At 64.0% G+C, this 57,671-nt stretch carries 47 protein-coding genes and 1 pseudogene (1 of these 48 running past the window's edge); 19 read left to right on the forward strand and 29 right to left on the reverse strand.

Annotated features, from left to right (window positions below):
• The 6 genes and pseudogenes from RBB42_RS18190 to RBB42_RS18215 form a co-directional block, all read right to left on the reverse strand.
• Positions 1-251 (reverse strand): calcium-binding protein (locus RBB42_RS18190; RefSeq protein WP_371932222.1); only part of this gene is annotated, 251 nt, incomplete at its 3' end.
• A 134-nt stretch (positions 252-385) separates the two neighbouring features.
• Positions 386-1,118: pseudogene (locus RBB42_RS18195) on the reverse strand (transposase); the annotation flags it as partial.
• 902 nt (positions 1,119-2,020) lie between these two features.
• Positions 2,021-5,788 carry a G8 domain-containing protein gene (locus RBB42_RS18200; RefSeq protein ID WP_305971028.1) on the reverse strand — a complete coding sequence of 1,256 codons (3,768 nt, stop codon included), beginning with the start codon at positions 5,786-5,788 and terminating at the stop codon, positions 2,021-2,023.
• A 678-nt stretch (positions 5,789-6,466) separates the two neighbouring features.
• Complete coding sequence (locus tag RBB42_RS18205) at positions 6,467-7,549, reverse strand: peroxidase, FMP-type (protein WP_305971027.1); 1,083 nt, start codon at positions 7,547-7,549, stop codon at positions 6,467-6,469.
• Positions 7,550-7,565: 16 nt separating this feature from the next.
• Entirely contained in the window at positions 7,566-9,389 is a 1,824-nt protein-coding gene (locus tag RBB42_RS18210; RefSeq protein ID WP_305971026.1) for a flavin monoamine oxidase family protein, read from the reverse strand.
• 16 nt (positions 9,390-9,405) lie between these two features.
• A complete protein-coding gene (locus RBB42_RS18215) occupies positions 9,406-10,602 on the reverse strand; it encodes an FAD-dependent oxidoreductase (RefSeq protein ID WP_305971025.1) in 1,197 nt (398 codons plus the stop codon).
• Between the two features lie 1,010 nt (positions 10,603-11,612).
• Between RBB42_RS18215 and RBB42_RS18220 the strand changes: the two genes are divergently transcribed.
• The 4 genes from RBB42_RS18220 to RBB42_RS18235 are packed head-to-tail and all read left to right on the forward strand — an operon-like array spanning position 11,613 to position 17,469.
• Entirely contained in the window at positions 11,613-13,079 is a 1,467-nt protein-coding gene (locus RBB42_RS18220) for a hypothetical protein (protein ID WP_305971024.1), read from the forward strand.
• Entirely contained in the window at positions 13,060-14,409 is a 1,350-nt protein-coding gene (locus RBB42_RS18225) for a radical SAM/SPASM domain-containing protein (protein ID WP_305971023.1), read from the forward strand. Before RBB42_RS18220 ends, RBB42_RS18225 begins: the two co-directional genes overlap by 20 nt.
• Positions 14,410-14,422: 13 nt before the next feature.
• The gene (locus RBB42_RS18230; protein ID WP_305971022.1) at positions 14,423-16,444 is read left to right on the forward strand and encodes a ferritin-like domain-containing protein; all 2,022 of its coding nucleotides are present in this window, start codon (positions 14,423-14,425) and stop codon (positions 16,442-16,444) included.
• The gene (locus RBB42_RS18235) at positions 16,441-17,469 is read left to right on the forward strand and encodes a hypothetical protein (RefSeq protein WP_305971021.1); all 1,029 of its coding nucleotides are present in this window, start codon (positions 16,441-16,443) and stop codon (positions 17,467-17,469) included. Before RBB42_RS18230 ends, RBB42_RS18235 begins: the two co-directional genes overlap by 4 nt.
• A 434-nt stretch (positions 17,470-17,903) precedes the next feature.
• Here the strand turns inward: RBB42_RS18235 and RBB42_RS18240 are convergent, their stop codons facing one another.
• The 13 genes from RBB42_RS18240 to RBB42_RS18300 form a co-directional block, all read right to left on the reverse strand.
• Positions 17,904-18,908: a YeiH family protein gene (locus tag RBB42_RS18240; RefSeq protein WP_305971020.1), complete on the reverse strand. Its 1,005-nt coding sequence runs from the start codon at positions 18,906-18,908 to the stop codon at positions 17,904-17,906.
• Entirely contained in the window at positions 18,905-19,630 is a 726-nt protein-coding gene (locus RBB42_RS18245; RefSeq protein ID WP_305971019.1) for a Crp/Fnr family transcriptional regulator, read from the reverse strand. Before RBB42_RS18245 ends, RBB42_RS18240 begins: the two co-directional genes overlap by 4 nt.
• Positions 19,627-20,175 (reverse strand): c-type cytochrome, encoded by a 549-nt coding sequence (locus tag RBB42_RS18250; protein WP_305971018.1) that lies wholly within the window; start codon positions 20,173-20,175, stop codon positions 19,627-19,629. The genes RBB42_RS18245 and RBB42_RS18250 overlap by 4 nt, the downstream gene beginning before the upstream one ends.
• Before the next feature lie 16 nt (positions 20,176-20,191).
• Complete coding sequence (locus RBB42_RS18255) at positions 20,192-20,623, reverse strand: copper chaperone PCu(A)C (protein WP_305971017.1); 432 nt, start codon at positions 20,621-20,623, stop codon at positions 20,192-20,194.
• Positions 20,620-21,210 carry an SCO family protein gene (locus RBB42_RS18260; RefSeq protein WP_305971016.1) on the reverse strand — a complete coding sequence of 197 codons (591 nt, stop codon included), beginning with the start codon at positions 21,208-21,210 and terminating at the stop codon, positions 20,620-20,622. Before RBB42_RS18260 ends, RBB42_RS18255 begins: the two co-directional genes overlap by 4 nt.
• A complete protein-coding gene (locus tag RBB42_RS18265) occupies positions 21,207-22,043 on the reverse strand; it encodes an ABC transporter ATP-binding protein (RefSeq protein WP_305971015.1) in 837 nt (278 codons plus the stop codon). The genes RBB42_RS18260 and RBB42_RS18265 overlap by 4 nt, the downstream gene beginning before the upstream one ends.
• On the reverse strand, positions 22,036-22,701 hold the full coding sequence (locus RBB42_RS18270) for a hypothetical protein (protein WP_305971014.1): 666 nt from the start codon (positions 22,699-22,701) through the stop codon (positions 22,036-22,038). The genes RBB42_RS18265 and RBB42_RS18270 overlap by 8 nt, the downstream gene beginning before the upstream one ends.
• Positions 22,701-23,591, reverse strand: a complete 891-nt coding sequence (locus RBB42_RS18275) for an ABC transporter permease (RefSeq protein WP_305971013.1) — start codon at positions 23,589-23,591, stop codon at positions 22,701-22,703. The genes RBB42_RS18270 and RBB42_RS18275 overlap by 1 nt, the downstream gene beginning before the upstream one ends.
• 75 nt (positions 23,592-23,666) lie before the next feature.
• Positions 23,667-25,037 carry an ABC transporter substrate-binding protein gene (locus RBB42_RS18280; protein WP_305971012.1) on the reverse strand — a complete coding sequence of 457 codons (1,371 nt, stop codon included), beginning with the start codon at positions 25,035-25,037 and terminating at the stop codon, positions 23,667-23,669.
• Between the two features lie 309 nt (positions 25,038-25,346).
• Positions 25,347-26,300, reverse strand: a complete 954-nt coding sequence (locus RBB42_RS18285; protein ID WP_305971011.1) for a HEAT repeat domain-containing protein — start codon at positions 26,298-26,300, stop codon at positions 25,347-25,349.
• A gap of 8 nt (positions 26,301-26,308) precedes the next feature.
• On the reverse strand, positions 26,309-26,551 hold the full coding sequence (locus tag RBB42_RS18290; protein WP_043144807.1) for a 4Fe-4S dicluster domain-containing protein: 243 nt from the start codon (positions 26,549-26,551) through the stop codon (positions 26,309-26,311).
• 21 nt (positions 26,552-26,572) lie between these two features.
• Positions 26,573-28,315: a fumarate reductase/succinate dehydrogenase flavoprotein subunit gene (locus RBB42_RS18295; protein WP_305971010.1), complete on the reverse strand. Its 1,743-nt coding sequence runs from the start codon at positions 28,313-28,315 to the stop codon at positions 26,573-26,575.
• 66 nt (positions 28,316-28,381) lie between these two features.
• On the reverse strand, positions 28,382-28,672 hold the full coding sequence (locus tag RBB42_RS18300) for a DUF971 domain-containing protein (protein WP_305971009.1): 291 nt from the start codon (positions 28,670-28,672) through the stop codon (positions 28,382-28,384).
• 123 nt (positions 28,673-28,795) lie between these two features.
• On the opposite strand from RBB42_RS18300, the gene fdxA reads away from it, so the two are divergent.
• The 8 genes from fdxA to RBB42_RS18340 all read left to right on the forward strand — a co-directional run bounded on the left by fdxA (position 28,796) and on the right by RBB42_RS18340 (position 38,380).
• Positions 28,796-29,137, forward strand: coding sequence for a ferredoxin FdxA (gene fdxA, locus RBB42_RS18305; protein WP_305971008.1), 342 nt, complete (start codon positions 28,796-28,798; stop codon positions 29,135-29,137).
• 11 nt (positions 29,138-29,148) lie between these two features.
• Positions 29,149-29,958: a ferredoxin--NADP reductase gene (locus RBB42_RS18310; RefSeq protein ID WP_305971007.1), complete on the forward strand. Its 810-nt coding sequence runs from the start codon at positions 29,149-29,151 to the stop codon at positions 29,956-29,958.
• Between the two features lie 215 nt (positions 29,959-30,173).
• Positions 30,174-31,217 (forward strand): efflux RND transporter periplasmic adaptor subunit, encoded by a 1,044-nt coding sequence (locus RBB42_RS18315; RefSeq protein WP_305971006.1) that lies wholly within the window; start codon positions 30,174-30,176, stop codon positions 31,215-31,217.
• Between the two features lie 4 nt (positions 31,218-31,221).
• Positions 31,222-34,296 (forward strand): efflux RND transporter permease subunit, encoded by a 3,075-nt coding sequence (locus RBB42_RS18320; protein WP_305971005.1) that lies wholly within the window; start codon positions 31,222-31,224, stop codon positions 34,294-34,296.
• A 118-nt stretch (positions 34,297-34,414) separates the two neighbouring features.
• On the forward strand, positions 34,415-34,702 hold the full coding sequence (locus RBB42_RS18325; RefSeq protein ID WP_305971004.1) for an SH3 domain-containing protein: 288 nt from the start codon (positions 34,415-34,417) through the stop codon (positions 34,700-34,702).
• A gap of 104 nt (positions 34,703-34,806) precedes the next feature.
• On the forward strand, positions 34,807-37,167 hold the full coding sequence (locus tag RBB42_RS18330; protein WP_305971003.1) for a Tex family protein: 2,361 nt from the start codon (positions 34,807-34,809) through the stop codon (positions 37,165-37,167).
• A gap of 484 nt (positions 37,168-37,651) precedes the next feature.
• Positions 37,652-37,987: a hypothetical protein gene (locus RBB42_RS18335; protein WP_305971002.1), complete on the forward strand. Its 336-nt coding sequence runs from the start codon at positions 37,652-37,654 to the stop codon at positions 37,985-37,987.
• Positions 37,988-37,999: 12 nt separating this feature from the next.
• The gene (locus RBB42_RS18340; RefSeq protein WP_305971001.1) at positions 38,000-38,380 is read left to right on the forward strand and encodes a GntR family transcriptional regulator; all 381 of its coding nucleotides are present in this window, start codon (positions 38,000-38,002) and stop codon (positions 38,378-38,380) included.
• Here RBB42_RS18340 and ilvD read toward each other — a convergent pair.
• Positions 38,326-40,167 carry a dihydroxy-acid dehydratase gene (gene ilvD / locus RBB42_RS18345; RefSeq protein ID WP_305971000.1) on the reverse strand — a complete coding sequence of 614 codons (1,842 nt, stop codon included), beginning with the start codon at positions 40,165-40,167 and terminating at the stop codon, positions 38,326-38,328. The genes RBB42_RS18340 and ilvD overlap by 55 nt on opposite strands.
• Before the next feature lie 671 nt (positions 40,168-40,838).
• On the opposite strand from ilvD, the gene RBB42_RS18350 reads away from it, so the two are divergent.
• A complete protein-coding gene (locus tag RBB42_RS18350; RefSeq protein WP_305970999.1) occupies positions 40,839-42,983 on the forward strand; it encodes a DEAD/DEAH box helicase in 2,145 nt (714 codons plus the stop codon).
• 4 nt (positions 42,984-42,987) lie between these two features.
• Here RBB42_RS18350 and RBB42_RS18355 read toward each other — a convergent pair whose 3' ends face one another.
• Positions 42,988-43,821, reverse strand: coding sequence for a GNAT family N-acetyltransferase (locus RBB42_RS18355; RefSeq protein ID WP_305970998.1), 834 nt, complete (start codon positions 43,819-43,821; stop codon positions 42,988-42,990).
• Positions 43,818-44,504, reverse strand: coding sequence for a GntR family transcriptional regulator (locus tag RBB42_RS18360; protein ID WP_305970997.1), 687 nt, complete (start codon positions 44,502-44,504; stop codon positions 43,818-43,820). The genes RBB42_RS18355 and RBB42_RS18360 overlap by 4 nt, the downstream gene beginning before the upstream one ends.
• Positions 44,505-44,756: 252 nt before the next feature.
• Here RBB42_RS18360 and RBB42_RS18365 point away from each other — a divergent pair, with 252 nt between their 5' ends.
• The 6 genes from RBB42_RS18365 (at position 44,757) to RBB42_RS18390 (ending at position 51,486) form a co-directional block, all read left to right on the forward strand.
• A complete protein-coding gene (locus RBB42_RS18365) occupies positions 44,757-45,731 on the forward strand; it encodes an ABC transporter ATP-binding protein (RefSeq protein WP_305970996.1) in 975 nt (324 codons plus the stop codon).
• An 82-nt stretch (positions 45,732-45,813) separates the two neighbouring features.
• On the forward strand, positions 45,814-47,085 hold the full coding sequence (locus RBB42_RS18370; RefSeq protein WP_305970995.1) for an ABC transporter substrate-binding protein: 1,272 nt from the start codon (positions 45,814-45,816) through the stop codon (positions 47,083-47,085).
• A 116-nt stretch (positions 47,086-47,201) separates the two neighbouring features.
• Positions 47,202-48,068 (forward strand): ABC transporter permease, encoded by an 867-nt coding sequence (locus RBB42_RS18375; RefSeq protein WP_305970994.1) that lies wholly within the window; start codon positions 47,202-47,204, stop codon positions 48,066-48,068.
• A 4-nt stretch (positions 48,069-48,072) separates the two neighbouring features.
• The gene (locus tag RBB42_RS18380; protein ID WP_305970993.1) at positions 48,073-48,909 is read left to right on the forward strand and encodes an ABC transporter permease; all 837 of its coding nucleotides are present in this window, start codon (positions 48,073-48,075) and stop codon (positions 48,907-48,909) included.
• Positions 48,906-49,568, forward strand: coding sequence for an aspartate/glutamate racemase family protein (locus RBB42_RS18385; protein WP_305970992.1), 663 nt, complete (start codon positions 48,906-48,908; stop codon positions 49,566-49,568). The genes RBB42_RS18380 and RBB42_RS18385 overlap by 4 nt, the downstream gene beginning before the upstream one ends.
• Before the next feature lie 142 nt (positions 49,569-49,710).
• Positions 49,711-51,486, forward strand: coding sequence for an SLC13 family permease (locus RBB42_RS18390; protein WP_305970991.1), 1,776 nt, complete (start codon positions 49,711-49,713; stop codon positions 51,484-51,486).
• Between the two features lie 29 nt (positions 51,487-51,515).
• Here the strand turns inward: RBB42_RS18390 and RBB42_RS18395 are convergent, their stop codons facing one another.
• From RBB42_RS18395 to RBB42_RS18425, 7 genes are all read right to left on the reverse strand, one after another.
• The gene (locus RBB42_RS18395; protein ID WP_305970990.1) at positions 51,516-52,421 is read right to left on the reverse strand and encodes an EamA family transporter; all 906 of its coding nucleotides are present in this window, start codon (positions 52,419-52,421) and stop codon (positions 51,516-51,518) included.
• Between the two features lie 167 nt (positions 52,422-52,588).
• Positions 52,589-53,230: a DsbA family oxidoreductase gene (locus RBB42_RS18400; protein ID WP_305970989.1), complete on the reverse strand. Its 642-nt coding sequence runs from the start codon at positions 53,228-53,230 to the stop codon at positions 52,589-52,591.
• Complete coding sequence (gene wrbA / locus RBB42_RS18405) at positions 53,227-53,865, reverse strand: NAD(P)H:quinone oxidoreductase (RefSeq protein ID WP_305970988.1); 639 nt, start codon at positions 53,863-53,865, stop codon at positions 53,227-53,229. Before wrbA ends, RBB42_RS18400 begins: the two co-directional genes overlap by 4 nt.
• Before the next feature lie 108 nt (positions 53,866-53,973).
• Positions 53,974-54,861, reverse strand: coding sequence for a LysR family transcriptional regulator (locus RBB42_RS18410; protein ID WP_305970987.1), 888 nt, complete (start codon positions 54,859-54,861; stop codon positions 53,974-53,976).
• Between the two features lie 45 nt (positions 54,862-54,906).
• Positions 54,907-55,248 (reverse strand): bactofilin family protein, encoded by a 342-nt coding sequence (locus tag RBB42_RS18415; RefSeq protein WP_305970986.1) that lies wholly within the window; start codon positions 55,246-55,248, stop codon positions 54,907-54,909.
• Between the two features lie 311 nt (positions 55,249-55,559).
• Positions 55,560-56,489 (reverse strand): LysR family transcriptional regulator, encoded by a 930-nt coding sequence (locus RBB42_RS18420; RefSeq protein ID WP_305970985.1) that lies wholly within the window; start codon positions 56,487-56,489, stop codon positions 55,560-55,562.
• Between the two features lie 410 nt (positions 56,490-56,899).
• Positions 56,900-57,671, reverse strand: the 3' portion of a protein-coding gene (locus RBB42_RS18425; protein WP_305970984.1) for an IclR family transcriptional regulator. Its footprint extends 26 nt past the window's final position; 772 of the gene's 798 nt are visible here — the last part of the coding sequence; its start codon lies beyond the right edge, outside the window — the gene reads right to left on this strand; its stop codon occupies positions 56,900-56,902.

Genomic DNA, 57,671 nt, shown 5'->3' on the forward strand with positions numbered 1-57,671 from the left:
TGGCTCTCCACGCGGAACACGTCGCTTGCGCTCGTGCCCTGGACGACATCGTACCCCGCGCCGCCGTCGATCTGGTCGGTGCCGGCGTAGGATCCGTAAACTTTGAAAAAATCGTCCCCTTCTCCACCGTCAAGCGTGTCATTGCCCTGACCTCCATCAATTGTGTCGCTGCCAGAGTACCCTTGGATGGAGTCCGCCTCCAACGTCCCATCGATTTGGTCATCGCCAGAGGAACCTTTTATGTTCGACATAGTTTTCTCTGATGCTGATCTGGATAGCACTTGATAGTGCTGAAACGCTAATAAATCGTTGTGCTCGTCGTCAGATGATTTGGAGCACGAAGGCCTGACTGGGAACGGAGGGTCTGGCTCGGTCGGGTTTTGGTTTAAGCCGCGGTCTGGCGATGCGGCAAGCGGCGCTTCTCGACGGTCTTGGCTTTGACCTCCTTTCGCCGATTCAGGATTGCGTGCTTCACGGCCGAGATAGACATCGGCAGGCGTGAGGTTGCCGAGGCTCTCGTGGTCGCGGTCATGATTGTAGTGGTCGATGAAGGCCGCGACAGCCTCTTCGAGAGCCCCGGGCTAGTAGTCGTTCTCAAGGAGAATTCGGTTCTTCAGGGTCTGATGCCAGCGCGCGATTTTGCCTTGGGTCTGTGGGTGCCGGGGCGCGCCGCGGACGTGATCCATGCCCTAGTCGGCAAGCCAATTGGCCAATTCGCCGGAAATGTAGCTGCTGCCGTTGTCGCAGAGCGGCCTGGGCTGTTGGACGACGGTGGCTCGGTCGCAGCCCGAGGCGACTAGGGCATCTTCCAGCGTAGCTGTCACGTCTGATGCCTTCATCGTCGGGCAGAGCCGCCACGCGACGACGTAACGGCTGTAGTCGTCGAGGATCGTCGAGAGGCAGAACCAGCGCCAGCCGATAACCTTCAAATGGGTGAAGTCGGTCTGCCAGAGCTGGTTCGGGCGGGTCGTCTTCTCATGGAATTCGTTTGCCGCCTTGATCACGACGAAGGCGGGGCTGGTGATCAGGTCTTGTGTCTTCAGAACCCTGTAAACGCGGGCCTCCGACACGAAGTAGCGCCGGGTATCGGTGAACCTGACCGCAAGTTCGCGGGGCGATTCAGTTCGTCCCGATCCCTTCGCGCCGACAGCGCTCGGCGATGCTGTCTTCGCCACGCAACCCTTCAAGCACGATGCGATCTTCTCCTCGGACGAATGGTGCTTCCGTGTGCGCCGGCGAATGTCCTTTAGCATCGCCTCAGCTGTAGGCTTCGATTTCTGGGTTTCTGTCTCATCTCCACTCCTTGGTGGCTTCGATGAAGCCTGAAAGCCTCCGTTACGAAGTCAACTCAGATGTCCCAAGAGCGCTGATGGCGGACATGCTGGAGATACATCAGGCCCGCTAACTTCACCACTTCATGCCGCATGTCGATCATCTGGACCTGGCGCGGTCGGAGAAGGTCATCCTGTTCTGGGGCGAGACCGCAGCGCTTCATGGTTGGAACCCAAAGTGCAAAGTTTCGAATGCTAGTCGACGAAACCTTGCAGTCCACAGCGAGAAAAATGCCCGTTTCTCAAGCCGCATCAAATGCATGCGGGTTGGTAAGGTCGAACTGGATAGCGGCTTGAACAGGTCGTCCAATCGATCTGGACTCAGCGAATTGGACTGCACCAAATCTGCGTAAAGGCCTAACGCTGACCCGGTGCGGGTATCCTGCGATGCATGCCCAAATGTGCTCGTATAGGTGCCGCTATCAATCAATGCAGCCGTTGTACCCTGGCGGCGTGGCAAGGGCCTCGGTCGCCCGGGCGCTGGCACGCGGTCTTGTCTGGCGTGCCCGGGCTGCGGTCAGAGAACGCCGCTTTGGCGAGGCAGGTGGCATTCTGCGTCTGGGGGCAGGCCTGATCTCGACCGGCCTCCCGGCCAGAGCCGAAGGCCCGGCAATACGCGAACGCCGCGACATTGCTGCCGCGGCGTTCCTGGAGTCATGGCACGTTCCCGCGCGGGCGGGAACTGCGGGTCAGTAGAACTCGATCGCGTCGGTCGCGATGAGTTGGTCGAGTTCGAGGCCGCGTCCGTCCCGGATGAGCGCGAGATCCTCGAAATTGGCGCCGGTCCCGGTCGGATCGACCTGCAGGTAGCTGACCGTGCCGGAATCCACGAAGCGCACCCAAAGCGACGGGTCGGTGGCATCCTCCGGTACGATGCCGCTCAGCGCGATGACATCGCCTTCTGACAGGACGAAGTCCTTGATGTCATCGACACCGGCCCCGAGCGACGACGGACCGAACAGGAACGTGTCCGCCCCGGCACCGCCATAGAGCTTGTCGGACCCGGCACCGCCCACGAGGATGTCATCGCCACCTTTGCCGTAGAGCCGATCGAGGCCACCTCCGCCCGCAAGACGATCGTCCCCGTCACCGCCCTTGAGGTTGTCACTGCCTTCGCTTCCGGCATGGGTCGGATCAAACGAAGCGAGCGGATCGGGATCATCAGGATCCGTCGGATCTTCTGTGGGTGGCGCGACCAGGGTCAAGCTCTCTCCGATGTGAACTTCGGAGTTGCCCGCGTCATCCGAGATCAACGCTTTGATGCTGAGCGAACCCGGCTCGAAAGCGGTGAGGTCGAATTCGATCGTGCCGTCAGAGTTGATTTCCTGGCTCAGGGTGAACGTGCCGCTGCTGATTGTGACCACGGCCGCGGCATCCGCATCGAGACCTGAGACCTGCACCTGTACGGCATCGGCCTCGTCGTTCGTGATTTCCAGGTCCGGCATCGTCAGGGCGAAGTCCCCGTCCTCGTCCGCACTTGTATCGAGAATGGGCTCCGGGTCGGTGACAATCCCGCCACCCCCATCTGTTTCGCCTGTATCTGAGTAGATATCCAGGCTGCCTGCGCTGATCAGGTCATCGATTGTCAGTCCGCGCCCGCCGCGGAAAATGGCAAGCGGTTTGAAGCCGGTCCCATCGAGGTTCACCTGCAGTTCACCCAACGTCCCCGAATCGACGAAACGTATCCAGGTATTCGGGTCGGTCCCGACCAGAGCCTCGGGCACGTCGATGATTGCCAGCGAGTCCCCTTGCGAGAGGTCGAAATCCTTGATGTCGCTGTCCGCGCCTGCGGTGGCGTCGGTTGCGGTCAGAACGAAGACATCTGCGCCGCCGTAACCGAACATCTTGTCGCCGCCGCCAGCGCCGACGAGGATGTCCGCGCCCTCGGAGCCCTTGAGCGTGTCGGTCCCTTCGGTTCCCAGGACCACGTTCTCGGCCCCCTCCCAGAAGTTGCCGTTGACCGGATCGATCGGATCAGTCGGCTCGGGGTCAGGCTCGACGGGATCCGGTTCGACAGGATCAGTCGGATCGACCGGATCGGTGGGTTCGACCGGTTCGGGATCCGGGTCGACCGGCTCGGGATCCGGATCAACCGGCTCGACCGGTTCGGGATCCGGCTCGACGGGATCTGTGGGCTCGACGTGGTCGGTGGGTTCGCCGGTCCCGATGTCGAAGCCGTAGTCGAAATCCGGGTTTCCGGGCTTCGGCGTGGGATAGGCGTCAAGTTCGAACTGCGCCAGGTAGCTGTCGTCGAAGCCCTCCAGCTTGAGCTCGACGATGACCGGGTGCTGTTCCCCGCTGAGGCGCTCGGTGACCCAGAACACGACGGGGACGACCCATGCGCCGTTGGCGTGTTGCCATGTGCCGTGTTCGGTCAGGAACTCGTCCCGCGTGAAGTTCCTGTGCCAGCCGCTGGCATTCTTCACGAGGTTCAGGCTCGCCCCCCAGAAGGTGGAGAACTGCGCCTTGGTGCTGCCCGCGACCTTCTCGTAGAAGACGCGATCCCCCAGGCCGTCGGTGACGGTTCCCGTGACATGCGCCTCCCAGTCGCCGGGCGTGAGCGTCACGTCGGCGTCGCCGGCCATCTTGAAGGTCAGGCCGGCCGTCGGGTCGGCGTCCTCGGCGGAGAGGACTTTCGGGGTCGGGTTCAGATAGTCGATCCCGAACTGCGCAAAGTAGTCGACCCAGTAGGCCGTGTCGCCGTTGTCGCTGTTGTAGTTGATTTCGAACATCCGGTCGACGTTCGTGGTCTCGACATCGTAGAGAACCGACTCGTGGCCGACGCCGAGCTGTTTCCAGAACAGTCCGAAATCATGGGCACGGATGTCGTTCAGGACGAACGACGAGTTCTTGCCCGCCAGCCGGAAGGCCACGCCGCTGCCGCTCCAGTCGGAATCGATGAACTCGTAGTTGTAGGAGTAGTTCATCAGGTTGATGCCGTCGCTGCCCCCCCAGATGTCGAATTCCCGGATGACGCTGAGCGTGTCGCTGTGCGCGGCGAACTGACGGTGGTACACCCGGAAGGCCTCGGAGGAGGTCATGACGGTGTTGCCGACGAAGTCGACGATTGCCGGCTCTTCGTGGTCGATGGCCACATCGAAGGGATCGGGGTCGAACTTCAGCTGTTCCCGCTCGAACATCTTGCGGTGGTAGCCGTCGTTCGGCGCCTTGTCCGGATCGTCCTCGGGGAAGGCTTCCTGGCCGGAGAAGTTCCAGCCGATCTTCGAGTTCGCGGCGATGTTGTACTGCTGCACGATGACCCGCGACTGGTTCTCGTAGGCCGCGCCCTGGTCGCCGTCGCCGTTCTTGTTCTCGGCATCGTAGCTGGTCACGCTGCTGACGAGGTTGCGCATCCAGGCGCCGGTCTCGTCACCCCATTCCGAGACGATCCCGCCGCCGGTGATGTCGTAGACGATGTTGTCGTTGATCATCGCGCGGCTCTGGTGCTGGACGATGCCCCAGCCCGGGCTGCCGGTCACCGCGTTGCCGACCAGCATGTTCGTCGGCGCGTCGACGCCGCTGCCGATCATGTGCAGGTGGAGCGGATAGCGGCCTTCGGGGTTGGTGGTGCTGATGTCGATGGTCTTGTCGGTGCGCCCGAGGTCCTCGAAGGCGGCGTAGCGCACGTCGTTGACCGACCCGTCCTCGGGGTTGGGCGTGCCGTTGTGCAGCATCACGTGGCCGCGCGTGCCCTCGGGGTTTTCCGAGCGGAAGGTCACGTTCCGCGACAGGTTGCCGACATAGATGTCGGCCTCCATGCTGGTCGGCCTTTCATGCGCGTAGTCCAGCGGCTCGTCGAAATGGATCGTGTCGCCCTCGACCCGGACGATGGTCCGGGTCTCGTCCTGGGTCATCAGGACGCCGTACTCGTCCTCGCCGAGGTACTTGGTGCCGACGACGAGGATCGTGTCTCCGGGCTGCCAGTTGGTCAGATCGCCCTCGACGGCCATGGAGGTCGCGCCGGCGGGGACGTCGTCCTTGATGACGAGATGGCTTTCCTTCGCGGCGCCCTGGATGTCGACTTCGCCGAAGGCGACCAGCCCGTGGCCAAGCATGTCGGGATCGACGTTGCGATCGATCGGCGTGTCGCGGAAGATGATGTCGATTTCGACATCGGCGGGGATCGGGTCGGTCATGGACCCCGCGTCGAAATGCGATCCCATCGTTGTGACGATGGTCTCGACCCGCAACTCGGTGCTGTGCGCGCGGCTGAAGGTCAGCGTGCCATCGACGCGGATGGTCCCGAGATTTGGGGAGGTCCGGACGTCATAAAGTATTGAAATTCCGTCAGGGATGTGTACATTGGCGTCCTGATCGGGAATGTTTCCGTCGGCCCAGGTCGCAGGATCGCTCCAGGCTCCGTTCTTGACTGCGACGTGAGTGGCGTCGCTGGGATCGAGCAGGGCGTTCGCCTGCTGCATGTGTTCCATCATGTGGGTCGTCTGAGTGGTTTCCATCGGTGTTTGCCTCTTTCCGCGGGGGGGCGAAAACTTGTGATACGCAACGTCACTGATCCGGTGATCTGGTCAGAGATCGCCGGAATTTGTGATGTTTGTTTACTAAGCCGACATTAACACTTGCCTAACGCTGCAGGGCGTGAGCGTGTCCCGCATGGATGGTCAGGCCGAGTTGAAGTCCAAGTTCACGACATCAAGAAGATGCTTCGCCTTGCTTGCGGTTTCCCTTTTCCGTTTCTATTCCGTGTCGGCTGCCTCAAATGGCGCTTGCCGTAGACGTGCCGCAGATGCAATTGAAAGCTGTATGATGTCCAGAACGACTATCGTTATGGGCGAAAATATGCCAATGTCACGGTGCGACCGCGTATGAAACTGGCATTTGCAAAACGTGCCTCGCGGAGACCTGTGCCTCTGCCGCAGATCCTTGGCGCGCCGGCCTCGTTACCCTTCTCCTCTCCGGATGCCAAGCCGATCGAGTGAGACGGTTCGCCGTTCCAGCGGTCGATTTTTTGGGGAGCAGGGCACAGTTCTGACGGAAGCGCAGGGCCAGCCAGCGGAGCAGCGAATGGACAAAAGGCGTGTCCGTTCTTGCTGCGCGATTTGCGCGAGTACGGGTACGGCCAATCGGCCGTTCGTGAGACTGCCCGGATTCAGTCTGGCGACACAGGCCGCGGGGTGTCAGGTCTTCTTGCGCAAGGTGTTGACCTGAATATGCGGCCAGCGGGTCACGCCGCCATCGGTGCCGAAGTGGAACTCGAAATCGACGATCTGCTCGTATTGCAGTTGCAGGATTTCCTTCCCGTCTTCTTCGACCGTTTCGATCCACATGCGCATGTCCATCTTCACCACGGGGACAAAGCGGCGGACGATGGGGATGTTGAGGATGCCGCCCTGTGGGCCGGTGGCTTCCTGGGTGTCCATCTCGATCAGGGTGAAGTGCTTGATCGTCTGGTCCTTGATCGCGTCACGCAGGATCAGGTCCGGGCGCACCGAGTAGGGGTAGAGGTCATGCTTCAGGATGCGCTGGGTGTATGTCTTGTTGCCGCTGGGGTCGGTTGCCGGCAGTGAAGTATCGAAAACCCAGGGCGGCGGCGGCTCGTCCAGGTCGATGGGAGTTGACGGCGTGGTACCTGCGCCGCCCATGCTGGGAGAAATCGCCAGGAAATCGAAATCCCAGGCCGCCGTCCCGTGGGGAAACTCCGGCGCGCCCTGTATGATCGAGGATTTGCCGAACATCTGAACGGTGCTGCCATGTGGGATGGTGCCGCTGCGCGCGACCGAGTAGTCCGGAACGTAGACCGGCCCGTTCGCTCCGTCACCCGAGGCGAGTTCGGGATAGCCGATGTCCATCTCGATCGACTTGTCATTGGCGGCGTGGTTGTAGATCTGGTCGAGCCAAAGATACATGCCGTTCTCTTCGTGCAGCAGGTGCCCCTGAAGGTCGATGATCGAGGTCTCGTATTTCATCGCGCCGCAGAACTGTTCGTTCGCGCCGACACGGTTGCGCACGCCGCCCGGGACCCGCGTGAAGGTCAGTTCCTCGGTGTAGTTCTGGCAGAGGAAGCGGAACTTGCCCGGAATGGTTTCCGAGTTCGTGCCGGGCGAGGGCAGGCAGGTGGTATGCACGCCCAGCATCTTGGAGTCGGGGTCTTTCGTGACGTTGAGCCAGGTGCCTTCGAGCTGTTCGAGCACGCCGTAGTTGGCCTGTTTCTGTTGCTCTTTCAGCACTCCGGGGGTGAACTTGGGAGGTATGGCAACCATGTCTTTAGTCCTTATTTCAGCAGGCGGAACAGATCAGCTTGTAGACGGAGGTGTCGATCAGCGGCGTCATGTGAAGGTAATCGACGAGCACGGACTCGGCTGTGCAGAAGGCACCCTCGACCCAGGCCTGGTCGTTGGAGAAAGCGGAGCCGATCAGGTAGACCGGTGCACCGGTCTCCCCGGCCAGATCGGCGGGCGCGCGCAGGCGCTGCATGACATCGCTAATGTCGTAATGCGCCGCCCAGGCGTGATAGCCGGCGCCGAAGGGGTTGCGCCCCCAGTCCATGAAGACCGTGCTGGTGGATTGCGGGATGAGACCAGCGGCGTCGGGGTCACCGTAGTGCACCTTGGCCAGTTGCAAACGCAACATCCGCTCCATTTCGGGCGGTGCGGCCTTGCCGCCCTCCAGCGGCTGCAGGTTGCGATAGTCGGCCTCCTCGCGCCGTGCTCCCACGGAAAGCTCCAACTGGCGCCAGAATTCGACGAACCGTTCATCGTCATATGAGGCAAGGACGCCGTAGACCGGCGAGCCCTGATAATTCGGCAGGGCGTTGTTCCCGAAATAATAGATCTGGCGCAGGGGCAGGTCGGTGATGGTGGGTCCGTAGACATGGGCGGACGAGCCGTCTTCGGACACCAGCTTGGGTGCGTGAGGCGTCTCGGTCCACCACGGCCGGTCAAAGAACATGGCCACCTTGTAGGACGGTTGCCGCACCACCGCGTCCAGGTAGTTGGCGACGTTCGATGCGTTGAGAAAATCCGTCCCGCCCGAGGGGGCGCCGGTGTACCTTGTGGCCTGCGCGATCAACTCGACCGACTCGGGCGGCATGGCCAGAAAGGCGAAATCGGCGGTGAGGTGCGCGCCATCTGCTGCATAGGGATCCTGTGCAGAAGCAAGCTGGTAGGTCACCGAACCGCCTTGCATCCAGATCGAATGCAATCTTGTCCCCTGTTTCAGTTCCAGAGTGACACCTGTTGCAGCGGCGGCATCCTGCGCCTTTCGGTAGAGTTCGGTGAACAGGCGAGAATACCCACCGGCGATCGTCTTGAACTTGTCCCCGGGGGCGAATTCGCCGTTGTAGAAGGCCGCGTCGGCGGCGTTCCAGTTGATGACGTTCGAACTGTAGCCGCCGGCATCGGCGGCGTAGTTGAAGCCCTCGTTCCCGGCCTGGTCGTAAAAGACGTTCCAGTAGCCGATATTGCTGACCGTGTTGCCAGGGTCATAGACGAAGGAGTTGAAGCTGTCGGGCAGGGTGCCTTTGGCATAATAGTGGCACTGTTCGCTGCGGGTCTCCAGGTCGGCGCCGCCGGTGATCAGGTTCGAGATGTTGGTGAAGAGGTCCGAGGCGGGTGCCTCGTTGTTGCCCGGAGTGTCATAGGGCGCCTTGACCGGCGGTGAACCTGTACCAAGCTCCTTCTGGTAGAAATGCTGGCCGCGCAGGTAGAACAGTGGGTCCGTTGTGGTCAGGAAATCCTGCACATCATCGTGCAAGCCGATGTCCCAGATCGTCTGCGTCACCAGTCGATGACCGGGGGAGGGGATCTCCTTGCCTTCCTTGTCCGTTTTGTACTGCTTGAGATCCCATTCGCTGAAGCGCATGCCACCGATCTCGATATAGGTGGCGCTCAGGTTCTGACCCTCGCCCGAGGCGGCGGCGATGTGATGTGAACAGATGCGCCCGGCGGGTTGGCGGTGCGCGCCGGTGCCTTCGAAATCGTAAGTGCCCCATTCGTGCAGGGTGATCGTGTCCCCGGCCACGGCCTTGCCGCCGGTCAAGAGCCGCCAGGCGGTATAGAGCCCGGCGGGCCCCGCTCCGAAGATTGCATAGGTCTGTGTCATCGGGTCCCTCGTGGCCTCACTGCGCTTGCGTCCAGTCGATCGCGAACTTGTCCAGCGGGATCGTGTAATCGCCGTAGGTCAGTTCCGTTTCCGGAGCGCTCAGCATCCGGACGATCATGTCCCCAAGGATGGGGATGTACTTCCCCGCCCAACCGGCGGTGTAGGTCACGATGTTGCAATGCGGGCTGCCCCAGGCCGGCGTGTAGTCCAGCAGCAACTCGCGCGACGTGTCCTTGGCGAGGGCGATCAGGCAAGTGGAGGTGAAGCGCGGCGTGGGGTCGAGGCCGGTCATGTGATCCTTGACCCATTGCGCATCCAGTCTCAGGCTCTGTGGACTGGGCGCGAAGCTGCGCTGGGACGGGTCGGTCAGGATCTTGTCGGGAAAATCCGTCGCCACGCGCGCATAGCCCGGATGCGCCCAGTCGACCTCTGGAAACCCGTAGAATAGCGCACTGCTGCTGGGGTTCTGGAACACGAACCAGGTGGGCAGATGCGAGGCGGGCGCGGTCAGCGCGAAATAGGCCGAGGACATTTGCCAGATGTCGATGCCCAGCGAGAGACCGAGAGGCCTCAGCATGTCGTTGACATAGGCCCCTGCGCAGATGGCGAGTCGGGCGCCGTGGTAGCGGCCCGCGGGGGTAAAGACCGTGACACCCGTGCCGCGTTCGGCCATGTCCGTCACCGGTTCCCATTCGTGAATATCGACGGAGCCCGAGGAAAGGGCGGCGTCAAGCGCGGCCTCCTCGGTGGCTTTCAGGTCGATGATCCCGCCGCTGGCCTGGAAGAAGCCCTCGTAATCCTTGGGGAGGTTCCGAAAGGGAAAACGCGCCTCGATCTCTGCGGCGGTCAGCTTGGTGTAGGGAATGTGCAGCGCGTCCATGATCTTTTCGGCGGCGGCAATCCCGCCTTCCTGCGAGTCGAGATCGGGATCACCGAACCAGAGGCTGCCATTTTGCCGGATCAGGGTCTTTTGCGTGTACCCCTGCAATTCCGCCCAGAAGGTTTGCGACGCGAGCGAGAGTTCGGCCATGTATCCTTGGGCATATTGCAGGCGAAACTGACGGGATGCGCCGGCAGAGCTGCCGTCGTCGTTCAGCACCCCGTATTTTTCCAGTACCAGCGTGCGCCAACCGCGCCGGGCCGCACTCCATGCCGTCGACAGGCCGATCGCGCCGCCCCCGATCACGATCAGGTCGTAGCTTTGGTCCGTCATGCGTGTCCCCCTGACGCCCCCGCCGGTTCCTGGCGTGTCGGGCTATTTCTGAATTTACTGACCGCTTGTAGGGCAAGTGCGTGTTGTGGCGTCTGGCAATTCCGGGCTCAAGTTCGGTTCTTTTCTTGTCTCGAACGAACAATGCCAGATCGGCAATATATCTCACTTCCTCCGGCGTTTATTTGACGCCATTGGTCAAGTCGGTCTGGAAAAAACGGTTTCACACAACTCGAATAGTCATTTCCCGTACGGCGTTAAAGGCGCCGAGCGGGGATTCAAAGCGGCTTGACGCGTCGATGCGAGGAGCGCGCGTTATCACAGGGTTGTTTTGATTCCTGCTGCACAACCATTCACCACATGGTTGCAAGCTGTCAAGGAAGCAGAATTCACCGCAGGTCGTTCGCTATGGTCGTTGAACCCTCCGCCAACCCTGCCTTGGCACGAGTTTCGTCCGGAAGTTTCGGAGCGCCGATCGGTCAATCGGTACAAAGTTCATTTGACTCCATTTTTGTGTAACCTACCGAAATTGGTTAATTATTTTCCTGGTTCGATCGGATTGAATGTCCTGCAAAGCAAAGGCCGGCGTCCTTGAGCCTCCTCCGTGGCTCGATAATCGGTGTTGTCCATTGCTCAGGTTGGACAGTGTGCACGATTGATCCGGACCGGTGTCGACGGCGCGTCCTTGGGTGTCCGGTGCACGTTAAAATTGAAGGTGGCTGATGCCCTTCATGGGGATTTATTATCTTTGCGTGTTTTGGTTTTTCCGCATACGGCTGCCTTTGATTTTCGTGGATGGGGGGCTCTGCATCGCGTTGGCTGGACGCGCTGAATGCCTCCCATTTTCACTGCCTGAGAAGGATGCCCACAAAGGAAAAGAGCCGTTTTTTACCTCCGGGGTTTCCCGAATCGACCATTGGTGCAATCTTGGATTGCAGAAGATTTCGCCAGAAGTCGTCAGGGCTGTTTCTGGATGTATTGTGTCGCCCTATTGGAATATTGGGGAGGGCCAGATGACGACAAGCTCTGTCATCGAAGAACTCTGGATTTGTCCGCCTCTGGCCTTTGCCCGTTTCGGGCAAGCCGAAGAGCCGATGGTGAATTTCCACTGGGAACAGAATGACTACTCTTCCCGCGGGACGGCCGAGACCGTGATCCGGCCAACGACAACGTTCCGGGTGGGTGAGGACGGCTGCATATCGGCCTACATGCCCGAGGAAATCCGCTTTCGCGACGGTGAGAAATGGCTGCCAGTGGCACCTTTTTTCGAGCTGCACGGGCGGCTGGACAACGGCGCCGAGGGGCCGATTACCAGGGATGTCCTTGAGGCCTGCGGGCTGACGCTGGGCGATCTGACATGGCGCATCCATGCCGCCAATCGCAAGGCGTTTCACTACACGGGGGCCGAGGGCGATCACGTCGATGCCGTCGTCGAGATGTCCGGCGACCAGCACCACATGGCGCCACTCAACGGTGTCAGCCCCGAGGGCGCCGCGAACCCGATAATCCACGGAAATCCCTTGCCGCTGGGCGCGGTACAGATCATCCGGCCCAGCGACGAATTCCCCGAAATCCGGCTGCGCATCACGCCGCCCAAGGGACACATCTACGCACCGACCAACACCGCTGATCGGGACCTGACCGCGCTGGTGCCCGAGGCCTTCCGGCGCGAGACCTTTCTCGACGGTATCCAGCTGACGCTGAACCCGGAATGTGCCTGGGCCCATTGGAACCCGGCGGACGAGGACGATCCGAATGACCCCCGGACCAACCCGGGCGGCCTCTACGCCATGGAACCATCGACGAATAACAGCGGCCTGGGGATCAGCCTTGGCTTTCTCGATGACAGCAACGACGGGCTGATCTCGGTCTTGGTCAAGGGCGAAGGTGTTGCCGGGGGCGAGTTGACGGCTCATGCGCGCTTTACCTGCTGTCCGCCGGATTTCCAGCCGGATCGTAGACCCTTCCGTTCGGTGGCGGATGGCCTTGCCGACTTGATGGAGCGCGAGCAGGTTTCGGAGCCGGCCTTCACGGAAGGCTCCAACTGGATCGAGACCGAGATGGAAATCGCAGACTTCATGCAGCGCGTGCGCGAGACGATGGAGGCGTCGAACCTCGATCACCAGAACCTGCGATCGGGACTGGCCAACGATGCAAACGATCCGCAGGATCCCTTCACGCCAGAGCCGCCCCGGCCCGGTCATCCACTGCCATTGACGGAACTTGGGCGCGCAAACCACAAGCGTTTCCTGGCCTATGACGTGTTCAAGGCGCGGATGGCGCAGCGGCCGGAACTCTTTACCGACTGGATCAGGAACCCGGCCGACGACCCCAAGCCCTATGACACGCAGATGCCGGCGCTGATGCGCGGATCGGATTCCAACCCGATGACCATCACGCAACGGCAATACAATCTCATGAAGGCTTGGCTCGATCGGGTTTCAGGGAAGGACAGAGGCGATGGCCCCTCGACTTCGTGAAAATTTCAAGCTGATCAAGAGCGACATCGGCCACCATGTCTTTGCCACCAACGGGTCGCGCGTCTTTGATATCGATGCGGATACTGCGGACCGTGTCGCGGCGCTCTTTGCCAAAGGTGAGGAGGAAGAGGCGCAACGGTTCGAAGAGGCGATGGGCGACAACCACCGGTTCATCGGACCCGAGGCGCCGGAGGTGCCACCGTTGCGTGCGCTGTCGCTGAATGTCGCGCAGGCCTGCAACCTCAGCTGCCAGTACTGCTATGCCGATGAGGGGCTGTTTGGTGGCAAGGCTCGCTCGATGACGGCAGAGACCGCGCGTGCGTCCATCGACCGGCTGATCGAAGAGGCCGGGCCGGGCGCCGACGTGGTTGTCGGCTTCATGGGGGGCGAACCGCTGTTGAACCGCAAGGTGGTGCATGACGCCACCGCCTATGCTGCGCGGGAAGCCCGGCAAAACGGCGGGCGGGCCAAGTTCTCGATCACGACGAACGCTACCACCGTGCGCGAAGAGGATGCGCGCCTGTTCCGCGATCACCGCTTCATGGTGACGATCAGTCTTGATGGAAACCGCGCGTTGAATGACCGGATGCGTCCGGACCACAGGGGGGGCGGCAGCTATGACCGCGCGCTTGCCGGGCTGGCGCGGATCCTGGAGGACGGCGGCCCGGCGCATGTCGCTGCGCGGGTCACGGTCACTCCGGCCTCGGGCGACCTGCTCGAGATCCTCGACCACATGATTTCCTTGGGCGTAGGCGACGCGGGTTTTGCCCCTGTGCAGGTTTCGCCCAAGGCATCGCTGGAGTTCCAGCGCGCTGATTTTGGCTGGTTCCTCGAACAGATGATCCTCTGCGGCAGGTCCGCGCGGGACAGCCTGATGCGCGGCGAACGCTACCCCTTCAGCAATTTCGAAACTGCCCTGCATGAGATCCATCGCGGCAGCCACCGGCCCTATCCCTGCGGCGCCGGGGCGGCCTACCTCAGCGTCAACGCCGAGGGCAGGCTCTATGGGTGTCACCGGCTGGTGGATGACGCGGACTGGGCCATGGGCGACATCTTTGACGGTCCTGACCTGTCCGCCCGCGCGGCCCATCTGGACCGTCGCCATGTGGATCGTCAGGAGCCCTGCAAATCCTGCTGGGCGCGGTATCTGTGCGGCGGGGGCTGCTACCACGAGGTGGACCGTCGCGGCCGCCTGCATTGTGACTATGTCCGAGGCTGGCTGAGTTTCTGCATCGCCGCCTATGCCGAGCTTTGCACAGAGGTCCCCGGCTACTTCGTCAACCCGACCGCCCATTTCGAGGCCGGCCCGGCCGCCACGCCCATCAACTGAGGGAGACACGACCATGTCGACTTTGCCGACCGCGCCCGAAGACCCAAGGGAATGGAAGATTTTTCCCCGGAACCTGACCGCGCGGGCGGCCTATATCGTTCCCGGAAATTCAGTGGCCACGCGCCCCGAGGATGGAGTCGACAACTGTTATCCCGGGCTGGAGATGGACGCCAAGAACATCCAGAAGATGTTCTTTCCCGGCCTTTACTTCGAGGTCTACCGCCAGGATGGGGCCCGTCTGGTGTCGATGACACCGGCCTCGCTCGCACAGCGTTGGAAGGACCTCGGGCTGACGGACGAGGACCTGGACCACAACCTGTACCTCTGGGCAATGCACGGGCGGAACAACGATCTGGACGGGGCGGTACAGGTCACGACCATGGATTTCACCGGCAAGCAGGGGCTCTATGCCTGGCGGCAGATCAACAGCCTCTTGCCGGGGGATGTCTCCATCGCCGTGGGGCCCAACCCTCCTATGGGGCAATCTGCGTTCAAGGATGCCCTTACCGCGATCAAGGCCGGCGGCAACAAGTTGGAGCGTGACCCGAACGGCAAATTGCTCTTTGCCGCGATGACTGCACCCCGGCTGGAATATCTGAACGAACAGGGCGTGCTTGCGCCCGAGGTCTATGATCCGGGCGATCTGACCCGCACGCTGTGCACACCCTGGACCTATGATTTCCGTGACTGCCAGTGCTTTTACTGGGCCTCGAATAAACCTGACGTGATTTCGTCGGAGGACGGGCAATACGAATACCTCAACTTCCAGCGCAAGAACCGTAACGTGGAGCCGCAGACCGAAGACATCGCCTACGGCTACAATGCCCGCCGCCAGCGCGAGATCGACTATGCCGAGATGATGGATGGCTGGGAGCAGTTGCGCCCGGTTCTGAACGGCCGCGAATTCGGCGAGACCTACGTGCCGCCCGAAGGGCCGACCGGCCCCGTCATGTCGCTGGAGCAGATCAAGGAAGAGGTGACATACCTCGCCTCGGTCGAACATGCGCTGGCGGTGCAGTACCTCTATGCCTTCTACTCCGTCGACGTGCCCTGGACGGAACCGGACAAGGACGAGTCGATCAGGACCTTCCGCCTTTGGCATTCGGCGCGCACGGTTTTCGATGTGGCCATCGATGAAATGCGTCACTTCCGTTGGGCGAACGAGATCCTGTCCCTTCTGGGGGCGGACACGACGGCGAAACGCGCCTCTACGCTGGGACGCACCTTCAAGGTGCCGTTCTACATGCAGAGCCTGTCCAGCCCGCAGTTGCAATGGTTCATCGACGTGGAGCGGCCCAGCCGGTCCACCGTTGCGGGGCTCGACGGGATGTACGTCGGTATCCTGCACTCTCTGCAACAACTTGGCGATGACGAGATCGAACCGGAGGTGCGCCGTCAGGCGATCGAGATCGTCAAGCTGATCGTCGACGAGGGCGAGGGGCATTACGTGCGTTTCTCTACCGCACAGCAGAACTTTGCCTTCTACGACGATGCCGCCCGCGGTGCGTTGCCCTCCTACATCCTTGACGGGACGTGGAAAAAGCCGACGCCGAACACGAACCCGGATATCCCCTACGACACGATCTACGGGCAGCCGGCCGAGGCCGACGATCCCGAGGGAAAGGCGCTGCAGCAGGAGTCGAACAACCATTACCAGGCCTTGCTCATGCTGCTGAAGATCGCCTTTGCCATCCCCGAGGCAAAAATCAGCGGTCCCGCGCTGCGCCGGGCGATCTCGGTCATGTTCCGGATGAACGCGGTCAACCTGGAATTGGCAGGGAAGGGCGTGACCCCGCTCTTTACTCTGCCGGACGGTTGGGAACTCGATCCTCCGGTGCGCAGTCGGGACGATGCGATGAAGCTGCTGGACCGTGCTCACGGGTTGCTGGCGCAACCGAAGACGGCGATGGCGCTCATGTCGGTGCGGGAGCGTCCCCAACCGGGACTGGGCGCCGACCCGGCGCATGACAGCAGCGTGGAGCAGATCATGGAGGCCTTTGCCGAGGCCATCGACAAGTCGCGGTTCCGCGAGTGACGATCCGGATCAACGGTCGCTCGCTGGCGACTGCGGTGCTGGCCCGGTGTCTTCAGCTCAAGGGGACAAGCTTTACCCTGGCAGAGGGGGCGGATCGTCCCCCTTCCGGCCCGCAATTCATCTGCATCAACGATGTCGCGATCTCACTGTTGCGCGATCTCTTTCCGGCGCTCTGGGTCGGTGGCGACGGGCCGGGTCATGCCTTGACCATGCGCGAGGTAATATGGGGTGACGATCCGGTGCCCCAACGGATCGCGCAGGAAGGACGGGTTGTCGATGTGGGTGCCCTGACGTCCCGACTCTTTGACATGCTGGACAGGGGCGAGATGGACACGAAAGGGCCTGTTGAACGGGAGGTCAATCCGGCAACCTGCCGGTCGAACATGCTGCAAACCGGGGACCGCGCGATGCTGACCTCTCGTGTGGAACTGAACCGTCCCATCGCACCGGCACGGAGCCTAATCGAGTCGCTGATCGACGGATGGATGTTCCTTGCCCCGATCGACGCGGCCAGCGGCATCCTTCAGGCCATGATTCCCAAGCGCCCGGCCGATCCCTCCGCCCGGCTACGGGCGATGCTGGACCAGAGCACGCTGATCTCTCCGCATGTTGCGCGGCTTGGGGCAATCACGAACTTTCCGGCGGCCCCGGCAATCTGCCTTCCCCTGGCCGGGCCAGGGAGGATCTTCGTCGGCGGGCCGGGTGTGCGGCTGGATCCGGTCAGCGGCGAAGGGGCGCCGTTTGCCATTCGCACCGCGATCCTTGCCGCGGCGGTCCTAACCTGCCAAGACACCGTGGAAGACGCGGCAGGGCATTACCGGCAAAGGATCACTACGTCTTTCCTGAACCACCTAGACGGATGCCAGTCCTTCTACGCGGAGGCCTTTTGCGTCGATGCGGACTGGCAGCTTGAATTGCGAAAGTCGCACATCGCCCGGAGGATGCTGCAGTGCGCCATTGCCGAGACGGAAAAGGTGCCGTCGCTCAGGCTAGAGGGGCTGAACCTCGTTCCCCAGGCGGGGTAAGCTCGCCGACGTCCCGGCAGGGGGCTACCGATGCGCCGTCGGGGTCGGTGCGAGCGATGAAATGAACTGCGTGCCATCTCTTTCGATCGACGGCTCTCATGCTGCCCGGGAGTGTCCAGAACCAAGCGAAAGGTGCGCTCGCACAGCTCAGGGGAGTACTTGTTCGTCGTCTTTGTCAGGGTGCTCCAATCTGGTCACGAGTTGGTGCCACCGAAAAAAAACCGGCGGGTTCAGCTCGCTGACGGCATGCCGGCAGAGAGGCGTATCGACTATGTCGGGCGACAGGCGTTCGGCAAATAAGACGAATACCGCGCGCTCTACGGCAAGGACCGGAGGATCCGCGAGTCGGACTTCTCAAGGATCAGCCGCAGCTCTTCGCCTGTTCGCAGTTCCGAGTGTCGAGGGCCAAACACGGTCCTGCGCAGAGGGGGCGATCAGGCCCAGAGCCAGACACCCAGCGCGGCAACCGCCAGCAGCCAGAACGACAGGCCGGCCATCAGGGCAAATGCCCCACCGCTGGCGCGCAGCAGTTTCCGGGGGGCGCTGCCAAGGCCCAAAGCGGCAACGGCCGTCACCAACAGCGCGCCGGACAGCGTCTTGCTGCCGTCGATGACCTCGGCGGGCAGGGCGACCAGCTGGTTGAGCACCATCAGGACGACGAAGGCGACGACGAACCAGGGCAGGCGAAAACCGCCGCGCCCCTGTCCTGTCCCGGCCGTCACCAGCAAGAGCAGGACAGGCAGCATCGCGACGCGGGTCATCTTGGCCAGAGTGGCGGTCTCGCCTGTGGTTTCAGACACGGAGAACCCGGCCCCGATCACCTGCGCGACATCGTGGATGGAGGCGCCCAGGATGATACCCTCCTGCTGCAAGCCGAACCCCGCCAGCCCGAGAAGGACCGGGTAGAAGATCATCGCCACCGTCGAAAGGGCCGTCGCCGTCATGATGACCAGCAGTGTGTGATCGTCCTTGCCCTGAAATCCACGCGTGACAGAGGCCAGTGCCAGGGCGGCAGAGGCACCGCAGATCGCGACCGCCCCGGAGGCGATCAGAGCCGCCGACCCGGACCAGCCCATCGCCCGCCCGATGGCCAAGCCCAGCAGGATCGTGCTTGCGCTGCCCAGAAGGATGAGCAGGAAGACAGCGGGGCCGAGGTCGAACAGCTGCTCGAAGGAGATGCGCAGACCCATCAGGGCAACGCCCAGTTTCAGCCCCGTCGAGGCCACCAGCCGGATCCCGATCGCGGTGCGTTCATCCTCGGCCAGAAAGGACATGGCCATGCCAAGCAACAGCGCGAACAGCATGACCGGCGCGTCGTAGCGCGCGGCGATGGCAAAGGCGGCAATGCTGATGACGCCCGCCACCGCGACACCGGGCAGGTGCTCTTGGGTGCGGGCGCGGAGGGTCGACAACGGCGGCGAGACGCGCGTCAGGTTCATTCTTCGAGGCTTTCGAGGTTGTGGATGATGATCTCGCTGCGCGTTATTTCGAGAACTCCGGCGGATTTCAACTTGTCCAGCGATTGCGTGACCCATTGCCGGGTGGCGCCGACGATGGCGGCGATCTGTTCATAGGTCAATGTCCGGTCCACGACGATGGTCTGACCTTCCTCACGCCCATGTGCATCGGCGAGGATGACCAGCAGTTGGCGCAGCCTCTCGGACACGGTGCGCGTGCCCAGCATCTGGATCAGCGCGGAATAGCTCTTGCCCTTGGCCACCAGCCCGTCAATCACCGCAATCGCCACTTCGGGCACTTCGCGGACAAGGTGGTGCAGGCTGGTTCCGGACAGAAACAGCAGCTGGCAATCTTCCAATGCATCCGCCGACCAGACGTGGCGGCCGCGGCCAAAGACCTCTGGTCCGCCGACGAAATGACCCGGGCTCCAGTAGGCGAGGGTGATCTCACGCCCCGATGGGCCGGTGTAGAATGTCCGCACGCGGCCTTCCTCGATGACCCAGACGCCGGTATGGGCCGCGCCCTGGTGAAAGATTCCTTCCCCCTTGGCAAAGCTGCAGCGCGTGCCAAGCTTGCGGACTTTCTTGCGCTGGTCCGGGGACAGGCTGGCGAGGAACCCGGCGCCCTCGTTAAGTTCCAGGAAATACTCCGACAGGTAGATCGCGCCGGGGCTGGTGTTGTCGATATCGGTCTCGTCGCTCATGGGCGCGGCACCGAGGCAAGGTAGGCGGCAATGGCTGCGATTTCGCTGTCGTCGTCAGGCATCATCGGCCCGTGGGGAAGGCAGCCAAGGTGTGTACCGCGCGTGCCATCGCGGAAATCCCGCATCTGCTTGGCCAGGTAATCCGCGTGCTGTGCAGTGAGATGCGGCACGCCGAGATAGGAGGTTTCGGCGTCATGGCAGTCGCCACAGTTCCGCGCCTCATAAAGGGCGCGGCCCTCGGCATTCCCTTCGGGTGCCGGGCCGGGCGGGTCCTGGGTTGCGAACCATTCGACCACCACCGCGATCTCTTCCGGTTTCAGCTCGGTCACGATGCTGGACATCTGGCCCCCGTCGTTGTGACGGTCACCGGACAGGAAGGCCCGGACCTGGTTATCGATGTAGACCGGTTCCTGCCCCGCGAGGTTGGGAAAGCGGGCACTGGCCGAAACCCCGAACAGCCCGTGGCAGAGCGCGCAGCGTTCGTAGGGCGGAAAGGCCTCTGCGTCGAAATCGGCGCAGGCCGGTGCGGCCAATGCCAATACCATGGGGAAGAACGTGGCTTTAGGACCCATGCCGCAACCGTCTGACCGGAGCCTGCACCGCCAGGGTGTCCCCGTTGGCAAACGACAGGGTAAGCAAGACCGTGTTGCCCTCTGCCTGCATCGCGGCAGGATGCATCAGCATGACGTGCAGCCTGCCCGGGGCGAAGACGATACTCTGACCGGGGGCGATGTCGATCGCATCCACCGCCGACATGGTCGCCACGTCTCCCATGTCGTCGGAGCGGTGCAGATGTGCCATCGCGTATCCCTCGGCGCGGACCCCGATCAGGCGGCGCGTTTCGGTCCCGTCGTTGGTCAGCTGGAAATAGGCCGCATGGGCCATGACACCCGGCGGGGCCATTGGTACGAAGGCGCCCGATACCACCAGGTCGCCGGCAGAGGTAGGAAGGGGCATCATCAGCGCAAGGACAAGGACAGCAAGGGGTTTCATTGGTTCAGGCTCCTGCGGTAGGCGATCTGCAGACGGGCCAGGAATTCGGCGGTGGCGCCGGGGTCAAAAGGTGGCTGCAGCTTGGCCCGCAACGTGCCGTCCGGTGCGATCACCGAGACCGCGGAACTGTGCTGCACCTCGTAGTAGCCCGAGGCATCCGGTTTCATCAGGCGATAGAAACTGTCCGTCGCTTCGATCAGGGTGTCGATCTGGTCGCGCGTGCCGGTGAAGCCCCGGAAATCGGGGTGAAAATAGCGCGCATAATCACTGACCGTTCCGGCATCCCGTGCCGGATCGACAGAGACGAAGACCACCTGTGGAACATTGTCCGGCCGCACCCGCATCGAGGTCTCCGCCACCGCGGCCTCGAGGTTGCCCAGGGTGAAGGGACAGACATCGGGACAGGAGAGAAAGCCGAACATCACCAGCGTCCAGCGTCCGGTCAGGGCGACCTTGTCCAGGGTCTCGCCCATGTCATTGTCCAGATGAAAGGCGGGCAGGGCCACGGGTTCGTCCAGTTCGACGCCCTGGACCTGGGCCATCAGCGGCGCGGCGATCAGCGACAGGAGAATGGCAAGGCGTCTCATGCGTTCTGGCTTTCAAAGGACTTGCGGCTTTCGGCCTTGATTGTGGCAAGGCAGTGCTGGCGGGCCTGCATGTAGGCCGGGTCGGTGGCCATGTCGGTCGAGCGCGGGCGGGGCAGGTCGATGCGCACGTCCTCGATGATGCGCCCGGGGGCCGCGCTCATGATCAGGACGCGGTCGGCCAGGAACACCGCCTCGTCGACGTCGTGGGTGACGAAGACGACCGTGGTGCCGAACTTGCGCCAGATGTCCAGCAGGCTTTCCTGCATCATCAGGCGGGTCTGGGCATCGAGCGCGCCAAAGGGTTCGTCCATCAGCAGGACCGAGGGGTAATTTGCCAGTGCCCGTGCGATGCCGACCCGCTGCTGCATCCCGCCGGACAGTTCCGCCGGGTAGCGATCGCCGAATTTCTTCAGCCCCACGAGTTCCAGAAACGTGTTGGCGGTCGAGCCGGATTCGGTGCGGGAATGCCCGGCCATGCGGGGGCCGAAGGCCACGTTTTCATAGACCGTCTTCCATGGCAGCAGCGAATATTGCTGAAAGACCATGCCGCGATCCGGGCCAGGTTTGCGAACCTCCTTGCCGTCGACCAGAACCGCGCCTGTCGATGGCTCGACGTAGCCTGCGATGGCGTTCAGCAGCGTGGACTTGCCGCAGCCGGACGGCCCGAGGATGCAGACGAATTCGCCCGCCTCAATGGTGATGTCGGTGGTTTCGGTCGCACGGTAGGCCGATTTGCCCTTGCCGAAGGTGATCGAGACATCCTTGACCTCGATGCGCCCCTTGCCGATGTCGTCGCGTTGATGAGGGGCCTTGAATTTCAGGATATCAAGCATGGGCCGGGACTCCCTTTGACTGTTGTGCGGGGCGCGATTTGCGCCACGCGAGGTAGAGGATCAGCGCCGTCAGCAGGCCGAAGCCCAAGACCGACAGCAGCGGGCCGGAGCGTTCCAGCGCCAGCGAGGTCGTGGTGCCGAGGCCGAGCATCGCCAGGCCGACCACCCAGGACGGTGTGGCGCAGCAGACAACCCAGCTCATCGTCACGTTGGTCAGCGCCACGAGGAAGGCGCCCAGCCCGGTTGTCGCCCTGAGACCGTTCCGGGCGCCAGAAGCGCAGGCCGTCCGGTGCAAGAGCGAGAAGGCCAGCCCCACCAAGGCTCCGAGCAGGCACAGCACCAGCAGGCGCGAGGGCATGATGTTCAGGCTCCACTCGGAAATGCCGGTGCCGTAGTCGTAGTTCATGCGCCCGATCTCGATCAGCCACTCTTCGCGGATGATCCCGACCATGTCGCGCACCGATGGCGTGGAGCGGACGATGTGCAGCACGTTGCCGGGCCAGTCGTAGAAGGTGACGTAGTTGGGCCAGGCGCGGAACCGCAGCAAGAGCGCGGCGAACATCGCGACCTGGTGCAGCAGGGCAAAGAGGACTCCCCAGAGCAGCAGGTGCCGCCAGCGGCGCCGGGCCTCGTTGGCGATGATGGACAGGGGCGCCATCACCGCGTCCTCTTCTGCCAGGCCAGCATCGGCGCGGTCAGCAGCTTGACCGCCGCGGTCGAGCCGGTGCCAAGGAAACCGATCACCAGCATGCCGACGACGATGTCCTGGTAGTTGATCAGGCTGTAGGCGTTCCAGGTGAAATAACCGATGCCATATTGCCCCGAGATGATCTCTCCGGCCAGGAGCGAGAACCAGCTGACCCCCATGCCGATGGCCAGACCCGCCGCGATCGAGGGCAGGGCGGCCGGTATGACGACGTGCCGGAACACGTCCCAGCGCGAGGCGCCCAGTGATTGCGTGGCCCGCACCAGCACTTCGGGCGTCTGCTCGACCCCGTGCAGCGTGTTCAGAACGATGGGAAAGAGCGCGCCGAGGAAGGTGATGTAGATGATCGAGCTTTCCTCGGTCGGCCACATCAGGATCGCCAGCGGGATCCAGGCGACGGCGGGAATGGGGCGCACGACTTCGATGTAGGGCATGATCAGCGCGCGGGCGAGGTGCGAGCGGCCCATCACCAGGCCGATCCCGATGCCAAGGGCGCAGGCCAGTGAATAGCTGATCAGGATACGGCGCATCGAAACGCCGATATGGGTCCAGAAAATCCCGGTCTGCACATGCGCGACGAAGGCATCAAAGACGCGCCAGGGAGAAGGCACATTCTGGAAATTGATGTAGAAATCCACGTTGTTGGCGGTCAAGAGGTGCCAGGCCAGCACGCCCAGCGTCAATGACAGCGCGATCAGGCCGAGGTTGCCGAACTGCGCGGCACTGATCCGGGGCAGGCGAAGGGCTGGCCGGGACGCCGGTGGCGCGGGGCTGGCCGGGACTGCCGGTTCAGGCGTGGCGGTTTCGGGTGGGGTCTCTGTCGTCTTCAGCGCTTGGGACATGGCTGGCCTCCGGTGGAGCTTGCTGCACGCCCGGGGCGGGACCTCCGCCCCGGGCCTGATCAGGAGGGGAAGGGATCAGCCCTCGGTGGTGAAATCCGCGATGGCGGCGTCAAAGGTGATGACCTCGCCGGAATGGTTCGCGGCATGGGCCTCGGCCTCGCCCTTGCGCAGGAAGGTGGCGTAGTCCTCGCCCGCCTTGACCCAGAAGGCCGTCTTGCCAAAGAGCTTCAGCCCGGTCTCGCTGTCGTAGACATAGGTGGCGTTCAGCTTGGCCCCGGTGCCCTGCATCGCGGCCACGGCGGCAAGGAATTCGGGCATGGTCTCGTAGGTCGAGACTCCGTCACGCGCATGCCAGATCTCGGCCGGAAGCCCGGCATTGGCCTCTTTCGGGTCGACCGTCGCTGCCTTGTCGGCCTCGTAGTCCAGCCCCATGTCGGCATAGGCGGCCTTGATGTAGTCCTCGGTAATCCAGGCATCGAAATCCAGCGGCGGGATCGCTTTTTCGCGCACCAGGACACCGTGGTCGAACTTTAGCGCATCGACCCATTCGGTCTTGATCGTCGGGTCCAGCGTCAGGTGTCCGCCTTTGGAAAAGTAAAGGTACAGGACCTCCTTCTCGACCCCGGTCCAGGTTTCCATCTCGGTCACGGCGCGCATCGGGTCTTCGCGGATCCACTCACCGGCCTCGATCACGGCCTTCAAAAAGGCCTCGACGACCTCCGGATATTCTTCGGCAAAATCCTCGCGGACGACGACGCCATGCAGGTAGGGCACGCCGGCCTCGGATCCGTCGTAGATCTTGCGACCCGTGCCGCGGAATTCCATGATCTCGGACCAGGGGCAGAAATCGCTGTGCGCGTCGATCTTGCCGGCGGCGATATTTGCGGCCCCCACGGCGGGACTCTGGTTCTTGAGGACGTATTCACCGGCGGGCATGTCGTTGTCCTGCATCGCCTTGAGCAGCATGCCCCAGGCCGCCGAACCGACCGGAGTCGAGACCGATTTGCCGCGCAGCTGGTCGATGGAATAGATGTCGCTGTCGACCGGCACGACGATGGCGTTGCCCGAGCCCTTGAGGTTGTAGCCGGTGCCGGCAACATAGATCGACCGCAGGCTGTCGGTCTCCTGGAACTTGGCGCCGTTCACGATCAGGGGATAGTCGCCCATCACGCCGATGTTCAGCTTATTGGCCAGCATCTGGTTGGTGATCGGCCCGCCAGAGCTGTAATCGGACCAGGTGATGTCCCATTCCGCATCGGCATATGCGCCGTCGGTCGGCAGGTGTTTCTCCAGCAGGCCGAGTTCCTTGACGACGATGCCCGCCGTGTAGGTGTCGGTGCACATCGACTGGTGGCCGATCGCAATCGTGATCTCTTCGGCCCATGCCGCGAATGCGAAGCTGGCCAGGGCTGTACTCGTAAGGGTGGTCTTGAGGAAGGTCTTCATCACGTCTCTCCTGTGAGTTTCCGAGAAGTCGTCGATCGTTCCTCCAGCAGTATCCGGCCCTACAACGCCTCCTGTAAAAGGTCGCGGAGGGGCTTGAGGCCCGGATTCCGAAATTGCCCTGTTTTTGTGCTTGATTTGAGGTGCATGACTGCCAAGACGCCGAAATTCGGACCGGGGATTTGCGAATCGCGTATAAAATTATCGTTTTAAAGCAATTGGTTAGTTTGGAGATTTCCAGCGGAAAAGCCCCCCGGGGAGCAATGCCCGGGAGGATTAAAAATGCAGCGATTTCAGTAGGGGAGCGCGGTTTCAGGCGGCCATTCGCTCCAGCGCCCAACGCACGTTCTTGCGTACGTCCGGGTCGTTGTCGTCGGCATATTTCTTAAGGTACGAGGCCGTTGCCGGCACTGCGAGTTCGCCCAGAACGGCGGCGCATTCCTTGCGCAGGTTGGGCACGGGCAGGTCCATCATTGGCGCGATTTCCATCGCGGCCTCGGTTGCGCCCAGCTTGCCCAAAGAGCGCACGGCTTTCAGCCGCACCTGCCAGTAGTCATCCGACAATGCCCCGCGCAGCGCAGGGATGCAGGACACGCCGCCGGATTTCGCCAGCGTTTCCGCCGCCGCCTCGCGCACGATCCATTCCGGGTCGGTCAGGGCCGCGATCAGGGCCGACTGCGCGGCCTCTGACTGCGAGAACCCCATCGCCGCCAGCGCCGTGCGCCGCACGTTGACATCCGTATCATGCGCGGCCTCCTGAAGCGCGGGCAACGAGGTCTCATCCTGCAGCCAGCCGATCACGCCCACCGCCTGCGCCCGCACTCCGGGGGCCGCGTGTTTCAGCGCCGCGATGGCGGGCGACATGGCCTCTGGTCGGCGCAATTCCTTGATTCCGGCAAGGCAGGCGGTCAGCTTGACCTCGTCACCGTCGTCCAGGTGCGGCAGGATTGCATCCCCCGAGGTCGGATCCTTGAGTTCCGTCAGGGACACCGAGGCCGCGGCCACCACCGCGGGGTCAGGATCGTTCAGCGCAGAGACCAGCGCCGCGGCCACCTCTGGCCCGTCGAAATCGGTCAGCCCCTGCGCGGCCTGCTTGCGCACGCCGGCGTCCTCGTCCGCGATGGCGCGGGCCAGGTAGGGGATGGCCGCCGGATCGGCGCTGTCGGTCAGGTCGATCACCGCCATGATCCGCGCGCCGGGCACCGGATCGTCCAGTCCCTCAGCCAGGTCCGCGATGTCGTCGAAGTCTTCGAACAATCCGCTCATCTTGGTCCTCACTTCAGCAGGTAGGGAAGGTTCACGGTGACGGCGCCGGTCGGGCAGTCGGCCTCGCAGGGCATGCAGTACCAGCATTCGTCGTATTTCATGTAGGCCGTCTTGGATCCGTCCTCGGTCTCGGCGATGCGCAGCACGTCGAGCGGGCAGACATCCACGCAGACGGTGCAGCCCTTGTCGGCGATGCAGAGATCGGCATTCACGGTGACGGGGACGGTGGTCGCGGTCTGGGCGAGAGGCATCTGTCTGTCTCCTTCTGTTCGTTATTCCGCCGCGACCGAGGCACCGACGCGCTGGTTGTTGTAGGCGTCCTTCTCGTCTTCGGCGATTTCCACGATGTAGGGTTTCACTTCCTGCTTGCGGTGCGCGGGCTTGCCGTCGTCGCCCTTTGTCAGGATCGTGTGGCAGAACCAGTTCTCGTCATCGCGGTCGTATTCCACGCGGTTGTGATACAGACCCCAGCGGCTTTCGGTGCGGTAGAGCGAGGCGCTGGCCGCCATTTCGGCGCAATCCAAGATCGAAGAGGCCTCGAGCGCGCGCATCAGTTCGTGCGAGTCGCGGACGTACATGCCCTGTTCCATGTCCTCGCGGACTTCTTCGAAACGCTGCTGGGCCAGTTCCATCTTGGCCGTCACCTTGGGCGGTTGCAGATAGTCGTTCACCAGGCGGCGTGTCTTGTATTCGATCTGGTTGGGCGGGATGCCATCGTCGCGCTTGGTCGGGGCCAGGACGCGCGCGCGCTCCGCCTCCACCTCGGCCTCGTCATAGGCGGCAAAGTCGACGTCTGCGATGAAATCGGCCGCGTCCAGACCGGCAAAGGCGCCATTGGTAAAAGCCCCCAGCATGTAGTTGTGCGGCACGTTCGCCATGTCGCCCGCCGCGTAGAGGCCGGGGATCGTCGTCCGCGCATGTTCGTCGACAAAGACGCCGGAGGCGGAATGCCCCGAGCAGAAGCCGATTTCCGAGATATGCATCTCGATCATCTGCTTGCGGTAGTCGGTGCCGCGGCCCTTGTGGAAATGCCCGCGGGTCGGGCGTTCGACGATGTGCAGCACGCGCTCGATCTCGCTGATCGTTTCCTCCGCCAGGTGGTTGAGCTTGAGGTAGACCGGCCCCTTGCCGCCCTGCAGTTCGTCGTAGAATTCCTGCATCATCTGGCCCGACCAGTAGTCGCACTCGATAAAGCGTTCGCCCTGGGCGTTGGCGGTGTAGCCGCCCATCGGACCGGCGACATAGGCGCAGGCGGGACCGTTGTAGTCCTTGATCAGCGGGTTGATCTGGTAACATTCCAGGTTCGCCAGGCCCGCGCCTGCGTGATAGGCCATCGCATAGCCTTCGCCCGAATTCGACGCGTTCTCGTAGGTGCCATAGAGATAGCCCGAGGTCGGCAGGCCCAGCCGCCCGGCGGCGCCCAGCCCCATGATGACGGCCTTGGCCCGCACCACCAGGAATTCCGCCGTGCGCGTGTTGACGCAGACCGCGCCCGCGATGCGGCCCTCGCCGGTCAGCAGGCGGGTGGCCATGTAGCGGTTGACGATGTTGATGCGCGCCTTGCGCAGTTGGCGATAGAGCGCCTTCTTGACCGTGTCGCCGTTGGGCATCGGCAGGACGTAGGTGCCGATGTGGTGCACCTTCTTGACGTCGTATTCGCCGTTCTGGTCCTTCTGGAAACGGATGCCGAAATCATCCAGTTCCTGGATGATGCCATAGCATTCCGAGGCATATCGGTAGATCGCTGCCTGGTCGCAGATGCCGTCATTGGCGACGGTGATTTCCTTGGTGTACTGCTCGGGCGTGGCATAGCCCGGAATGACCGAGTTGTTCAGCCCGTCCATGCCCATCGAGATCGCGCCCGACCGTTTCACGTTGGCCTTGTCCAGCAGCACCACGTTGGCCTTGGGGTTCTTCTTCTTGGCCTTCAGCGCGGCCATCGGTCCGGCCGTGCCGCCGCCGATCACCAGGATGTCGCAGTCGATCTGGGTCAGACCGTCGAGAATCTCGTCCATGCCAGGGGCTCCTTGAATTCTGTGTCGGGATCAGCCTGCGCCGCAGTGCGGCAAGGGTTATGTCAATTAGTTGTCGTGGGCGTCGGAAAGTTCGCGCAGGTAGACGAAAGGAAAGATCGCCTTGTCGTGCCCGTCAGAGAACCAGAGGTTCACGCCGTAGCCGCCCGCCGGATGAATGCCGGTGATGGTCAGTCCGGGCGCCACGGTGACCGTGCCGGTGTCGATCATTTCCCGTTTTGTCCATGCATCACGGGCGTTTGCGCGCAATTCCTCGGCCGAAAGGCGGCTTTCCCTGCCGTCTTCCCAGGTCACCGTCAGGGTTTTTCCGCCGGCATCCGTCATCATCTGTTCGATCATCAGTCCACTCCTGTCGTGCAGGGGACAGGCTGCCGAAACGGGGGTTCGGGAAATAGCAATTAGTTGACGGACGAGGGTGCTGCGTTGCGGCAATCCAGAGAGGCATCAAAAAGGAACGCCCCCATGACCTATGTCGTCACAGACAATTGCATCGCCTGCAAATACACCGACTGCGTCGAGGTCTGCCCCGTGGATTGCTTTTACGAGGGCGAGAACATGCTGGTGATCGACCCCGAGGAATGCATCGACTGCGGTGTCTGCGAACCCGAGTGCCCCGCCGATGCGATCCGCGCCGATACCGAAGGCGGAATGGAGCAATGGGTGGCCTTCAACGCCAAGTACGCGGCGCTCTGGCCGGTGATCCTGGAGGCAAAGGAACCGCTGCCGACTGCCGATGAGATGGACGGCAAGCCGGACAAGCTGGCCAACCAGTTTTCCGAGAATCCCGCCACCGAAGCCGCCTGAGGAGACACGCCATGAACATCGCAACCCCTGCTAAAATCCTGCCCGACGCCCAGACGGTCACGGCAGTCAAGCACTGGAGTGACACGCTGTTTTCGTTCCGTGTCACCCGCCCGCGCAGCCTGCGTTTTCGTTCGGGCGAGTTCGTCATGATCGGACTGATGCAGACCGATGAGAAAACCGGGCGGGAAAAGCCGCTCTTGCGCGCCTATTCCATTGCCTCGCCTGCCTGGGATGACGAATTGGAGTTCTATTCGATCAAGGTGCCCGACGGTCCGCTGACCTCGCGCCTGCAAAGGATCGAGGCGGGCGACCAGATCATCCTGCGGCCCAAGCCGGTGGGGACGCTGGTGCTGGACGCGCTCTTGCCGGGCAAGCGGCTGTGGATGATCTGCACCGGCACAGGCATCGCGCCCTTTGCCTCGCTCCTGCGTGACCCCGAGACCTGGGAAAGTTATGATCAGGTGATCGTCGCCCATACCTGCCGCACAAGGGCCGAACTGGGCTATGGCGCTGAAATCGTTGCCGCCCTGCCGGAGGATCCGCTGATCGGGGAACTGGTTGGCGACAAGCTGCGGTATTATCCAACGACCACTCGCGACCCGTCCGACATCGAAGGCAGGATCAGTGATCACATCCGCGACGGGCGCGTCTTTGCAGCGCTGGACCTGCCGGCCTGGTCGCCGGAAGCGGACAGGGTGATGATCTGCGGCAACCTCGCGCTCAACAAGGACATCATCGGCCTGTGCGAGGCACACGGGCTGGAAGAAGGAGCCAATTCAGCGCCGCGTCATTTCGTGGTCGAGAAGGCGTTTCTGGACTGAGGGGCGGCATCGCGGCCGGGGCGGGGACGGCCCCGTTGCCCCGGTCCCGCGGCCTTGCAGAGCGCCGCGATGCCGGAAAATACGTTTCGGGTACCGAATTTCTGGGGGCTGCCCCCCTTCGTCAACAAAAAAAACTGAACTAAGCGGTTTGCTTTTTCTGGTCGTGTCGCCTACCTGCAGGCAGCCGGCTCCCTCTTTCGACAGAAAAAAGCACCATGCGCCATCTTGTTTCCGCTCTATCACTCATTGCCCTGATCCTTCCCATCGCCGTTGCGGCGCAGGAGCAGGCCGTTCCCGACACTCCGAAACCCGTCAAGCTGATGGAGCTTTCGTCGCGGCCGGTCGTGCAGCGCCGCCAGTTCTTCGGCCAGGTGACTGCGCGCCAGACTGTCGACCTCGCCTTTCAGGTTGGGGGGCAGCTCGAGATTCTCGATGCCGAAGAGGGTACATCCAAGCCCAAGGGCGAGCTGGTCGCGCAACTGGATATTTCCGGCTATGAAAGAGCCGTTGCCCAGGCGCAGGCGAATTACGACAAGGCACAGCGCGACGCGGAACGGCTTGAGAGCCTGAGCGGACAGGCGGTGTCCGCCGTCCAGGTCCGCGATGCCGAAACCCAGCTGCGCCTGGCCGAAATCGCGCTGGAAAGCGCGCAGGACGATCTGGAACACGCCACCCTGAAGGCGCCTTTCGACGCCCTTGTCGCGCGGCGGCTGGTCGCGAATTTCCAGACGGTCTCTCCCGGAACGCCGGTGGTCAGGCTGCACGATGTTTCGGAACTGCGCGTCGACATCCAGGTGCCGGAGGTTCTGTTCCGCCAGGCGGGTGTCAAGGCGGATGTAACCTTTGTTGCCCAGTTTCCTGGGGACAATGCGACCTACCCGCTGGAAATGCGGGAGTTCGAGACGGAAACATCCAGCGTGGGACAGACTTACCGGATCACCCTCGGCTTTGCCGAAAGCCCGGGCAACTTCGTCTTTCCCGGCGCGTCCGTGACCGTCTTTGCCACCCTTGAAGGTGCCGCGCCCGACGGCGTGATCCTGCCCGCCACGGCGCTTGTCTACGATGCGGCCGGCAAGGCCTCTGTCATGGTTTTCGACGATGGCACCGTGCGGCGCACCCCGGTCCGGATCGAACTGCACGACGACGGCAAGCTCTACATGACAGAGGGGCCCGCCGACGGGACGCAGATCGTGATGACCGGCGCATCGCAACTGCGCGACGGCCAGTCCGTGCGCCGCTTCACCCGGATCGGGGAGTAAGCCCATGTCCATCGCGCGCGCCTCCATCGACAAGGCGCTGATCACCTGGCTCCTCATGCTGGGCTGCCTTCTGGGCGGCATCTGGGGATTCTCGACGATCGGCCGCCTCGAAGACCCCGCCTTCACGATCAAGAACGCCATCATCATCACGCAATACCCCGGTGCCTCTGCCGAGCAGGTGGCGCGCGAGGTCTCGGAGCCCATCGAATCCGAGATCCAGAAGATGGGCGAGATCGACTTCATCACCTCGTCCAACAAGCCGGGCGTCAGCCGGATCTCGGTCAACATCGAATCCACCTACGACGGCTCCGAACTGCCCGCCATCTGGACCAAGCTGCGCAACCGGGTCGAGGATGCCCGGCGCAACCTGCCGCCCGAAGCGGGGCAGCCCATCGTCAACGACACCTTCGGCGACGTGTTCGGCGTCTTCTACGCGGTGACGGCGCCGGGGTTCACGGATGCCGAGGTGCACGAGATCTCGGAATACCTGCGGCGCGAGCTGCTGGCGGTGGACGGGGTGGCCGACGTGGCTGTGGCCGGGCTGCCATCCGAGGCGATCTACGTCGATGCGCGCACCTCCATCGTGACCAACCTGGGGATCGCGCCGGACAGCATCGGTGCGGCCTTGTCCAGCACCGACACGCGCACCCCGGCGGGCAGCGTGTCCTACCCGGCGCAGGACGTTCGCCTGCAGGCGCCCGGCGGCAGCGATACGGTTCTGGACATCGCCAACCTCACCATCGGTGTCGGCGGTGACGTGATCGATCTTCTGGACATCGCGACGGTCACGCGGTCGCGCGTCACGGACCCGACAGAGATCATCCGCTTTCAGGGGCAGGAAGCCTTCACGCTGGGGGTCGCGGGCAAGGCCGATCTGAACATCGTCGAAGTCGGCAAGAGCGTGGATGCGCGGCTGGCCGAGATCATGCGCGATGTGCCCGCCGGGGTGGAACTGCACCCGATCTATCAACAGCATGTCGTGGTCGACGAGGCCTCGAACGCCTTTCTGCTGAACCTTGCGATGTCCGTGGCCATCGTGGTGGTCGTGCTGGCGCTCTTCATGGGGTGGCGGGCGGCCGTGGTCGTCGGCGCCACGCTGCTGCTGACCGTCGTGGGGACGGTTTTCCTCATGGCGATCTTCGGGATCGAGATGGAGCGGATTTCGCTGGGGGCGCTGATCATCGCGATGGGGATGCTGGTGGACAACGCCATCGTCGTGGCCGAGGGCATGCAGGGCGACATGGCCAAGGGCAAAACCGCCCGCGCTGCCGCCGAGGATGTCGCCAGCAAGACCCAGACCCCGCTGTTGGGCGCGACCGTGATCGGCATCATGGCCTTTGCCGGCATCGGCCTGTCGCCCGACGCGACCGGGGAATTCCTGTTCTCGCTGTTTGCGGTGATCGGGATTTCGTTGCTGCTGTCGTGGGTTCTGGCCATCACGGCGACGCCGCTTCTGGCGCATTACTTCTTCAAGGTCGGGGCCGGTGACGACGGCGACCACTACGGCGGGCCGCTTTTCCGGGCCTACCGCGCGGTCCTGTCCGCGGCGCTGACCCTGCGTCACCTGGTGATCCTGGCGCTGATCGGCGTGACGGTCCTGTGTTACATCGGCTTTGGTCAGGTCAAGCAGCAGTTCTTTCCGGACTCGAACACGCCGCTGTTCTACGTCCATTACAAGCTGCCCCAGGGGTCCAGCATCCATCAGGTGTCGGACGACATGACCCTGTTGGAAAACTGGCTGGCGGAACGTGACGACGTGACCTCGGTGGCGACGTTCATCGGCGGTGGCGCGACGCGTTTCATGCTGACCTATGCCCCCGAAGAGGCGCTGCCGACCTATGGTCACCTGATCATCCGGGCCGAAAGCCTGGAACAGATCCCGCAATTGCGGGCCGATCTGGAAACCTTTGGCCGCAGCACGCTGACCTCGGGTGAATTCCGCACCGAGCGGCTGGCCTTCGGTCCCGGCGGTGGGGCGCCCATCGCAGCGCGGTTCTCGGGGCCGGATCCGGTGGTGCTGCGCCAGTTGGCGGAACAGGCGGAAACCGTGCTGAGGGGCGCCTCCGACCAGTTGCAGGACCTGCGGACGGACTGGCGCGAACGGGAACTGGTGATCGTGCCGCGCTTTGCCGATGAACGGGCCAAGGCTGCGGGCGTCACCCGCGAGGCCCTGGCGCAGGCGCTGACGCTTGGCACCGACGGTCTGCAGGTCGGCTATTACCGTGAGGCCGACCGTCTGATCCCGATCATCATGCGCACCGACACGGCGCAAAGCGAAGGCGCGGGCCATCTTGTCGACCTGCCGGTCTATTCGGCGGCGGCGGGCACCTATATTCCCGTTGCGCAGATCACCGACGGTTTCGCCTGGGAAGCCCAGAACACCTTCCTGGTGCGGCGTGACCGGGTGCCGACGATTTCTGTCCAGGCGGGGGTGCCCGCGGGGGTGAACGCCTCCAGCGTCTTTGCCCAGGTGCGTGACGCGGTCGAAGCCATCGAACTGCCCGAAGGCTATATCCTTGAATGGGGCGGCGAATACGAAAGCTCGACCGAGGCGCAATCCTCGCTGGGCAAGCAGTTGCCGCTGTCCCTGATCATCATGGTGCTGATTTCCGTCCTGTTGTTCGGAACCATCCGCCAGCCTGTCATCATCTGGCTGCTGGTGCCGATGAGCGTGAACGGCGTTGCGCTGGGCCTGCTGGGGACGGGCTTGCCGTTCTCCTTCACCGCGCTTTTGGGCCTGCTCAGCCTGTCGGGCATGCTGATCAAGAACGGCATCGTCCTGGTCGAGGAAATCGACCTGGTCCGGGCCGAGGGCGTGCCATTCCGAAAGGCGGTGCTGGATGCCTCCACATCGCGTCTGCGGCCCGTGGTTCTGGCTGCGGCGACGACGATCCTGGGCATGATACCGCTGCTGTCGGATGCCTTCTTTGCCTCGATGGCGGTGACGATCATGGGCGGCCTCGGCTTTGCCTCTGTCCTGACCCTGGTCGCGGCACCGGTGTTCTACTACAGCTTCTTCCCCCGCGCGCGCAAAGCCGACGCGCGGGCCCGGAAAGAGGCAAAAGCGGCGGCCGCCTGAGGCCGCCGCCCGGCGCGGGCACGGGGGACTCGACCCCGGCCCGAAAAAGCGTGATCCTGTTGCGACCCCCTGCCGGGCACGGCAAGGAGGGAAAACAAGAAACGACAGAGGCCGGAACATGAGCAGACAGAAATTTGCGATCTTTGGCGCCCTTTTGCTTGCCGCCAGTTGCAGCGCCGTCACGGGAGGGCGCACCGTGGTCAAAGGCGCGGGCCCAGACGAACTGCTGAAGCTGCGTTATGGGCCGGGGCTGGGCTACAAGGTCAAACTGGGCCTGCCGGACGGCACCGAGCTTGTACGCCGCGATTGCGTGACCGAAATGGGCCAGCTCTGGTGCCGGGTCTCGCTGGCCGACGCACCTGCCGTGACGGGCTATGTCTCGGCCGATTACCTGTCGGCCCCCTGATCCGACCCAGCGGAAAACCGCGATCTTGGCCGAACGCGGCGATGTCTCTTGGCGAGGCTCGCGCGCTTGGCTAAGACGGCGTACCGCAGACCTGGAGGACGCAAGTGAGCAACACCGCCGACCGCATCGCCCGCACCATCGCCACCGAGATCGCCGCCAGCGCGGCACAGGTCACCGCAGCGGTCGGGCTGCTGGACGAAGGGGCGACGGTGCCTTTCGTCGCCCGTTACCGCAAGGAGGTGACAGGGGGGCTGGACGACACACAGCTGCGCACCCTGGCCGACCGCCTGACCTACCTGCGCGAGATGGAGGCGCGGCGCGCCACGATCCTCGAGTCGATCAAGGGGCAGGGCAAGCTGACCGATGACCTTGCCCGCGCCATCGCGCAGGCCGACACCAAGGCGACGCTGGAAGACATCTATCTTCCCTACAAGCCCAAGCGCCGCACCAAGGCGATGATCGCCCGCGAAAACGGGCTGGAACCGCTCTTGCGCGCGATCGAGGAAAACCGCGGTGCGGACCCGGCCAAGCTGGCCGAGGGATATACCGGTGAGGCGGTAGAGACGGTCAAGGCCGCGCTGGAAGGCGCGCGCGACATCCTGGCCGAAGAACTCACCGAGAACGCCGACCTGCTGGGGCGGCTGCGCGACTACATGATGCGCGAGGCGGTCATCACCGCGCGCGTGCAGCCGGGCAAGGAAGAGGCCGGCGCCAAGTTCAGCGACTACTTCGATCACCGCGAAAGCTGGGCCAAGATCCCGGGCCACCGGGCGCTGGCCATTCTGCGCGCGGCCAAGGAAGAGGTGGTGACAATCGAGATCGCGCCAGAGGGCGAAGAGGGCGCGACCCGCGCCGTCGGCATCGTCTGCACCGCCATCGGCATTCCCGGCGACGGGCCGGGCGACCAATGGCTGCGCGAGGCGGCGGGCTGGACATGGCGCGTCAAGCTGTCTCTGTCGATGTACGTCGATCTGCTGACCGACCTGCGTCGCCGCGCGCACGAAGAGGCGATCGGCGTCTTTGCCCGCAACCTCAAGGATCTGCTGCTGGCAGCGCCCGCCGGCAATCGCCCGACCCTGGGATTGGACCCGGGCATCCGGACGGGGGTCAAGGCGGCAGTGGTCGATGCCACTGGCAAGCTGGTCGAGACGGCGACCCTGTACCCATTTCAGCCGCGCATGGACCTGCGCGGGGCGCAGGAGGCAATCCTGCGCATGGTGAAAAGGCACGGGGTCGAGCTGATCGCCATCGGCAACGGCACCGCCAGCCGCGAGACAGAGCGCATGGTGGCCGACACGCTGAAACTGGTCGAAGGAAAGAAACCCACCAAGGTTGTGGTTTCCGAGGCCGGGGCTTCCGTCTACTCGGCCTCTGAACTGGCGGCGAAAGAGTTTCCCGATCTGGACGTCTCCCTGCGCGGGGCGGTGTCCATCGCGCGGCGCCTTCAGGATCCGCTGGCCGAGCTGGTCAAGATCACACCGGAAAGTATCGGCGTCGGCCAGTACCAGCACGACGTCGACCAGCGCCGCCTGGCGCAGGCGCTGGAAGCGGTGGTCGAGGATGCGGTGAACGCCGTGGGCGTCGATCTGAACATCGCCTCGGCGCCCTTGCTTGCGCATGTTGCCGGACTGGGCCCGCGCCTGGCAGAGGCCATCGTGGCGCATCGCGATGCGACGGGGGCTTTTCCGTCACGCAAGGCGCTGCTCAAGGTGTCCGGCCTTGGTCCCAAAGCCTTCGAGCAATGCGCCGGTTTCCTGCGCATCCGCGAGGGCGACGAGCCGCTGGATGCCTCTTCGGTCCATCCCGAAGCCTACGATGTGGCGCGCCGGATCGTGTCGGCCTGTGGTCGGGACATCCGTTCGATCATGGGCCAGCCTGCCGCGCTGCGCGGTCTGCGGGCCGAGGATTTCGTCGATGACAGGTTCGGCCTGCCGACGGTGCGGGACATCCTGTCGGAACTGGAAAAACCGGGCCGTGACCCGCGCCCCGAGTTCAAGACCGCCAGCTTTGCCGACGGGGTCGAGGACATCAAGGATCTCAAGCCGGGCATGATGCTGGAAGGAACGGTGACGAACGTCGCGGCCTTCGGCGCCTTTGTGGACGTTGGCGTCCACCAGGATGGTCTGGTGCACGTCAGCCAACTGGCCGACCGCTTCGTCAAGGACCCGCACGAGGTGGTCAAGGCCGGTGACGTCGTCCGCGTGCGGGTAACGGAAGTGGATATTCCGCGCAAGCGGATCGGCCTGTCGATGCGCAAGGACGGAGGCGATCGCCAGACCTCGGGTCGCGACTCCGGGCCGAAGGGCAAGACGGCCGGTGCCGGTGGCAAGGGACGCCCGCCCAAGCAGGGGGGGCGTCATGGGGGCGGCCAGTCGGGCGGCCAGTCGGGCGGTCAATCCGGGGGCAAGTCCGGCGGGCAGGGCGCTCTGGGCGATGCCTTGATGGCGGCGATGAAGAAGAAATAAGGGCAAGGGGGCGGCAAGTATCGCCCCTTCGCCTGTCTAAATCGCGTGCCATCCCGGTCGCCATCCCCGTCACTCCGGTTGTGCGGCGGCCCGCTTGCGAACATCCGCGCGATCCTGTCGGCATCGAAGCCGGCGAGACCGGCCCCTAGGGTGGCCGCGACCGAGGGATGGCAGGCCAAGGTCCGCGCGTCGATGGTTCGGCTGGAGGTCAAGGATCCTGCCCTGACGGCGGGTGGCTTCGGGAGCGGCCAAGTGGCGGTGATTTGCGTGCCGGGCCAGCTTGGTTTCCGCTGGCGCGATTGCGGCTAACTCCCTCGACCCCTGTGAGACAGTGGCTGAGGGGGCGCGATGGCCGGAATAACGTCTGAAATCGCAACCGTGAAGACGCTGCAAGACAGCGACCTGTCGCGATACATCCAGCTTGCCAGACAGTTTCGTCAGCGGAGCGTGGGAGGTGGGTTAGAAGGTTCCCACGGTCTAGGAATTGACCGATGGATGTGGCGCGGCGCCGATCACGACCTGCCAGTCGCGGGGCATCCTCGAAAAGGAGGGCCCGATCGAGCGCTACGGGGCCATGGGCACCTTTGTCGTAAAACACCCCAAGCGCGACCTCTGGTGCGAGGTCAAGACCGACTGGACTGACCCGCCGATCGCGCGGGACAAAGTGGTGACCAAGGTCCTGGACGATCAGCGGGGCGCGCAACTGCCCCGCCACGACGGCGAAAGACCTACCGGCCTCTCATGCGCAGGCACGGCCGCGACGACCTGTCCGCTGGCCGATGTCTACGTCGAGGAACGCCCCTGCAACCTGATCCCGTAAGAGACTTACACCATGGCCATACGTCCGGTAGCGGATCTGCCGGGCCAGACGGTGGTGAATGCAAGCCAGATCGTCACCATCGGGGTGGCGGACCCGGAAACCGCCTCTCCGTCGAACATCTCGATCGGCGTCCCGATTGCCCGCGTGCCGCGGACGGCGGTCAACCGGAACGGCGCCATCTTCCTGCTGGCCAACGTGATCTACCCGGGGCGACAGGATGAAGATCGAGGTCAAGTTGCGGTGGGGCGGGACCGGCCCCTTCGGCTCCGGCAGATCGAGCGCGCCCCGGAACCGGCAGTCCGGTTCGGGGCGCATCTGTTTCCCGTGATTTCAGGCGATCACGGGTCCAGGCGGACCGCCCCGTGGCTGGCGTTGGCCACCAGCGAGGCATAGGCCCTGAGCGCGCGGCTGACCTTGCGCTTGCGCGGCTTGGCGGGCTTCCAGGCGACGTCTCCCTTGGCCTCCATCTCGGCGCGGCGCGATGCCAGCTCCTCGTCGCTGAGCGCCACGTTGATCGTCCGGTTGGGGATGTCGATCTCGATCATGTCGCCTTCGACCAGCAGGCCGATGTTGCCGCCTTCGGCGGCTTCGGGCGAGACGTGACCGATCGACAGACCGGAGGTGCCGCCAGAGAAACGGCCGTCTGTGATCAGGGCGCAGGCCTTGCCCAGCTTCATGGATTTCAGGTAGCTGGTCGGGTAGAGCATTTCCTGCATCCCCGGCCCGCCGCGCGGGCCTTCGTAGCGGATGATGACCACGTCACCGGCCTGGATGTCCTTGCCGAGAATACGGTTCACCGCCTCGTCCTGGCTTTCGCAGACCTTGGCCGGCCCGCTGAATTTCAGGATGTTGTCGTCCACGCCCGCGGTTTTCACCACGCAGCCTTCCTGCGCGATGTTGCCGAACAGAACGGCCAATCCGCCGTCCTGGCTGAAGGCGTGTTCCTGGGACCGGATGACGCCGTTTTCGCGGTCCGTGTCGAGGCTGCGATAGCGGCTGGCCTGGCTGAAGGCCTCGGTGGTGCGCACGCCGCCCGGCGCGGCGCTGAACAGTTCGTGCACCTTGTTGTCCTGTGTGCGCGCGATATCCCACCGGTCGATGGCCTCGCCGATGGTGGGCACATGCACGGTCGAGACGTCGCGGTTGATCAGCCCGGCATCGTCAAGCTGCCCGAGGATGCCGAAGATGCCGCCGGCGCGGTGCACGTCTTCCATGTGCACATCGCCCACGGCCGGGGCGACCTTGCAGAGGCAGGGGGTCACGCGGCTCAGCTTGTCCATGTCGTCCAGGGTGAAATCGACCTCGGCCTCGCGGGCGATGGCCAGCAGATGCAGGACGGTGTTCGTCGAACCGCCCATCGCGATGTCCAGCGTCATGGCGTTCTGAAAGGCGGCGTGGGTGGCGATGCCGCGCGGCGTGACCGAACGGTCGCCGCCCTCGTAGTGACGCTTGGCCAGGTCAACGATCCGGCGCCCGGCCTCGAGGAACAGAGCCTTGCGGTCGGCGTGGGTGGCCAGGGTCGAGCCGTTGCCGGGCAGGGCAAGACCCAAGGCCTCGGCCAGGCAGTTCATCGAATTGGCGGTGAACATGCCGGAGCAGGACCCGCAGGTCGGGCAGGCGTTGACCTCGAAGGCATTGACCTGTTCGTCGCTCAGGTCGGGGTTCGCCGCCTGCACCATCGCGTCCACCAGGTCGACCGCGATGTCCTTGCCGTCGACATTGACCTTGCCGGCCTCCATCGGGCCGCCGGAGACGAAGATCGCCGGGATATCGACACGCATGGCCGCCATCAGCATGCCGGGCGTGATCTTGTCGCAGTTGGAAATGCAGATCATGGCATCCGCGCAATGCGCGTTGACCATGTATTCCACGCTGTCGGCGATGATCTCGCGCGACGGCAACGAGTAGAGCATCCCGTCGTGGCCCATCGCGATGCCATCGTCCACGGCGATGGTATTGAATTCCTTGGCGACGCCGCCCGCCGCCTCGACCTCGCGGGCGACCATCTGGCCGAGATCCTTGAGGTGGACGTGGCCGGGCACGAACTGGGTAAAGGAATTCACGATGGCGATGATCGGCTTGCCGAAGTCGCCATCCTTCATCCCAGTGGCGCGCCACAGGGCCCGGGCGCCGGCCATGTTGCGTCCGGAAGTCGATGTCTTGGAGCGATAGGGTATCATGCTGTCCTTCCCGCGCGATGAAACGTTGCCGGTTCTCTTATTCCGGAAATTCCGGGAAGGCCATCGCGCAACATTCTGTTTGGCCGCGAGCCGGAGCAATCGGGCTCGCGGTCATCTGTGTCGAACCTGCCGGGCACTGGAACAAGGGAACTGTCCAGCTCTTGAAGTCGGAGTTCATCAGGCGCGCATTGCTTTCCCCGAAGTGGCGCTGCGGGCAAGGAGGAAGCTCCAGTTGGCAGCCGGACCATCGAACCGCCGTCTGGCGTCCCTGCCGTCTCGATGATCAGCCCATCGGCTGTACGGGGCACAACGGAAGGGCCCGCTCGGTGACGACGACAAGGAGGCCGCCCGGTCAGCGCCGCGTCGGTTTACCTTGGTGTCGGTCAGTCGGTCGCCCTCGGCACCCGTCCTGTCAGAACCGCGTCCGTATGTTCGGCAAGCGGGGGGCGTCCGCGTGGAGTTGAAGTCCACCTTCGAAAAACAGCGCCAGGACCGGCCCGCCTTGGTGGCGCATGGCATGCTGCTGAACGCCACAGCGGAATGAGCGGGCATATTTCGCGATTAGAGGTATACAGCCGGCCCGCAAGGGTATAATGGGCTAGGCTTGCCTTTGCCGGTCGGCACGGGCCGACCGCGCAACTGCGCCCCAAATGTCCAGACTGATTCCAAACATGATCCAGGCCCTCGCCGATGCGCTGTCCGAGCGCGGCTACGAAACTTTGACCGCCGTTCAGGAGGCTGTCACCAATCCCGACCTCAAGGACAAGGACCTGCTGGTCTCGGCCCAGACCGGATCCGGCAAGACGGTGGGCTTTGGCCTTGCCATCGCGCCGACCCTTCTGGGCGAAGCTGAGGCAATGGGACCGGCGGCGGCGCCTTTGGCCTTGATCGTCGCGCCGACGCGCGAACTGGCACTGCAGGTGATGCGCGAACTTGGCTGGCTCTACGCCAAGGCGGGCGCGCGGGTGACGACCTGTATCGGCGGCATGGACATGCGTGACGAACGCCGCGCGCTGGACCGGGGGGCGCATATCGTCGTCGGCACGCCCGGGCGCTTGCGTGACCACATCCAGCGCGGCTCGCTGGACATGAGCGGCCTGCGTGCCATCGTGCTGGACGAGGCGGACGAGATGCTGGACCTCGGCTTTCGCGAGGACCTGGAATTCATGTTGGGCGAGGCGCCAGAGGACAAGCGCACCTTGCTGTTTTCGGCCACCGTGCCGCCGATGATCGCCAAGCTGGCCCAGCAGTATCAGCGCGATGCCGTCCGGGTGACCACGCTGACCGGCGACACACAACACGCCGACATCGCCTACCAGGCGCTGCGCGTGGCCCAGCAGGACGCGGAAAACGCCATCATCAACCTTCTGCGCTTTCACGACGCGCAGAACGCCATCGTCTTTGCCAACACGCGGGCGATGGTGAACCGGCTCACCGCGCGCCTGACGAACCGGGGGTTTTCCGTCGTGGCCCTGTCCGGCGAGCTGAGCCAGAACGAACGCACGCATGCCCTGCAGGCCATGCGGGACGGGCGCGCGCGCGTCTGCGTGGCAACCGACGTCGCCGCTCGGGGCATCGACCTGCCCAAGCTGGAGCTGGTGATCCACGCCGAACTGCCCTCGAACGCCGAGGGGCTGTTGCACCGCTCCGGGCGCACGGGGCGGGCCGGGCGCAAGGGGATTTCCGCCCTGATCGTACCGCCGAAAGTCACCAAGAAAGCAGAACGCCTGCTGAAATTCGCCAAGATCGAGGCCGACTGGATCTTTCCGCCCTCCGCTGATGACATCCTGCGCAAGGACGAGGAACGCTTGTTGGCCGATCCCGTCTGGGAGGCAGAGACCACCCCCGAGCAGGCAGCTTTCGCCGCGCGTTTGCTGGACCTTCACGGGCCGGAAAAGATCGCTGCAGCCTACCTGGCGCTGCACCGCGCACGCCTGTCCGCACCCGAGGACCTGGCGGACCCCGACGCGCGCCCCGAGCGCAAGGAGCGCAAGCCCTTCGGCCCCAGCACATGGTTTGCGCTGTCGGTCGGGCGGGGCGACCGGGCCGAACCGCGCTGGCTGTTGCCGCTCTTGTGCCGCGTGGGCAATCTCGACAAGGATGCCATCGGTGCGATCCGTATCCAGCAGTCGGAAAGCTATGTCGAACTGGCCGAGGCCAGCGTTCCGGGGTTCCTGACTGCGATTGGCGAAGGAGCGGAACTGCAGGAGGGCGTGACGGTCCGCAAACTGGACAGCGCGCCGGAGTTCACCTCTGCCCCGCGCAAGCCGGGGCCCGCCGGGCGCAAGCCCGACCGCCCGCAAGGCCACAAGAAACCGGCCCGGCCGGACGACCGTCCAAAGGCCAAGCCGCGCCCGGAGCCGAAGGCAGAGGCGCCGGTTGCCCCGACTACCGAGGCGCCAGCAGCGGTGTCGTCCGAGGCTCCGGCCGCGCGCAAACCGAGGCGCCCTGAAGGTGAGGCCCACAAGGAACGGCGTCCCGGCAAGCCCGCAGCCAGCAAGGATGGCCCCGGCAAGCCCAAGGGGAAATACGCGGCGAAATCCGAAGGCAGGCCCGCAGGCAAACCGAGCGGCAAGCCAGGGGGCAAAGCCTTTGGCAAGCCGGGTGGGTCAGGTCCGAAAGGGCGCGGCGCCAAACCCGAAGGCGCTCCGCGCAAACCTGGAGCGCCCAAGGCGCATGCCTCGGACACGTCCAGGCGTTTCACGCCTCCGGGCGCGTCTGGCAAGCCGGGCAAGCCGCGTACGGGTGCTGCCGGGAAAGGGCCGGGCAAGCCTCGCAAGGGGGCGGGCGGCAACGAGCCGCCCCGGCGCGGCTGAGCCGCTAGCCAAGCTCCATCGTTGCAATGGCCTGCAGGGTCGGGCCGGGCGAGGGGGGCGTGCCGCGGTACATGCGGGCGGTCGCAAAGCTTTCCTCGAAGCCCATGCCCTGCAGCCTCTGGCCCAGACCAGTGGGGGCATCGGGTGTGTCGATGATGACGCGTGTCCGCTTCAGCGCCGAGGCGCCTTGCCGTGCCAAGGTCAGCGCCTCTTCGGTCGTCGGGGCCACAATCGGGCCGATTTTGCAGCCGTCCCGGCATAGGCGCGCGGTTGCAAATCCGGTGACGCCCCGCGAAGTCCGCAGCAAGACCGTTTTTCGGCTGTCCGACTGCGCTGTCCATTCCGCAAGGAAGGCGGGGCGGTCATAGCCGTTGGCCGCCCTGTCCAGGTGCCGAATGACATCCAGATCGGTGGCCGTGGCAAGGACCGGTGATGTATCGCTGGGGGCCAAGCTGCCTTCGAAGCGCCGGGTGCGCCCGGCCAGCACGAAGCCGGACTTGGCATAGTTCGCCTCTTGCGCAGGCACACCGTCCAGCCCGACGGTGCGTGCCCCGGCATGGGGCAGCGCGTGTGTCCACAGCGCGTAGCCGATTCCCCGCCCACGATATTCCGGCAGGCAGATGTAGAGCCCAAGGAAGGCCACCTGCGGCGAATGGTTGGCGACGGAAATCGCGGCAACGGGTTGGCTGTCGGCCTCTGCCACGAAGAACCCCTCGGGGTCTGCGGCGTGAAATGCCCGGGCATCCGCCAGCCCCGGGTTCCACCCCTCGGCAGCGGCCCAATCCAGCATCAGCCCGATTTCATCCAGCGTAGCGGTTCGGCAAATCGGCTGTGTCATCTCTTCAGGGCCTCGCGCAGGGAAGTGGGCGGTTGCGTGACATTGCGCAGGTCCAGCGAAGCCACGAGATCCAGAAGGTGACTTTTCATCAACTGCTCGGCCAGGGCGCCGTCCCTGTTGGCAAAGGCGTCCAGCAGTGCGTGATGCGCCTGCGTTTCGCACAGGGCGGCCCGACGCCGCCAATAGAGCGCGATGATGAGGGACGAGCGTGAAATCAGCTCTGATATAAAGCCCTGGACCGTGGTCTGATCCGCGATGCGCGCGATCTCGACGTGGAATTGCCCGGACAGGAACAGGGCGCGACCATTCTCTCCGGCGTCGAGCGCCTCGTGCTCGCTGGCGATGTTGCTGCGCAAAAGCGAGAGGTCCTCGTCCGTCATCCGCTCTGCCGCCGAATGCGCGGTGCGCGGTTCCAGCAGCGCGCGCGCCTCGAATACCTCGCGCGCGTCGCGCACGGTTGGTTGCGCGACAAAGGCGCCCCGGTTGCGTTTGAGCTCGACCAGTCGGCGGTGTGACAGCGCGAGCAGGGCGGCACGGACGATGGTGCGACTGATGCCATAGGCCTCGGCCAGTTCATCTTCGCCCAGCTTGGTCCCCGGGGGCAGCCTGTGTTCATGAATCGCGTGTTCCAGATCCGCGGCCACCGTGTCGCTGGTCCAATGCTTCGTTTCAAACTTGTTCATGTCACTCTGAGCCAAAGACCAACTATCTGCTTCCGTTATTCCGATTCGGCGGTCCGGGGACAAGCGCGTGCGGGGGGACGCAGACCTGCACGCAGGATTGTATACGAACTTGAGTTCATTTTTGCGCACGACGATGCCGCAGATGCTCAAATTTTGCCCGATCCGCGTTTCGTCCTGTTTCTGCGGTCGAAAACACTCCCCAGTCCGGGTCCGAGCGCATCAAGCTGATCTCGACAGGCGAATGGGGGCTACATGCGCACAGGATACGATCTGGAACTGGTTCATGTGACCAAGCGCTATGGCGAGACCGTCGCCGTACGAGATCTGAACCATGTCTTTGCGCCCGGCAGCTATGTCTGCCTGCTCGGGCCTTCGGGCTGCGGGAAATCCTCGACCCTGCGGATGATCGCGGGCCATGAGGAGGTCAGCGAGGGGTCGATCCTGCTGGACGGTCACGATGTTGCGCCGCTGGCGCCGGCGCAACGCGGCACCGCGATGATGTTCCAGAACTACGCCCTGTTCCCGCATCTGTCGGTGCGCGACAACGTCGCCTTTTCGCTGCGCATGAAAGGTGTCGACAAGAACACCCGCCACAAGCGGGCGGACGAACTGCTGGCGCTGGTCGACATGACCCACCTCGCCGACCGTCTGCCGGCGCAACTGTCCGGAGGGCAACAGCAGCGTGTGGCACTGGCGCGCGCGCTGGTGACGGAACCCAAGGTGCTGTTGCTGGACGAACCGCTGTCGGCGTTGGACCCGTTCCTGCGCATCCGGATGCGGACAGAGCTGAAAAAGCTGCAGCGCGAACTGGGGATCACCTTCATCCACGTCACCCACGGCCAGGACGAGGCGCTGGCCTTGGCCGACGAGATCGTCGTGATGAACGATGCGGTGATCGAGCAGGCGGGCCCCGCGCGCGAGGTCTGGGCAAAGCCGCGCACGGAATTCGTGGCCCGCTTCATCGGTGGCCACAACGTCATCACGTTGCCCCAGGGCAAGGTCACGGTGCGTGCCGACGCGGTGCAACTGGCCGAAGAGGGCATGGCGGCCACGGTCATGGCGATCGAGTACCAGGGCGCCTCCGTCGCCGTGTCCACGACCACGGAAGGCGGCGACGAGGTGCTGGCGCTCTTGCCCGAGGATCAGTTCTTTGCGGCCCCCCGGAACCCCGGCGATGCCGTCCGGCTCAGCTGGGACGAGACGCGGCTGCATCGCCTGACCGCCTGACAGGCGCAGCGCGGCTCGGCGCCGTTTTCGAGAACAGGCAACAATCACCAAGACAAGACGACTGAACAGAGAGGACAAGACAATGGCTAAACCCAAGGTTGGATATACCCGCCGTTCGCTGCTGAAGGCAGGCGGTGCGGCCGTCGCGGCGACGACCCTTCCCGCGCCGATGCTCTGGGCGCAGGACACCAAGGACATCGTGCTGCGCCAGTTCGGCACCGGCGTGTCGAACCTCAACGACGTGGCCAAGAAGGTGAAAGAGGACCTGGGCTTCACGCTGGAAATGACGGCGCTGGATTCCGACAGTGTCACCCAGCGCGCGGCCACCCAGCCCGACAGCTTTGACATCGCCGACATCGAATACTGGATCTGCAAGAAGGTCTGGCCGACCGGTAACCTGCAGGCGATGGATACCTCGAAGATCGCCAACTACGACAAGATCGTGGGCATCTTCCGGTCCGGCAAGCTGACACCCGACAGCGAGATCGCGCAGGGCACCGCGCCGCATACCGTGGGTTTTGTCGACGGCCCCGGCGGCACCAGCTTTGCCGACGAGGAAACCGGCTGGATGACCCTGATCCCCACGATCTACAACGCCGACACGCTGGGTATCCGCCCCGACCTGATCGGGCGCCCGATCGAAACCTGGGCCGAGTTGCTGAATCCCGAGTTCAAGGGCAAGGCCTCGATCCTCGATATTTCCTCCATCGGCATCATGGACATGGCCATGGTCTGCGAGGCGATGGGCGAGATCCAGTACGGCGACAAGGGCAACATGACCCGCGACGAGATCGACAAGACCATGGCGATCTTTACCGAGGCCAAGCAGAACGGCCAGTTCCGCGCCTTCTGGAAGACCTTCGACGAAAGCGTGAACCTGATGGCCTCGGGCGAGGTCGTGATCCAGTCGATGTGGTCGCCCGCCATCACCGCGGTCAAGTCACGTGGCATTCCTTGCGTCTACCAGCCCCTGAAAGAGGGCTATCGCAGCTGGGGCGGCGGTATCGGCCTGTCCTCGTCGCTGTCGGGCATGGAGCTGGACGCGGCCTACGACTACATCAACTGGTATCTCTCCGGCTGGGTCGGCGGATACCTGATGCGCCAGGGCTATTACTCGGCCGTGCCCGAGACCTCCAAGGATTTCATGACCGAAAACGAGTGGGGCTACTGGTTCGAGGGCAAGGAAGCCACCGACGTCATCACTTCGCCCACCGGTGACAAGCTGGCCGAGGCCGGAGAGGTCCGTGACGGCGGCTCCTTCTACGACCGCATGGGCAGCGTGGCCTGCTGGAACGCCGTCATGGACGAGAACCAGTACATGGTCCGCAAATGGAACGAATTCATCGCGGCATGACGCGGTGAATGGCCGGGTCCGTTATCCCCCCGGTCCCATTTAGATCCCCGGGCCGTTCGCGGTCCGGGGATCCTCCTGACCAAATCCCGATCCGGGCAGACCCCTGCGGAGGCCAGATGGCTGCGACCCCTCTCAAGAACCGGCATGTCCTGGGCTGGCTGATGGCCTTGCCGCTGTCCGTCGTGCTGTTGGCCTTCCTGATCGCGCCAATCGTGATGATCGCCATCGTCAGCTTTTGGGGCGCGACGGAATTCTCGATCTACCCGGCGTTCCAGTTCGACAACTATGAATTCCTGTTCGGCTCGCCCGTAACCTACAAGGTCTTCGGCGCGACGCTGAAATACGCGCTGATCACCTGGGCGCTGACCTTGGCCATCGGCTTTACCGTGGCCTATTTCCTGGCCTTCCATGTCCGCAGCCTGACAATGCAGATCGCGCTGTTCCTCGTCTGCACGATCCCCTTCTGGACGTCCAACATCATCCGGATGATATCCTGGATCCCCTTTCTGGGGCGCAATGGCATCGCCAACCAGACGCTGATTTCATGGGGCGTGATCGACGAACCGCTGGAGTGGCTGCTCTATTCCGACTTCTCGGTCATCCTGGCCTTTGTCCATCTCTACACGCTGTTCATGGTGGTGCCGATCTTCAACACCATGATGCGCATCGACAAATCCCTGCTTGAGGCGGCGCGCGACAACGGCGCCAACGGCTTTCAGACGCTGGTGCATGTGATCCTGCCGCTGACCAAGCCGGGCATCATGATCGGGACAATCTTTGTCGTCACACTGGTGATGGGCGATTTCATCACCGTGCGCTTCATGTCCGGGTCGCAGCGCGCCAACGTCGGGCGGCTGATCTCGAACGACATCGCGCTTTTGCAATACCCCTCGGCGGCGGCGACGGCCGTGGTCCTGTTGTGCACCGTCCTGATCGTGATCGCGATCCTGCTGCGCTTCGTCAACATCCGCAAGGAGCTGTGATCCAATGGAAAAACGTCCCCGCAGCTTTTACGTTCTCGCCGCTTTCTTCGGGCTCTTCGTGCTGTTTCTATACGGGCCGATCCTGACCATCGGCATCCTCAGCTTTCAGGGGCCGAAGGGGGGCCTGACCTTCCCGATGAACGGGGTGTCGACCCACTGGTTCCGCGACCTGTTCCAGGAACAGGCGGTGGGCGATATCTGGGGCGCCTTCCGGCGCAGTTTCGGACTGGGCCTGATGGTCATGGTGACGACGGTTGTCGTCTCGGTCATGGCCGGGCTGGCCTTCCGCAAGCGATTCTGGGGCTCGGGCGCGCTGTTCTATGCCGCCATCACCTCGCTTGTGATCCCCTCGATCCTGATTTCGCTGGGTGTCGGGCTGATCTTCAACCAGTTGGGCCTGAAGGTGCACTGGGCGACCAGCGGCTTCGGCTCACAGCTGACATGGACGCTGCCCTTTGGTCTGCTGATCATGTTCGCGGTCTTCAACCGGTTCGACCAGAGTTATGAAGAGGCGGCCCGCGACCAGGGCGCCAGCACCTGGCAGACGATCCGTTTTGTCGTGCTGCCGATCATCGCGCCGTCGCTGATCGGGGTGGCGCTCTTCGGTTTCACGCTCAGCTATGACGAATTCGCGCGCACGCTGTTGACCGCCGGCAGCTACAACACCCTGCCGCTGGAAATCTTCGGCATGACGACAAACGTCACGACGCCGGTGATCTATGCGCTGGGCACGCTGACCACGATATTCTCCTTTGCCATCATCGGACTGTTCCTGCTGACCGTCTGGGTCATGGGCAAGCGCCGCGCGCGGCTGGGATCTGACGCGGGCAAGGGCGTATGAAGATCGCCTACATCAATCCCAACGCCACCGAGGCCATGACGGATGGTATCGTCGAGGCGGCGCGGGTCGCCCTGCCTGGGGCAGAGATATTCGGCATGACCAACAGCGACGGGCCTGCCGCCATCGAGGGCCCCGAGGACGGTGCAGCCGCCGTGCCTGGCCTGCTGGCCCGGCTGGGGCCGGCGCGCGACCAAGGCGCGGATGCCATCGTTATCGCCTGTTTCGACGACACCGGACTGGCAGAGGCGCAGGCACGGGCCGGCTGCCCGGTACTGGGGATCGGGCAAGCCTCCTACGTCATGGCACAGCTGCTGGGGCTTCAGTTTTCCGTGGTCACATCGTTGCCGGTTTCGATCCCCGTGATCGACGAGAATATCGACACTTCGGGCTTTCGCGGGCTCTGTGCCTCCGTGCGTGCCAGCGGCCTGCCGGTCCTCACCATCGAGATGGGCGCGCCCGAGACCGTCGCCCGCATCGCGGACGAGATCGAGGCCGCGCGCGTAGAGGATGGGGCCGCCTGTGCCATCCTTGGCTGCGCGGGCATGGCGCCTTTGGCCATTGAACTGGCAAAAAAGACCACGATCCCGCTGATCGACGGGGTGGCGGCCTCGGCCATGCTGGCGCAGGCGGCGGCGGGATTTCTCGGCAGAGGCGGCTAGCGGTCGAGGGGCCTGTCGGCGGTTCGGCACGGGTGGAATTGTACCCGGAACGTGAGGCGGTTAGGCTGGCGCGGAACAACCGTGGCTGGTGCCGGGACGGGCTTGCCCGTTCCGGCGCCCGACCCAGCCGGAGGCCCCGCAGATGCCCGAAGACCAGACACTCATCATAGGCCTTTTCGCGGTGATCTTCGTGCTGCTCGTCTGGGGGCGCGTGCGCTATGACCTCGTGGCCTTTGGCGCGTTGATCCTGGGGGCCATTCTGGGCTTGGTGCCTTCGGACGAGGTGTTCTCTGGGTTCGGCCACGCGGCGGTGGCCATCATCGCTTTGGTCCTGATCGTCAGTCGCGGACTTTCCTCGTCGGGGGCCGTCGAACTGATCGCCAGCCGGGTGGTCGACCCGGAACGTCCCTTGCCCTTGCATATCGCCATCATCGGCAGCGCGGGCGCGGTGCTCTCTGCTGTCATCAACAACGTGGCCGCGCTGGCCCTCTTGATGCCGCTGGACGTCGAAGCGGCGGAAAAGGCCAAGCGCGCGGCGGGGCAAAGCCTGATGCCGCTGTCCTTTGCCACCATTCTGGGCGGTATGGTGACGCTGATCGGCACACCGCCGAACATCGTCATCTCGGAATATCGGCAGGACGTCATGGGACAGTCCTTTTCGATGTTCGATTTCGCGCCGGTTGGGCTGACCGTGGCGATTGCGGGCATCGTCTTTGTCGCGCTGGTCGGCTGGCGGTTGCTGCCGTCCCGCGCCTCGATCGCCGAACAGGGCCAGGCCTTTCGCAAGGGGCGCTACGTTGCCGAACTCAAGGTCGCCGACTCCGCCGGAGAAAAGGACATCACCGTTCTGTCGCTGTACCCCACGGCCGAGGACACGGACATCAACATCCTGGGCCTGATCCGCCACGGCAAGCGCCGCCCCGGGCTGGCCCGGCGCGAAACCCTGCAGCCCGGCGATTTCCTTGTGGTCGAGGGTGAGCCCAAGTCCATCGAGGCGTTCATGGGCAAGGCATCGCTGGAGTTCGCCGGGTCGGAACAGCACGAGGGTGGGGTGCTTGCACCGGGCCTTGCCCTGCGCGAGGCCATCGTGCCGGACGACGCCCGCATCAACGGCCATACCGCCCGCAGCCTTGGTCTGCTGAACCGGCACGCGGTCACGCTGCTGGGCGTTTCGCGTGAGGGCCGGCGTTTTCAGGACCGCGTCCGCCTGCTGCGGGTCAGGGCCGGGGACGTGCTGTTGTTGCTGGGCACGCCGCGCAATGTCGAAAGCAGCATGGAATGGCTGGGTGTCCTGCCCATCGAGGGCCGTCACACCGAAGTCATCCAGCGGCGCAAGGCTGGCCTGTCGATCGCCGTCTTCGTTGCCGCCGTCGGCATGGCCGTGGCCGGCCTGTTGCCGTTGGCCGTGTCGCTGGCGGCGGCGGTGATCGCCTTTCTGGTGCTGGGACTTGTGACCGGGCGCGAGGTCTACAATTCGATCGAGTGGAAGGTGATCGTGCTGCTGGCCAGCCTCATCCCGCTGGCCGAGGCCTTTGAAAGGACCGGAGGCGCGGAACTGCTGGCCGGGCAGATCCTTGTCCTGACGGCGGACAGTGCCCCCTGGGTCAGCCTCGTGGTGCTGATGCTGGTCACGATGACCATGTCGGATTTCCTCAACAATGTCGCGACGACATTGATCGCCGCTCCCATCGGCCTGTCGATTGCCCGAACGCTGGATGCGAATCCGGACACCTTCCTGATGGCTGTCGCGGTCGCGGCCTCCTGCGCCTTCCTCACGCCCATCGGGCACAAGAACAATACCATCATCCTTGGCCCTGGCGGCTATCGGTTTTCCGACTACTGGCGCATGGGGCTGCCGTTGGAGGCGCTGGTGATCGCCGTGTCGATCCCGGCCCTGTTGCTGTTCTGGCCGATCTGAGGCGACAGGCCCTTTCGGACCTGCCGCGTTCACGCGCCGGCCTGCCGTCCGGGGGCTGCCGGGATTGGCCCGGCCAGCGGCGCGGCGCGCGGGCGATTGGCCCGCTGACCCGCCCACACGGACCCGAGGACAACCACCGCCCCGACTGCCTGCACCGGGGTCAGGGCCTGTCCCAGCCAGGCCCAGCCGAGGATCACAGCGGTCAGGGGACTCATCAGCGACAGCATGGAGATCGCCCCGGGTCCGATCCGGGCGACGCCCCGAAACCAGATGGCATAGGTTGCGGCCGCCCCGATCAGTCCCAGCCAGGTCAGCCCGGCAAGGTTGGTGGCTGTCAGCGGCGGCAGCGGCGGCTCGACGATCAGCGCGAGAGGCAGCAGGATCACTCCGCCGGCCGTCAGTTGCCAGGCGGTAAAGCTGAGAGCGGAAACAGGTGGTTGCCACTTGCGGCTGAGCACCGTGCCTGCCGCCATCGACGCCGCGCCGCCAAGGCCGGCGGCCACGCCGACCGGGTCCAGCCTGGCCTCGGGGCCGATCAGCAGCAGGGCGACGCCCACAACGCCCGCAGCCGAAGCGGCGACCGCCCCGGCCCGGATGGGCGTCCCTAGCCAGCCACGCGCCATCAGGATGACGATCATGGTCTGTACTGCGCCCAGAGTTGCGGCGACCCCGCCGGGCAGACGGTAGGCGGCCACGAAGAGCAGCACCCAGAACACGGAAAAGTTGAAACTGCCCAGCAGAAAGCTGCGGCCCAGCCAGGTGCGCGGCGGCAGGCAGCGGGTGATCGCCAGTAGCAGCAGACCGGCGGGAAGGGCACGCAGCGCGGCCAGCGTGACCGGATAGCCGTCGGGCAGAGCCTCGGTGGTGACGATATAGGTGCTGCCCCAGATCGCCGGGGCAAGCGCGGTCAAAAGAACATCGGATGTGCGTGTCATGTTCGTGCTCCTTGTGGGCGGGCTCACCAGGGGTGGTCCAGGGGATGTGGCGGTCGAAACGGGCAGGGGGGCAGCCCGATATCCCGCAACAGGTGGGGCGGTAGATCGCGTAGCTCTGGCGGCCGGGCCTTGCGGCGGAACAGGTGGAAACGCATGGGGGGCTCCTTTCAGGCCAGGATCTGTTGTGCGGCGCGGATCTGTGCGGCCAGGTCCTCTGTCGGGCCGTTGACTAGGCGGGCGCCGGTTTCGCGGATGATGAGCGCGGGGATCGAACGGACCTGCAGCGCGCGGGCGATCTGGCGGTCCGCCTCGACGGCACTTGCAGTTTCGGGGGCCTCGAGGTGCCGGGCAAAGCCCGCCGCCTCGAAGCCGGCATCACGCGCGACCTGCAGGACCGTTTCGCGATCGGCGATGTTGCGGGCCTGGGACAGGTGCGCGCGTTGCAGATGGTCGAACATGCGCCAATGCCCCTGCTGCCCGTCCAGCCGCTCTGCCGCCTTGCATCCAAGCGCGGCGGTCAGGCCGTGGGGATAGTCGAAAGGGGCGGAGCGCATCGCCTCTATGTCGATCAGTTCGGGCTGGTCGCTGACCTGCCGACAGGCGGCCCAGTGGCCGAGGATGGTGTCGCGCGCCGCCCCGGGCGTGCCCCAGCGGTGGGCCATTTCGGCGCGGCTGTCCTGCAGGACAAAGCTGCGGTGCCGGATCGTCAGGTCGAACTTTTCGGAAATCTCGCGCATCCGCGACGAGATGTTGAAGCACCAGCAGCACACGACATCATGGAAGAAATCGATGGTCAGGGCGGGCATCATGCGGCCTCCCCTTGCCGGTCGGCACTGGTCCGGTCGGCATTGGCCAGGCGGGCGGCGATGCGGGCCACATGCGCCCCCTGGAACCGCGCCCCGGCGAGGTCGGTTTCCGTGGGCGTGCGTGATCCGTCGGCCCCGGCGATGGTGCCTGCACCGTAGGGGGCGCCGCCGACGATCTGGTCGGCTGTGGTCTGCCCGGAAAACGTGTAGGGCATGCCTGCAATCAGCATCCCGAAGTGCTGCAAAGGGATCTGGAACGACAGCAGCGTGGCCTCGTGTCCGCCGTGTTGCGAGCCGGTCGAGGCAAAGACACCGGCCACCTTGCCGACCAGCGCATTGCGGGCCCAGAGGCCGCCCGCCTGGTCGAGGAAGCTCTTCATCTGACCGGCCATCATGCCGAACAGCGTCGGCGTTCCGAACAGGATGGCGTCATAGGATTCGAGGTCGGCGGGCGTGGCCAGGGGCGTGCCATCCTCGACGAACCCGGCCTTGCGGCGGATCTCCTCGGGGACGGTTTCGGGCACGCGGCGCAGATCGACCTGGGTGCCGGGCACGCTGCGGGCACCTTCGGCTTCGGCTTCGGCCAGGGCGCGGACATGGCCATAGCTGGAATAGTAGAGAACAAGAACGCGGGTCATCGGGATCCTCCTTGGGCTTGGTGGTGTGATGCCCGCGAAGATCGGTGAAAGGGCGCGCCGGAATAAGCGGCCCGCGCGCATATCATTCTTTACGCTGGGTGAAGAATGTCAGTCCCGCAGTGCTGAGCGCAGGTGGTCCAGAAAGGCCGTCACCCGCGCATCCATCCCCAGTCGAGAGGCGGTCACCGCAAAGATGTCCGGCGCCGGCAATTCCCAGTCGGGCAGGATGCGCACCAAGTCGCCGCGCGTCTCTGGCGCGACCGAGACGAAATCGGGCAGGGTGCCGATGCCATGACCCGCGATCAGCAGATCTCGCAGGACCAGACTGTTGCCGACCCGCACCGGCGGGTCCAGATCGACGGTCCGGGGGCCGCCCGGGCCGTGCAGTGTCCAGCTGTTCAGGTGATCTGCCAACAAGAAGCCGACAACCCGGTGCCCGACGATCTCTTCGGGCACTTTCGGTGTGCCGGCCTGTTCCAGGTAGGCGGGGGCGGCAAAGATCCTTTGCCGTATCGAGCCCAGCTTGCGCGCCACCAGCGCGGAATCCGGCATGGCGGCCCGGATGCGGATCGAGACGTCGAACCCGCCTTCGACCATGTCGACCACGCGGTCGTCAAGAGACAGGGTCAGCCTGAGATCAGGGTAGTTGTCGAGGAAAACGGGCAGGAAGGGCGCGATGACCGCCTGGCCGAAAGAGGACGAGGCATTGACCCTGAGATGCCCGCGCACCGCCCCGGCGCCATCGCGGATGCGGGTCTCGACCCGTGTCACGGCATCCAGGATGCCGCTTGTTTCATCGTAGTAGAGCCGCCCTGCATCGGTCAGCGACATCGACCGCGTGGTTCGTGTCAGCAGCGTGCTGCCCAGGTTTTCCTCCAGCAGCTTGATCTCGCGGCTGAGCAGCGCGGGCGACACGCCGAGGTCCTCGGCGGCACGGGCAAAGCTGCCGCGTTCGACGATGCGGCGAAAGGCTTGCATGACGGAAAGTTTGTCCATCGCGGTGCGCTCTCGCTGTCAGGCGGCCCGCGTAGGCCTTTTGCCTCAGCCCTGTTTGTCGACCCGCGAGAAACTGCAGTTCACGTTGGCGCCGCTTTCGATGGTCAGGGTGGTGTAGGAAATCTCTCCGGACACCTGCGCGCCCGCGCTCAGCTTGACATCGCCGCCCAGGATCTGGCCCTCGAACTTGCCGGTCACGATGATCGTGTCGGCGCGCAACTCGCCGACGGCAGAGCCGCCGGCCTCGATCGTGATTCCATCCGCCCGGATGCGCCCGTCGGCATGGCCGACCAGTTCGAAGTGACCCGGGATCGTGAGGTCCCCGACCAGCTTGGCCCCTGCTGCCAGGTGAGAGCGTGCTTTGGTGGCGGAGGTGGTCTGTGACATGTTTCAACTTTCAAAGGCTATGATGCATTCGGGCCAAAGCATCGGTGGCCAAGGGCCCCTCACGGGACCATAGTCAGCTTTGCCCGCCCCAGTTAACCAAAAAATGCTGGGTCCAGACCAAAATGAACGGGTGATGATGTGCGGTCGCAGATTCCCGCCACAGGCATCGTGGGCTCAGCGGGCGACGGTCCGGTTTCGTGGGACGGCATGTCAGGGCAGGGCGGGCCTGCTGACCTCCCGCCTCCTCCTGCGTCAGCACGTTGTCCATCGCGGTGGAGGTCAATGCCCGTCTGCCCGGCCCTTATCAAGTCTCAGCGCTTTTCGCGCAGCGCCTCCAGCACGACCTCAAAGGCCGAGGACGCGCGCTGTCGGCTGGGGTAATAGAGGTGGAAGCCCGGGAAGGTGGGGCAGAAGTCATCAAGGCAGGTCTGCAGGTGTCCCGCCTCCAGGTGGGGGCGAGCCAGCCGTTCCGGAACCCGCGCCAGACCATGTCCGTCACAGGCGGCGCGCAGGACGGCGTTGATCGTGTTGAAGGTCACCTGACCCGACACCTTGACCCGGACGTCCTTGCCGTTTTCGTCTTCGAACGCCCAGGCTTGGGGCGCGCCGTGGTTGGACTGTCGGAGGTTGATGCAAGCGTGTTCCGTCAGCGCCCCGGGGTTGTCCGGCTGGCCTCGGTCCTTGAAATACGCTGGTGTGCCGACGCAGATCATGCGTTCGTCCGGGCCGATGCGCACGGCGATCATCCCTTCGCCCACCTGGTCACCATATCGCACGCCCGCGTCACAGCGCGCCTGGACAAGATCGGTATTTTCGTTGTCCGCCACCAGTTCGATGTTCATGGACGGAAATTTCTTCAGCACCGGCGAAAACCTTGGCCAGAGGATCAACGCGATGGCGTATTCCGGTGCGATGATGCGGACAGTGCCCGTGGGTTCGTCCCGGGAATCGTTGAGCGCCTGAAGCCGGCTTTCGATTCGTTCGATGCAGGGGGTGAGCGTGGCCAGCAGGTCCTCGCCTTCCAGCGTCGGAGCCACCGAGCGCGTGGTCCGGGTCAGCAGGCGCAGGCCAAGCCGTTGTTCAAGCGACTTGATCGTATGGCTGAGTGCCGATTGCGACAGGTTCAGCCGCGCGGCGGCGCGGGTGAAACTGCGCTCTTCCGCGACGGCAACAAAGGCGATCAGGTCGTTGATGTTCTCCCGGATCATGAGGGAGGCGGGTTTCTTCGTGTCACGGACCATGGGGTGCCTCTCTTGATATATGCACCCTGCTCATGAACGTGTTGGATTGTCCAGAGAGTTTCGATAATCGGATTAGCCCGCCGGTGGGTCCACGTCTTCGGATAGGGGGGCGCCTCAGTCACGATTTCACGCAGTCAGTTTGATCCGCCGAGGCAGTTCGCTTGGATCGGCTTTGCCTGCCTCTGCTTTCTGGCTGCCTTCGGCTGAGGTCCTTCGGGTACATGCTTTGGTTCGTGGTCAGCGCGGCGGCGGCCAACATGATGCTGTTTCGTCGTAATTCCGAAGAGCCCATCTCATAGGCGTGCTTGACGTGTGCCAGTGACAGTCCTGACCATGGCATCATCGGAACCACGTTCCTGCGGGGCCTCGACAGCCTGCGATCAGGCAGGCAACACGCGATTATTCTTGGGTCAGTTGCCCAGAAGGCGTGAAATACGGGCTGCCGTATCCTCCAATGCGCGCCGAACCTCTGCGGGCACGGTTTGCCGACCCTCGGTGGCGCTGGTGGCATTGATCGCGGCGACGATCTTGCCTGACATGTCGCGCAGGGGCGCCGCGACGGATGTGATACCCGCCTCGAAACTGCCGACCTGGGTGACGGTGTCGCTGTTGCGGTCGGCCCGCCACTGGGCCAGCAGTTCGGTCATGCCGGGCGCGGTGTTGCGAGTCGTGCGCTGCGCGTCCGTGTCGCGGTAAAGCGCGATCAGCGTCTCCTCGTCCAGGTCGGCCAGCAAGACCCGCCCCATCGTGGTATTGGCGGCGGGCAGGCGGCTGCCGACATGGACGATGCTGCCCAGGCCCAGCCGGCTGGGCACCCGAAGCATGTACAGAACCAATGTCCCGTCACGCACGCCCAGGTGGGTGGACCAGTCGGTTTCATCGCGCAGACGTTCGAGTTCGGGCAGGGCGATCTCGACCAGTTCGCGGGTGGCGAGATAGCCAAAACCCAGACGCATCACCGCCGGGCCCAGTGCATAGGTTTTTCGCGCCTCGTCGTGCAGCAGGTAGCCCATCTGCGCCAGCGTGTAGACGGACCGGAAAGCGGCGGACCGGCTTTGCCCGATCTCGCGCGCGATCTCCGACAGGGACATTTCGCGGCGTTCGGGCGTGAATGCGGTCAACACCTGAAGCCCGCGTATGAGACCGGGAACAAGATAGCGATCCTCGGCGGGATCAAGGTTG

The sequence above is a fragment of the Mameliella sp. MMSF_3455 genome, from assembly GCF_030733205.1.
Classification (GTDB): domain Bacteria; phylum Pseudomonadota; class Alphaproteobacteria; order Rhodobacterales; family Rhodobacteraceae; genus Antarctobacter.

Bases quoted from the DNA above. Each gene is read 5' to 3' on its own strand.
- RBB42_RS18220 (WP_305971024.1), top strand. From the start codon at position 11,613: ATGACGACAAGCTCTGTCATCGAAGAACTCTGGATTTGTCCGCCTCTG.
- fdxA (WP_305971008.1), top strand. From the start codon at position 28,796: ATGACCTATGTCGTCACAGACAATTGCATCGCCTGCAAATACACCGAC.
- RBB42_RS18390 (WP_305970991.1), top strand. From the start codon at position 49,711: ATGCCCGAAGACCAGACACTCATCATAGGCCTTTTCGCGGTGATCTTC.
- RBB42_RS18310 (WP_305971007.1), top strand. From the start codon at position 29,149: ATGAACATCGCAACCCCTGCTAAAATCCTGCCCGACGCCCAGACGGTC.
- RBB42_RS18400 (WP_305970989.1), bottom strand. From the start codon at position 53,230: ATGATGCCCGCCCTGACCATCGATTTCTTCCATGATGTCGTGTGCTGC.
- RBB42_RS18415 (WP_305970986.1), bottom strand. From the start codon at position 55,248: ATGTCACAGACCACCTCCGCCACCAAAGCACGCTCTCACCTGGCAGCA.
- RBB42_RS18260 (WP_305971016.1), bottom strand. From the start codon at position 21,210: ATGAGACGCCTTGCCATTCTCCTGTCGCTGATCGCCGCGCCGCTGATG.
- RBB42_RS18200 (WP_305971028.1), bottom strand. From the start codon at position 5,788: ATGGAAACCACTCAGACGACCCACATGATGGAACACATGCAGCAGGCG.
- RBB42_RS18205 (WP_305971027.1), bottom strand. From the start codon at position 7,549: ATGGTTGCCATACCTCCCAAGTTCACCCCCGGAGTGCTGAAAGAGCAA.
- ilvD (WP_305971000.1), bottom strand. From the start codon at position 40,167: ATGATACCCTATCGCTCCAAGACATCGACTTCCGGACGCAACATGGCC.
- RBB42_RS18295 (WP_305971010.1), bottom strand. From the start codon at position 28,315: ATGGACGAGATTCTCGACGGTCTGACCCAGATCGACTGCGACATCCTG.
- RBB42_RS18245 (WP_305971019.1), bottom strand. From the start codon at position 19,630: ATGAGCGACGAGACCGATATCGACAACACCAGCCCCGGCGCGATCTAC.
- RBB42_RS18325 (WP_305971004.1), top strand. From the start codon at position 34,415: ATGAGCAGACAGAAATTTGCGATCTTTGGCGCCCTTTTGCTTGCCGCC.
- RBB42_RS18420 (WP_305970985.1), bottom strand. From the start codon at position 56,489: ATGGTCCGTGACACGAAGAAACCCGCCTCCCTCATGATCCGGGAGAAC.
- RBB42_RS18370 (WP_305970995.1), top strand. From the start codon at position 45,814: ATGGCTAAACCCAAGGTTGGATATACCCGCCGTTCGCTGCTGAAGGCA.
- RBB42_RS18290 (WP_043144807.1), bottom strand. From the start codon at position 26,551: ATGCCTCTCGCCCAGACCGCGACCACCGTCCCCGTCACCGTGAATGCC.
- RBB42_RS18340 (WP_305971001.1), top strand. From the start codon at position 38,000: ATGGCCATACGTCCGGTAGCGGATCTGCCGGGCCAGACGGTGGTGAAT.
- RBB42_RS18255 (WP_305971017.1), bottom strand. From the start codon at position 20,623: ATGAAACCCCTTGCTGTCCTTGTCCTTGCGCTGATGATGCCCCTTCCT.
- RBB42_RS18265 (WP_305971015.1), bottom strand. From the start codon at position 22,043: ATGCTTGATATCCTGAAATTCAAGGCCCCTCATCAACGCGACGACATC.
- RBB42_RS18300 (WP_305971009.1), bottom strand. From the start codon at position 28,672: ATGATCGAACAGATGATGACGGATGCCGGCGGAAAAACCCTGACGGTG.
- RBB42_RS18320 (WP_305971005.1), top strand. From the start codon at position 31,222: ATGTCCATCGCGCGCGCCTCCATCGACAAGGCGCTGATCACCTGGCTC.
- wrbA (WP_305970988.1), bottom strand. From the start codon at position 53,865: ATGACCCGCGTTCTTGTTCTCTACTATTCCAGCTATGGCCATGTCCGC.
- RBB42_RS18280 (WP_305971012.1), bottom strand. From the start codon at position 25,037: ATGAAGACCTTCCTCAAGACCACCCTTACGAGTACAGCCCTGGCCAGC.
- RBB42_RS18225 (WP_305971023.1), top strand. From the start codon at position 13,060: ATGGCCCCTCGACTTCGTGAAAATTTCAAGCTGATCAAGAGCGACATC.
- RBB42_RS18410 (WP_305970987.1), bottom strand. From the start codon at position 54,861: ATGGACAAACTTTCCGTCATGCAAGCCTTTCGCCGCATCGTCGAACGC.
- RBB42_RS18215 (WP_305971025.1), bottom strand. From the start codon at position 10,602: ATGACGGACCAAAGCTACGACCTGATCGTGATCGGGGGCGGCGCGATC.
- RBB42_RS18250 (WP_305971018.1), bottom strand. From the start codon at position 20,175: ATGGTATTGGCATTGGCCGCACCGGCCTGCGCCGATTTCGACGCAGAG.
- RBB42_RS18385 (WP_305970992.1), top strand. From the start codon at position 48,906: ATGAAGATCGCCTACATCAATCCCAACGCCACCGAGGCCATGACGGAT.
- RBB42_RS18275 (WP_305971013.1), bottom strand. From the start codon at position 23,591: ATGTCCCAAGCGCTGAAGACGACAGAGACCCCACCCGAAACCGCCACG.
- RBB42_RS18270 (WP_305971014.1), bottom strand. From the start codon at position 22,701: ATGGCGCCCCTGTCCATCATCGCCAACGAGGCCCGGCGCCGCTGGCGG.
- RBB42_RS18360 (WP_305970997.1), bottom strand. From the start codon at position 44,504: ATGAACAAGTTTGAAACGAAGCATTGGACCAGCGACACGGTGGCCGCG.
- RBB42_RS18230 (WP_305971022.1), top strand. From the start codon at position 14,423: ATGTCGACTTTGCCGACCGCGCCCGAAGACCCAAGGGAATGGAAGATT.
- RBB42_RS18355 (WP_305970998.1), bottom strand. From the start codon at position 43,821: ATGACACAGCCGATTTGCCGAACCGCTACGCTGGATGAAATCGGGCTG.
- RBB42_RS18210 (WP_305971026.1), bottom strand. From the start codon at position 9,389: ATGACACAGACCTATGCAATCTTCGGAGCGGGGCCCGCCGGGCTCTAT.
- RBB42_RS18240 (WP_305971020.1), bottom strand. From the start codon at position 18,908: ATGAACCTGACGCGCGTCTCGCCGCCGTTGTCGACCCTCCGCGCCCGC.
- RBB42_RS18350 (WP_305970999.1), top strand. From the start codon at position 40,839: ATGATCCAGGCCCTCGCCGATGCGCTGTCCGAGCGCGGCTACGAAACT.
- RBB42_RS18395 (WP_305970990.1), bottom strand. From the start codon at position 52,421: ATGACACGCACATCCGATGTTCTTTTGACCGCGCTTGCCCCGGCGATC.
- RBB42_RS18380 (WP_305970993.1), top strand. From the start codon at position 48,073: ATGGAAAAACGTCCCCGCAGCTTTTACGTTCTCGCCGCTTTCTTCGGG.
- RBB42_RS18375 (WP_305970994.1), top strand. From the start codon at position 47,202: ATGGCTGCGACCCCTCTCAAGAACCGGCATGTCCTGGGCTGGCTGATG.
- RBB42_RS18315 (WP_305971006.1), top strand. From the start codon at position 30,174: ATGCGCCATCTTGTTTCCGCTCTATCACTCATTGCCCTGATCCTTCCC.
- RBB42_RS18285 (WP_305971011.1), bottom strand. From the start codon at position 26,300: ATGAGCGGATTGTTCGAAGACTTCGACGACATCGCGGACCTGGCTGAG.
- RBB42_RS18365 (WP_305970996.1), top strand. From the start codon at position 44,757: ATGCGCACAGGATACGATCTGGAACTGGTTCATGTGACCAAGCGCTAT.